The organism is Paraburkholderia phenazinium (genome assembly GCF_900142845.1).
In the GTDB taxonomy this organism is placed as follows: domain Bacteria; phylum Pseudomonadota; class Gammaproteobacteria; order Burkholderiales; family Burkholderiaceae; genus Paraburkholderia; species Paraburkholderia phenazinium_A.
In genome coordinates, this window is the sequence record NZ_FSRU01000003.1 from 461374 (window position 1) to 517782 (window position 56409).

The window sequence follows — 56409 nt, forward strand, 5'->3', positions numbered from 1 at the left end:
AATGACTGCTTCGCATCGCGCCAGAAGCATCCACTGACCCACGCGGGTCGACACCAGCAATCGCGCCTCGATCAATGCCGCGACGTGCGCCGATACGGTGGACTGAGAGAGCCCGCTGCGCGCGTGAATTGCATTTAACGGCACTCCGCAACCCACGTCGAAGGATCCTTGTACGAAGTAGGCGTTCGGCGTCTTCAACCACTTCAGGATCTCGCGCCGGAACGGGTTGGCGAGCGCCTTATGAATCAGATCCTCGTCAAGCGCCGCTTGCGACACACACATCGCAGGAGTTGGACTGCCCTGCGAAGGACTGGTTGGGTTTTGAGTCATGGTTGGCTCGACAGTGACTTGACGATGCTTCTGGCGAACGCTTCGCCAAGGTCTTCCCTGACGAAAGCCAAGGCCATCTGGATAGCGTCACCGACACCGCGCGACGAGTACACGTTGCCGTCCTTCAGGCAGCGGCGGTCGGCAAGGCCGGCACGCGCGAGTAGAAACGCCCCGTTCGACACCGATGCGAGCCTTCGCACTCTGCACCCGGCATCGCCAAGCCAGCGCACCAGTTCGCGATGCTCGCGCCCCGAGCCGATGAGCGGCGAACCGGGCACCACGACGATGTCGAATGCAGTACGAACATCCGACAGACACTCCGTCGTGCCCACCGCTAAGCCACTCGAGCACAGCACGGGCCCCGGCGACGTTCCCACGAGATGTTGCTCATACAACGTTGCGCCGCACAAACGGTTCGCTTCGTGGAAGACATCCATGGGGCCCGTCACTTCGAGCAGCCGAAATCCTGCGTACAACATCATCGCAACCTGCATGCGCCGTCACTCCTTGTGCTGGGTTACTGTTCCACATCAACGCAGACCGCGACTTTTGAAGCGGCGGCGGCTGTAGCCGAATCCACCAGGTCAAGTCTAATCAGCAGGCATGGGAGAAGAAACACGTGGATGACGCGACGCCCGGCCAATTCACGTGAGATTTCGGCCAACCCGGAGCCGAACGCAAGACTAGGCGCAGGACCACGCGCGACCCGAATCCCGCCGTCTTGTTACACGGACGCAAAAGTCAATTACCGGTTAGCACATCCCTCTTTCCGGACCATTGCGGTAAGCTGCGATACCGCTCGTCGATACAGATTAGTCAGCCTGGCCCAGTCCTCCGGGCGAAGCCAATCGAAGCATTGCCGGTATCGGAAACGGGTCTACTCACTCCACCAAGGTCACGGCATGAAAGTCGCCATTGTGATATTCGATGGTGTCCAATCGCTCGATGTTGCGGGCCCCCTCGACGTATTCGCGGAAGCCAACACGGTCCTGTCCGGCCAGCAAAAATACGAAGTCTCGCTGGTGGGGCCGCGGGCCGGCGCCGTGACCTGCTCGAACGGCATGCAACTCTCCGTGCCGTTCGGCTATGCGGATCTCGACACGCAATGGGACCTGCTGCTGGTCGCGGGCGGCCCGCAATTGCCCGATGCTCGACTGTCCGGCGACTTCCTGACCTGGCTGCAAAATCAGGCGCGCGACGCGAAACGGTTCGGCTCCGTGTGCAATGGGGCGTTCGTGCTTGCGCATGCGGGACTGCTCGACGGCAAGGAAGTGACGACGCACTGGGCAGACGCAGGCCGCCTCGCTCACGAATTTCCGCAGGCGCGTGTACAGCCCGACAAGATCTTCGTTCGTGACGGACGCCTCTTTACCTCGGCGGGCGTAACGGCCGGCATCGATCTGTGCCTGTCGCTGGTCGCCGAAGACTGGGGACACGAACTGGCGGTGCGTGTCGCCAAGCGGCTGGTGGTGTATATCCAGCGCGAAGGCGGCCAGTCGCAGTACAGCCCGTATATCGGCGCAGGAAGAGACGAGGATCCGATCATCGGCAAAGTGCACCGTTATGTGACCGAGCACATAACCGATGCGCTTTCTATCGAACAGCTCGCAGAGGCGGTGGCAGTGAGCCGGCGGACCTTCTCAAGAGTGTTTTCGAAGTATGCGAAGGTGACACCGTCCGTGTTTGTCGAGCAGGTTCGCGTCGACACCGCGCGCAAGCTGCTCGAAGACACGGACGCACCGCTAAAAACCGTGGCATTCAAATGCGGCTTCCGCAACGCCACGCATATGCGCACGACGTTCTCCCGACGGCTGGATGTCACCCCGAAACAATATCGGCAACGCTTCCGCGGCGAGGCAGGCCAACAGCCGTGGACGAATAACGGTGCCGGCAAGCAGGTCTCTTTGCAAGGACTGTCTCATCTGTGACTGACGCAGCTTCCCTTCCATCGCTTCCCGATGTTCTCGAACCAGGCTTGCCGTTGATATTTTGCGGCATCAATCCGGGGCTCAGCTCGGCATCGACAGGTCATCACTTTGCAGGTCGAAGCAATCGCTTCTGGCGAGTGCTGCATCTGGCAGGTTTTACGCCCGAACAGATTCGTCCTGAGGACAGCCACACGATTCTTCAATACGGTTGCGGTCTCACCACGGTAGTCCCGCGGCCCACCGCACAGGCCGCCGAACTCTCGCGAACCGAAATTGAACTCGCCGGCGAGGCCTTCCGGCAAAAGATCGAGCACTACGCCCCGCGCTACGTCGTCTTTCTTGGCAAGATGGCGCTCGCGGCGATCTCCGGCACACGCGATCTTCAATGGGGGCTGCAAGCGGAGCCCTTCGGTGGCGCACACGCGTGGGTCGTGCCGAATCCAAGCGGACTCAATCGGGCCTTCGACCTCGCTGCACTGGTAGCCGCCTACCGGGAAGTTCGCGTTGCAGTCGCATCCATGCCCTGAAGGTGGGCGTTTTCGCGTAGTGCCTCGGTGACGAACTCCACGAAAGCGCGAATCTTGCCGCTGGTGCTACGCCGCTCTACATGAAGCAGGCTCACCGGAATCGACTCGGGCTCGAACGACGTCAGGATGGGCTGGAGGCTGCCATCGAGCACCTCGGGCGCCGCCTGATACGACAGCAACTGGATGATCCCCACGCCGTCGACGGCTGCAAGCACGGCAGCGGGACCAAGGTCGACAATCATTCGCGGCTGAAGTCTCACAGGCAACCTTGAGCCGTTCTCGTTGAACACCCATTCAAGCGGCGACGAAACGCCCGTGAAAGACACGCAGTGGTGGTGGGTCAGATCTTTAGGGTGAAGCGGCTCTCCATGCGCGGCGAGATAAGCGGGCGCCGCATACGTGCGACGCCGCACATGGCCCAACGGAATCGCGAATGTCGATGAGTCGCCAAGGTGCCCGACACGGATGGCAATATCCACGCCCTCCTCTAACAGCCGTGTCGTGCGATCGGCGTACACCGCATTGATGCTGACGTCCGGATAACGCAGCGCGAAAGCGTTGACCAGAGGCGCCACATAGCGCTGACCAAACAGGACCGGTGCGGAGACGGTCAACGTACCCACTGGATTGAGCGGATCGGCGGCAATGGTGGCTTCCGCATCCGTGATGGTGTCCAACACCTTCCTGCAGGCTTCGAGGTAGGCCAAGCCTGCATCCGTCGGACGCACCGAGCGTGTCGTCCGCGCCAGCAGATGCGTGCCGAGACGCGATTCCAGCGAATTGACCGCCCGCGACACCGCGGCCGCCGACATCGCCACTTTTTCGGCCGCGCCCGTAAAACTGCCCCGGTCGACGATGGCTACAAAAACCTCCATCTCACGCAATTTGTCCATTCGCTTTCCACCCTGATCAAGACGTCCTCGTGCCGTCATTCTATGCGTTGTGATCCGCAGGGTGACGATCGGACCGTTCGCATGGCCGTTACGCAAAGGACTCTTTCAGCCGGTGAGGGTTATCGGAACCTTCGCAAACCGGTTGGCAAAATTCGCAAACTCATTGGCCCAATACTCACTAGCGTGGACTCCAAAGAATTGGGCCGATCCACCACAATGACTTCACGCCGTACAGCCCAACCAACGAACGAGGTCCTCATGTTTACCGCGATGCTTGAAGTTCACCCCATCCCCGAACAGTTCGATGCCTATCTCGGCATGGCCAAGATGCTGCGCCCTGAACTGGAGAAGATCGACGGGTTTATCGACAACAACCGCTATGCCAGTCTCACACGCGAGGGTTGGCTGCTTTCGCTGTCGAGCTGGCGCGACGAGAAGTCGCTCATCCGCTGGCGTAGCCAGGAGACGCACCACAAGATCATGCAGGCTGCGCGCGACCGGGTGTTTTCCGACTATCGCTTGCGCATTGGCCAGACCGTCAGCGATACCCAGGTGCCCGCGGGACAGGTGTTGCGTGAGCAGCGCCTGGACGTCACCGAGGTGGGCCAAGGCACGGCGGTGACGCTGCATGACGGCAAATTCTCGCCGGAGTGGCTCAAGCGGGCTGGCGCAGATGCGGTGGCGAAATCGCTTGGCGTGGATACAAGCGCGCCGGGCCTCGTTTCGTGGGACGTATTCGACGCACTGATGGCGCCAGGGGATGCGATTGCGGTGGTGACGTGGCGTGACCATGCGGCAGTGGAAGCATTCGAACGCAACGCGGCGAAAGCGGATGTGTTGCGCTTGCGGAATATCCGCATCATCCGGCAGTACGGCATGTTCGATCGCCGGGAAGCTCCGCAGTATTTCAAAGAGGCACAAGCGAAGGCGTAAGCCAGCCGCGTTCCGTTATCGAGGTTGGAGGACTTTCATTTTTCATGCGGCTTCCAACCACGATATTTAGATATCCGATCTAATCTTGGCAGCAACGGGATTCCTATGAGCAGAGACAATGCCTTGGCAACTGGAGCACAAGCGCCGAACGTCGCGGCGTCGCCCGCGTCAGTGCCCGCAGTAGTGCCGGCGACAGCGGCCCCTGCACAACTTGCGCCGAAGCAAGCCACGCTTTCGCTGCGTCTCGCCATCGGCCTCGTCGGAATGTTGCTGGCGTCTCTCCTCGCCATTCTCAACGAACAGGTCACCGCATTGTCCATGGCGGACATTCAGGGTGCGCTCTCGATCGGCCATGACGACGGCACCTGGCTGACTGCGCTGTTCGAGGCGGCCAATGTCGCCACGATGGTGTTTGCACCGTGGTTCGGCATCACCTTCACGCTCAAGCGCTTTACCATCGGCGCCGTAATCGCGACGATGCTGCTGGGGTTCCTCTGCCCCTTCGCGCCGAACCTGCCGACGCTCTATGTATTGCGCGTCATGCAGGGGATGGCCGGCGGATGCCTTCCGCCGATGCTGATCATCGTGGCGCTGCGCTATCTGCCGCCCAAAGTAAAGCTGTACGGACTCGCCGGGTACGCGCTCACTGCCACTTTCGGGCCGGCGCTCGGCACACCGCTCGCAGCGTTGTGGACCGAGTATGTCGGCTGGCAAATGGCCTTCTGGCAAATCGTGCCGCTTGGCCTCGTCTGCTGCGTGGCGATCCAGCAAGGACTGCCGCCCGATCCGCTCAAACTCGAACGGCTCAAGGACTTCAACTGGAGCGGATTTCTGCTGGGGTTTCCAGCCGTCGCGATGCTCGTGATCGGTCTTCTGCAGGGCGATCGTCTCGACTGGCTCGACTCCGGGTTCATTCGCGTGATGTTTATCGGGGGCGGGTTGCTGCTGGTGACGTTCCTCGTCAACGAATGGTTTCACCCGCTTCCTTTTTTCAAGCTGCAGATGCTTTCGCGCAGAAACTTTACGCACGGCCTGACGACGCTTATGGGCGCCGTCATTCTGCTGGTTGGTGTGGCTGCCATACCGAGCCAATATCTCGCCAAGGTTCACGCCTACCGGCCGCTGCAAACAGCGCCCTTGTCGTTGCTGGTTGCGCTCCCGCTATTGATTACGCTGCCTCTGACGGCCGCTGTGCTGAATCTGCGCCGGGTCGACCACCGCTGGGTGATGGCTATTGGACTGTGCCTGATGATCAGCACCTGCCTGATGGGAACCTTCATCACCTCCGAGTGGATCCGCAACGATTTCTACTGGCTCCAGTCCTTGCAGATCGTCGCGCAACCCATGGTGATCCTGGCGATCCTGATGGGGGTCACGACGGGCTTGCCGCCGACAGAAGGTCCGTTTGCGTCGGCGATGTTCAACTCGCTCAAGACATTTTCCGCGGCGGTGGCGACGGGTCTCATCGAAGGGTTGGGTACCGATCGCGAACGCCTTCATTCGAACGTGCTCGTGGACCACCTGGGCAATCACGCGCTTGTGACGAGTCAAAGCATCGACGCGACGCCGGGACTCGGCGAACTTGCACACCGGATCCACGAGCAGGCAGTGGTACTCGCCTCGGCGGATCTCTACCGGGTCATGGCGGGAGTTGCCATCGCCCTTCTTCTCCTGGTGCTCGTGTTACCCGTGCGGATTTATCCGCCGTGGTGCACGACGCCCCCCTCTTCTCGTTAAGGGACGGTCATCATGTCATCCGTTGCTCGCTCTCCCCTCAGGATTATTCGTGTCGCCGCTGTGGCTGTCGTACTCGGCGTTGGTGCATGGGCTTGCTCGAGCCTGTCAGGCAGCTCGAATACCGAATCCACCAACGATGCTTATGTCGACGCCGATTTCACGCTCGTGGCACCGCGTGTGTCCGGCCAGATATCCGACGTGTTCGTCAAGGATAACCAATCAGTCAAGGCCGGCCAATTGCTGGTGCGTATCGACGACCGCGATTTCAAGGCCGCGTTGATGAGCGCAGAAGCGGACGTGACGGCGGCCAGGGCGTCCGTCGCAAACTACGACGCCGAGATCGCGCGGCAGCCCTCGCTCGTCGAGCAGGCGCGCGCGACACTCAAGGCCGATGATGCATCGATCGGGTTTGCGCGTGCCAATGCTGCGCGCTACCAGAACCTGTCGGATGCCGGCGCAGGCACGGCAGAGGAGCAACAGCATGCTTCGAGCACGCTCGCCGAGCAACTCGCGCAGGAGGCCCACGATGGGGCCGTGCTGGCGTCTACCGAGCAGAACCTGAGCATCCTGCAGACGCAGCGCGACAAGGCGGCCGGCGCACTCGCGCGCGCCGAGGCGGCGCTCGATCAGGCGCAGCTCAATCTCTCCTATACGGAGATTCACGCACCGGTCGACGGCAAGGTCGGACGGCGCTCTGTGCGAGTGGGCGCGTTCGTGACGCCAGGTGCGCCGCTTCTGGCGATCGTGCCGCTTTCCGATGCGTACGTCGTCGCCAACTTCCAGGAAAACCAGATCACCCACATGCGGCCTGGCGAGCGCGTGCGGATCAAGGTCGACAGCTTTCCGGGCGTGGTGATTCACGGGCGTGTCGATAGCCTTGCTCCTGCAACCGGTGTGAGCTTTGCGCCGATCGCCCCCGACAACGCGACGGGCAACTTCACCAAGGTCGTCCAACGCGTGCCGGTCAAGATCACCCTTGACCAGGGTCAGGAGGCAGCGTCCGTGTTGAGCGTGGGGCTGTCTGTCGAAACGGAAGTCGCCGTCGGTCAGCATGGCGATGCGTCGGCCGAAACGGGAGAGGCAAAATGAAAGCGAGCGACTTTTCCTACCGCGCGTTAATGCTGGAAATATTGGCGTGCCTGGTGATGGCGGGCTGCACCGTCGGACCGGATTTTCAACGCCCCGCGACGTCCACGCCGGCGCAAGTCTTCGATCGCACCCAATCTGAGCAAGCGCCGAGCAAGGCCGTCGAATCCGGTTTCAATTCGGACTGGTGGACGCTGTTTAACGATCCGACGTTGAACGCCCTCGAAAAGCAACTGGCCGACGCGAACCTCGATGTGGCCGCGGCGTCGGCGCGTCTTCGCCAAAGCCGGGCCGAACAGCGTGTGGCGGGTGCCGCGGAATATCCCACACTGGACGGCGCTGCTTCGTACGACCGCGAGCGCGGCAGCCCGAACGGCATTCTCGGGCTGCTCGGGGTAAGCCCGACCGACACCCCATCGCAATCCGCTTCGGGCGATACACCGCTGGGCGTGGCGCCATTGCCTGGGTCCAAGGGTTCGCCGGCTTACAACCTCTATCAGGCCGGCTTCGATACATCCTGGGAACTCGACATCTGGGGCCGCAATCGACGCGGCGTCGAAGCCGCCTCCGCCCTGGCGGACGCTTCGTACGAAGACCGGAACGCCGTGTTGTTGTCTGCCCGCGCCGAACTCGCGCGGGACTATATCGAGTTGCGCGACACGCAATCATTGCTTCGGATCGCGAAGCAAAACCTGGAGATTGCTCGCGACACGACGAAGCTCACGCAGGTGCGAGCGCATGAAGGCGTGACGACGGATCTGGACGTGGCCAACGCTTCCGCGCAGGCGGCGTCGATCGAAAGCCTCATTCCCACGCTCGAATCGCGCTGCACGACTACGATCAACGCGATTGGCGTCTTACTTGCCGAGGAACCGGGCGCACTTGCGCAAACGCTCGGCGAGCCGCACGACGTGCCCGCGCTGCCGGCTCAGGTGCCGATCGGCTTTCCGTCTGAACTGGTGCAACGCCGGCCCGATATCCGGAAGGCGGAAGCGCAGTTGCATGCGGCCACGGCGTCGATCGGAATGGCAAAGGCCGACTTCTATCCGCGCATATCGCTGAACGGCAGTGCCGGTTTCCAGAGCCTTCAGCTCTCGAGCCTCGCCAACTGGGCGTCGGGACAGTTTGTTGTCGGCCCCTCCATCACGATGCCGATCTTCGAAGGCGGACGCCTCAAGGGGACGCTGCACTTACGCGAGGCGCAACAACAGGAAGCTGCGATCGACTACAAACGCACCGTACTCGAGGCCTGGCGCGAAGTGGACGATGCCCTTGTCGTCTATGACGCCGAGCAGTTGCGCCGCGACCGGCTCACGGCGGTGGTTGCCCTGAACCAGCGTGCGCTCTCGGTCGCGCAGCAGCGCTACAAGGCTGGAGCACTCGATTATCTCGACGTGCTGAACGTGCAGAAGCAACTACTCGATGCCCAGAGCAATCTGGAACAAAGCCAGGCGACGGCCGCCGCGAATCTCATCACGCTCTGCAAGGCACTGGGCGGCGGCTGGCAATCGACTTACGCCGATCCGTATGCGTCGCGTTGATGGTGGACGGCAATGCTTGGGTGGGAGCTGGCCGTCCGGCGATGGGGTAGCGGCTCCTGCTTGTCTCGTTCGGTCCGCTGCACTATGCTTCGGTACATGAACCGATTCCACATCAACTCGATTATTCACGCCGCGAGAGTCCCGGCGGGATAGCGATTGAGTTGACAATACGCCATCACAACCCGCCCAGAAGGCGGGTTTTCGCTTTCTGGGCCCTAATCGGAGTGCCAGGAAATGACGAGTGAGAGCACGTTGGCCGATGAAGTTGAATTGGGTAACCCAGCCGTTCTGCATATGGTCTGCGGCAAGATTGCCGCGGGCAAATCCACACTGACCGCCCGCCTCGGAAACGCTGAGCGGACGGTGTTGATCAGCGAGGACGTGTGGATCGCACGTCTCTATCCGGACGAAATCCATACGCTCGCCGACTATGTGCGCTGTGCAAGTCGCATCAAGACGGTCCTCACCGGGCACATTCAGGCGCTCCTCTCGGCAGGGGTTTCCGTGGTACTGGACTTCCCGTTTAACACAACCGACACCCGTGCGTGGGGACACGCATTGTTTCGGGCCGCCGGCTGCGAACATCAGCTGCACTATCTGGATGTGAGCGACGAGATTTGCAAAGCTCGTCTAAGGGCGCGGAACGCGTCAGGCGAGCATCCATTCCAGACATCCGATGCGCAGTATGAGCTGATCACCCGCTATTTCGTCCCGCCCGCGCTCAACGAAGGCTTCGACATCGTGGTGTACGACGAGACAGGGAATGTCCGTTGTCCAGGCGCGCACGATCTTCAGCCCAAATAAAAGTCCATTTCGTCCGATATCACGAAAGCGATTGGACCTTTATCGGTGTTGACACTCCCGCGACCATCAGGCCATCACGCAGGACCGGGTAGTCGGCACACAGATTTGCCGGACCGAACAAGGCATCAGCCGGCCGATTCTGGGTTCCGCACTGGGGCAGTGGCGTCTTGTGATGCGCGTCAGGCGCTGCTGCAAGACGCCACGCCCCGGGCTTCATGAAGAATCCATTTCGCAAATGCCTGGAGCGGCGCCTCGCTCAACTCGATAGGCTCAGGAAGAACAAGGCAAAAGTTTTTAGCGATCGTTTTGCTGTCCGGCCAAGGCGCGAGCAGACGGCCTTGTTCAAGCTCTGCCCCGATGTAAAGACGCGGCACCAATGCAACACCCAAGCCGGCTAGCGCCGCCTCGATGAGCATGGAGTGGAGATCGTAACGTGCGCCAACCGCCGAATTGGTCAGCACGATACCGGCCTCTTGTGCATAACGCTGCCATGCGTCCGGATTTTGTCGTCGGTGAAGGCGCGGCAGTTCATCCAGCGATAGGTTCGCATCGGCGCCTGCGAGAAGCGCCGGACTACAGACAGGCACCAGCACCTCCTCCAGCAGGCGATGCACACGCATACCCGCCCATGCTGGATGCTCGAAATGGATTGCCGCGTCGAAACCGCTACCAGCAAGAATGAAGGGTTCCATGCGTTCGGCGATGTGGACGGTAATGTTCGGATACTGATGTTGAAAGCGTTTCAGTCGAGGGATAAGCCAACGGGTGGCGAAGGTCGGAATCGCGGCGATATCAATGCTTGCGCCCTCGATAGGCTGCCCCATCAGATACAGGCTGTCGCGTTCCAGCCGGTCCAGAATCTCGCGAACCTGCACCGCGTATCGCGTGCCGTTGGGCGCAAGCCGAACCCGATTTCCAATGCGTTCAAACAGCGCGACATTCAAAAACGCCTCCAGGCGACCAATCTGACGACTGATGGCGCCCTCGGTCAGCGCTAATTCCTCGGCCGCGCGGGCGAAACTGCCGTGTCGTGCCGCGGCTTCAAAAGCCAGCAGCGCGGAATTGCTTGGGATCTTACGTCGCATTGGGTTCTCGCCGATTGATATGCGCTCGACGTCAGCTTGATCAAACGTCACTGAAGGCTGACTTTATATCGTTATATGCGCCGAAAATCTCAGATTAGCATTACGTTACCGCAATGAACATGGATCGTTTGCAGCAATCTGCTTACGCGCCACCAAGGATAGCCTGATGATCTACACCGTGGAATGCAGCTTCGCCGATCTCAGCAGCGAAGCCGAATGGAACGACTTCTACAGCCTTGAGAAACTGCCCGCCCTCATCTCGGTTACCGGCTTTCACACGTCGCAGCGCTTCAAGTCGTTAAGCGATGGTTGCCCGGTCTACCTTGCCGTCCACACGATCGACGGTCTCGATGTTCTGACGGGAGAAGAATATCGCCAGAAAGGCGGCGGCAATTTTGCAAGGTGGCAGCAACACATCACCGACTGGCACCGAAATCTCTACAGCGATATCGGCCTTGCACCAGCAGTAAGTGCAGACGAACTCCTCGTGCTTTGTGCAAACGGCCCCGGACCGCTGATCCAGATGGGCCTCACACCGTTGGCCATGCGAGCCGTTGCGCTGGAGAAGTTTCCAGAACGCCGTTGGCTCGCAAAACTGCCTCGGCGAAACGCTCAGCTTGTCGGGAGCTTGTCCGAAGGTGTTCACCTCTACTCCCCGATGACTGAACAACTGACACGCTCATGCACCGTTTCGACCGGACAGGGAACATAGGTCCGCGATGCCCAATGTCACTCTCTATATTCCTGCGGGACACATGCCGTCTCATGAGCGGCTTGCCGAGCTTTCCTGCGACTGCATCAAGCTCTGTACGAGTGTCCTTGAAGCGGCACTCGAAAACGTTCATGTCATCTATGTCGAAGTTCGGCATGGGTACGGACATCCCGTCTTCGCGGAAGTCCAATATCGCCTTGAGACGTTTCGCACACCCCCGGTAATGAACCAGTTCATGGAAGCCCTGGACGACGCCATCGCGCGCCGCACGGGTCTCACGGCACGCATCCGTTGTTTTGGTTATGCCGCGTCGAGCATTCACGCCCGAAATTAAGAAGTCCTCTGGAGAAGAATTGTGTCCACCGTCACCTTTCCAAGTCAGCGAGCCGGCGATTTCACGATCACCGCAATCAGCGACGGCTACCTCACCGCTAGCCTCGACCTGCTCGCGAATATCGACCCGTCCGAGGCCTCCAGAATGCAAAGTGATGCAGGGCAGCAAGCACCTTCCACCGTGCATATCAACTGCTACGTGGTACGAAGTGCGGGCCGCACCATTCTCATCGACGGTGGGGCGGGAGGCATCAAGCAATGGGGCGGCCGCCTGAGGGGCAATTTATCGCTGGCTGGTGTCGAACCCTCCGAGATCGACACGATCCTGCTCACACACGCTCATCCCGACCATGTTGGAGGGCTAGTCGACCCAGCCGGACACATTGCCTTTCCGAATGCGGAGCTTGTTGCGCATCAGCGAGAGGTCAAATTTTGGCAGGATGACGGAAATCTAAGTCGTGCCAGCGAGCGTGCTCGCGGCAACTTCCTGATAGCGCGTCAAGTGTTCGACGGCTACCGCGACAAGCTCCGTACTTTCGATGAGGGCGAAGTGCTGCCCGGTATCAGAGCGATGCCGCTACCGGGACACACAGATGGGCACTCCGGATATCTTCTCGAATCCCATGATCAAGGCCTGCTTGTCTGGGGCGATATTGTTCATTTTCCTCACATCCAGATTGAACGGCCAGACGTATCGATTGCATTCGATCAGGACCCTTCCCTCGCGGCCACGACACGATCGCGGCTTCTGGACCTGGTCAGTTCAGAGGGACTTTTGGTCGCCGGTATGCATTTGGGGGAACTCGGCTTCGCGCGAATAAAGCGGACGAGCGGGAGCTATGGTCTGCTTTACGAGGTTGGGGCATGAGGCCACAAACGATAACGCATGGCAGTCGCACATAACGGAGACACCGGGCGATGGCTAGCCTTGAACCGAATAGCCGCCGTCCACCGGGATGATTTTGGAATGTTGATTCTCGAGCTTCGGCTGACTCGGTTTACCTGCGCTTTTCGAATGCCGCGACCTTGGAGCTTGGTTTGCCGGCGCGGGGCCGTTGTCTTCGCGCGAAGTCCAGCGGCGGCTCGTATGGGTTCTTACTCCGTGCGGCTTAAAGTTCGGATGAGTTGCTCAAACATCGCTCCTGCCGCAGCCGATTGTTTGGCCTGCTTTGAACGGATGACGACCACCTCCATTTCAGGCAAATCCGGGAGTCCGTGACGGCTGTCGAGCACTTTCAGGCCGGCAGGGAGACTGCATTGCGTTAGCACCGCCACCGCCATGCCGCTCTCTGCGGCGGCCAGTTGTCCAGCGACGTTTGGGCTGTGATAGACGATCCGATACTGACGCCGCTGGGATGAAATAGCTTTGAGCACGGCATCGCGCGGTCGACTTCCTGATTCGTGGACGGCGATGGGCAATGGATTACGACGCCAGGCCTCATATCGTTCTTTTCCGACCCAGACAAGCTTTTCTCGAAACAGCAACGTCCCTCTGTCAGCGCGATCCCGCGTGACGACCGCCAGGTCCAGTTCGCCCCGTTCTACTTTGGGAATGAGTGCGGTTGACTGCTCGCAGACCAAAGTGATTTCCACCGCTGGGTAGCGGCTCGAGAAGGTGCGAAGGACTGGTGTGAGATAAGCCATCGCATAGTCCTCCGGCACGCCCAAACTAATGCGGCCTGTGACCTCTGGCCCCCGAAGCGCAGCGATGGCCTCGGCATGTATATCCAGCATTCTCCGCGCATAGCTCAAAAGCTCACTGCCGGCTGCTGTTAAAAGCATATGACGTGGCCCGCGCAACATCAGCGATTGCCCCACGGCATCCTCGAGCTTCTTCAACTGCATGCTCACAGCGGACTGCGAGCGATAGACCTGCTTCGCGGCTGCCGTGAGCGACCCCGTGTCGGCGACGGCGACAAACGCGCGCAGCCAGTCAAGCTGTAGATCGGGAGATCGGGACATGGCGGTCAACCATTTGAAAATCGAATAATAACGAAACGATAAATTCGCTTTTCGTGACGGTCAACCCATTCCACAATTCAGGACATGAAAAGCGCAACGCCTTGCCCGCCCGAATCTGCCCTGCTGGCCCCATCAAGCACCTCGGAACGGCAAGGCACTGCGTTGATGGTCGCGGGCGGGCTAATTCTCGGGACCATCGGCATATTCGTCGAAGAAGCCCGCCAGGATCCGATGACCACGGTGTTCTTTCGCTGCTTCTTTGGGGTGCTGGCCCTTTCGCTGTGGGGCGCGGCAACGGGACGGTTGCATGAACTCAAACTGCGATGGCAGGAGCTGACGGTGGCGCTGGGCGCAGGCGTGCTAATCGTGCTCAATTGGGTTTTGTTCTTCGCCGCCATTCCACGGGTGTCTATTGCAATAGCGACAGTTCTGTTTCACATCCAACCATTTTTGGTCATCGGTCTGGGCGCCTGGTGGCTGGGTGAGCGTGTATCCAAAGCGCAGGTCATTGCTTGCGTTGTAGCGCTAGCCGGACTTGTACTCGCCACCGGACTCATTGGAAGCAAGACGAGCTTGATCGCGACATCGTCTTATCAGACCGGCGTCACCCTATGCCTCGTGGGTGCCGTCGCCTATGCTGGCTTACCGTTAATCGCGCGCAAGGCGAAACGAGTTAGTTCGTTTGCGTTGTCCTGGTGGCAGAGTGCTGTCGGCGTGCTGCTTACAGCTTGGTGGCCGCTCTGGCATGGAATGCCGCAAACGACGACTGCATGGCTTTGGTTAGCCGGGCTAGGAAGCATCCATAGTGGCGTCGCGTACGTCGTTCTCTATGCCGGGATGAGCCGGCTGCGCACCAGTCGTGTGGCGCTGTTGCAATTCGTCTATCCGCTGACAGCCATTGTCGTGGACCGGGTTGTATACGGACACCAACTAACCGCACTACAGACCGTCGGGGTCCTAATCATGGCGGGCGCATTGTGGACCGTTCGCCGCGACAGCTAACGCGGCTGCAAAATGCCGTCTGGCGCAGAGGCAACCCCATCGGCTTCGCGCCAGGCAACGGCCACTCGGATCGGGTACCGTTCTACTGCAGCATCGCTCTTCACTTTAAGGAGCCAACACATGGCAGCATTTGTTGTCGTACAGGAATCGATCGAAAACGAAGCTGTTTTCAATCAATATCGCGCAAAGGCGCCGGCGACGATCGAGGCATATGGCGGCAAGTTCCTCGCGCGTGGCGGTAACCTCGAAGTGATGGAGGGCGAATTGCCGTACAAGCGGCTCGTCATCATCGAGTTCCCTACGCGCCAGGACGCAATTGCATGGTACAACTCGTCCGCATACCAAGAAATCCTGCCCATGCGACTCTCAAGCAGTAAAGGCATTTTCGCAGTGGTGGACGGCGTGTGATTGGAGCGCCGAACTGGTTTGGAAAAGCCGCTTCCCGCTCGCCTCGAACGGCTGTTGATGGCCGCCCTGAGACGGCTAGCGGCCATCTCAGGTCGCCCCCAAGCGGTTATTCGCAACGCTCCAGGGCTGGCGTGACTCATCCCCACGGATCAGGGTTGGCGTTTGCCGCGGCCACCAGCGGGTTTGCCAACCGGCTTATGTGAACCGGCAGCTGGCTTGCCGGCGGGTTTGCTGCGTGGCTTTTGCACGCTGAATGGACTACCGCTGGAAAAGGGTGTGCCTTCGCCCGCGGCCGCAGCGCGTTGCGCCCCAGGCTTGCGTTTGCTTTCGCCGCTTTGCGGACGTGGCTTTTTGCCAAGCACCTGCACGGCGCCCGGCGCAGCTTGCGACACTTTGGGCTTCTTAGGCTTTTTGGGTTTCTTGATGATCTGGCCCGTCGCGCTCGTTTGCGGCACGCGGTGTTCGGCCTCAAAACCCGGCTCTTCTTCACGGGGCAGCGTTTGCCGGATCAGCGCTTCAATCGCGGCCAGTTGCGGCGCTTCATCGGCACACACAAGGGACACCGCCACGCCGCTGGCGCCCGCGCGGCCGGTACGGCCAATACGGTGCACATAGTCTTGCGCCACGATCGGCAGATCAACGTTGATCACGAGCGGCAGGTCGTCGATATCCAGCCCGCGCGCAGCCACATCGGTGGCTACCAGCATATGTACTTCGCCCGTCTTGAAGCGCTCCAGTGCACGCAGGCGCGCGGGCTGGGGTTTGTCGCCGTGGATGGTGTCGACCGCGTAGCCCGCTTCGTCCAGCATGGCCGCCAGGTAGTCCACGCCATTGCGGGTTTTGACAAACACCAGCGCGTGCTGCCAGTTGTTCTCAGCCACAAGATGCATGAAGAGGTCAGGCTTGTTCTTTTTATCCACCGTCACCACCCACTGCTTGATCCTGCTGGCCGTGGCATTGGGCGGGCTAACGCTGATATTGACCGGGCCCCTCAGAATGGCCGCCGCGATGGCGCGGATATCATCGGTAAACGTGGCAGAGAACAGCAGGGTCTGGCGCTCGGCGGGCAAGGCAGCAAAGACAGCGTTGAGTTCGCGTGCAAAGCCCAGATCCAGCATGCGGTCGGCTTCATCCAGCACCAGCGTTTGTATTTGATCAAACTGCACTGCGTTCTGGCGATGGAGATCCAGCAAACGGCCCGGCGTGGCAACGAGCACATCCACGCCCTTGCGCAACTTCATCATCTGCGGGTTGATACTCACACCGCCGTAGGCGGCCAGAAATCGTAACTCGAGGCCTTTGCCGTAATCGACAAAGCTTTGCAACACTTGTTCGGCCAGTTCACGCGTGGGCACCAGCACCAGAACACGCGCGCGGTTGCTGGACACCGCCGGGCCGTATTGCACTAGCCGTTGCAACAGCGGCAGCGCAAAACCCGCCGTTTTGCCGGTACCGGTCTGTGCCGCAGCCATGACGTCCTTGCCACTGAGCACAGCAGGAATCGCCTTGGCCTGCACCGGCGTAGGTGTCTGGTAATGGAGGTCCTGCAGATTACGCAGCAAGGGATCGATCAGGCCAAGCGAGGCAAAAGACATTGGCGTATTCCGGGCTAAAGCCGCAATTCTAGCGGTTACCGCCTGGTTGCGCCGCGCAGATCATCCTGTCCGGCATCGAAATCGCGGACATGATCCGCACAGAGCCGATGCAGAGCGACAGCGGCACGAACACCGCAGCGGAGCAATTCTATTCGCTGATCATGTAAGCATTCCTACTAATTCGTGAATTCTGCCCCTTCGTTTGTGTAATCGCGGCCCAACCATTAGGCTTCTGCCGATCGACCCGCGAATTCACCGCAGGGGCGAATTGATAGTCGGTATCCAGATAGTGGACGTCGCCTCATAGAAATTCTCAGGCCCGCCTTTGGGCGGCCAGATTCCATCAGCGTAAGACTTTGCACGTATCGCGATCCGTTCATCCAGGCTTTCCCAGGGCCATATGTGCGTGATGCGCGGCACGCCATCAAGCGCGTACATATTGACTGTCAGAGGGGACCGTTTTGACCGCTCGGGCATCGCGGCCTCCCACGCCTCAATCGTAGGCGCCAGTCCACCGGGTCTTAGCCAGTAGGTGCGAAACTCGTAGTACCTGCCGAACGAGCCCGGCTCGACCGGAGGCAAGAAAGGAAAACCAGCGTAGCTCTCCATCTCGATCGTAGACGTGCTGTCGGCCACCCCGAATGGATTGGCGTGATGTAAAGCACGCGCTCTTTCCTGAGACAGTGTCCCGGGATCGACGAACCCTCGCAGAATACGCACGCTTCCTAGCCGCCCGTTTTCCGAGGTCCATGCGCCGAGCCAGCGCCCCGCGGTTTCGGGATGATTGAGGTAAGCCTCCGCGCTCGCGATTACCTCCGGCAGCTTCAGAATATGCGACGACAAGGTAACCAGTTCGTAGAACATGTCAAATTCTCCTGAGTCCGTGTACGGCGATCAGACGACCGCTACAAAGGAGGCTAGACTTGCTCTCGTCACTTGGGAATTCCTCATCGGTTCACACACTCTGTTAAAAATTCACTATGTTCGACTGGCAAGATTTGCAGTACTTTCTGGTACTCGCGCACACGGGAACGCTCTCAGGCGCCGCCAGCGAACTGTCGGTCGAACACGCCACGGTTGGGCGGCGTGTCATGTCCCTGGAGTCCGCGCTCGGATTGAAGCTGATTTATCGGCTGCCCCGCAGCATCCGTTTGACCGAGGATGGAAAAGCCATCGCCATGCTGGCCCGATCGATGGCCCAAGGCGCTCAGGCAGTTGAAACATATGCGTTGCGGGCGTCGTCGGCGCTGTCCGGAACGGTCCGTATCAGCGTGCCGCCTACGATCGGCAGTTACTGCATTGCGCCACACATACGCGTGCTACGGGAATCGCATCCGGCCTTGAAGATCGTGATGGAGGGATCTCCCGACATCGCACCGCTGGACCGGGGCGTCGCCGATATTGCTGTTCGCATGGTCAAGCCGGAGGACGGCAGCCTCGTTACGCGCCGCATAGGCACAGTCCGATTCGGTCTCTATGCCAACCATACCTATGCGGCTCGCCCTTCTGCGCAATGGGAGTTCATTGCTTATGACTCGTCGCTGGACCATGTGAAACATCAAAAGTGGCTACGCAAAAATATCGACGGACGGCCCATCGTATTCGAAGCGAGCGATGCGATTGGGCAGCAGATGGCCGTGCGCAACGGCGTCGGGGTTGCGGTTCTGCCTACGTTGATCGGCGATAACGACGCTGAACTGGTCAGACTCGACATAGGATCCGAGCCGCCCGAAACCGGGCTTTGGCTGGTGACCTACCCCGACCTGCGTCGAACGCCGGCGATCAAGGCTGTGATGGAATTTTTGGTCCATTGCATCGGTCGTGAAACCCGTTACACGGATAAGGATGTGCGCGGATAAGTCGCCGTCGCCGAACGGTTCGCTTTACTCTCCGAGCATACGATCCTCTGGAAGCAGCCATTCGCTGAATGGCTCGCGGACAGCCGAAGTTGAGCGGTCACTGCCTGACGATGGTTCGTAGAGCGAAGATACCGATGTCGATTTCGACCTCTTCGTATAGCTACGACGAACGACAGAGGCACGACTCGACATGGCCCGAGGAACGGTTTGAATTTGCCCTCAAGTATCGCCGGCATGGGCATCGGGCCGTGTCTCAAGAGCTAGCTAAGGGTAGCTGAGTGACCGCTTGCGGCCGAACAGGGCATGGTGGCGATCAGCCCACACCGACCCGTTGCAGCCGCTCACTGCTGGCACTAGGCACGCCGGGTATCGTCAATGATCGCTCGCGCGAGCGCAGCCTGCGCGCTTCGAATCTCGCTACTCGAGAGTCCGGTGGCGAGCAGATCCTCGATAAGGTTAATGTGCAGTGCGCTAAGCAGGACGTGTGCCGAATATCCCGCGTCGTCCGCTGCCGCTCCGCTCGCGGCTTCCTTGATCAGGCTCCGTAGCAAGCCATGCATCCACCTGTAATGCTCCGACTGCCGCAGTCCGGTGGAGGCTATCCGCAGCTGCTGACATTTGCCGGTTGGGTAAAGAAATACACTGACGAACACTGACCGGCGATCGTGTTTTAGGCCTGCCGCGCGGCAGCGTATTCAGGAGAGTGCGCAAGAGATGAGGACAGCTCGCGGTGGGCATTCGCCTGAGCGAGTAAGGTGTTTGCCTTCGCCTCAAAGGCTTCGACCGCATCCGCGCCAGCGGCGAAGCGAGCAGGAGGCTCATCCTGCGCCGTCAACGCTACCAACGCAGCGGCAAGCTTGGCCGGATCGCCGCCCTGCTTCCCGCTCATGCCTTTCCAGGCGGTCACGGTCTCCTTAGTACGGGATGCGTAGTCTTCGATGGAGAGTTCGGCGTAGGTAGTTGACTCTGCGGTGAGAAGGTCGGTCCGGAAGAACCCCGGCTCCACCAGCATGGTGCGGATGCCAAAGGGAGCAATCTCCTGCGCAAGCGACTCCATCCATCCTTCGACTCCAAACTTTGCAGCAGCATATGCGCTGCAAAAGACAAGACCAGTAATGCCAGCCGTCGATGAGATCGTGACTACCAGGCCAGAGCGCTGCCTGCGCATCACGGGCAATACGGCCCTGGTAACATTCATCGGACCGAACAAAAGCGTTTCGAACTGGCTGCGCACCTGGGCGGCGCTAAGCTCCTCGAAGAAGCCCCCATAGAAGTTGCCTGCGTTGTTGACCAGTACGTCAATGCGCCCGAACTTTTGGACCGCAGCCTTGACGGCGGCGTCGGCATCGACCGGGTTCGTCACGTCAAGCGACGCAATCAACAGACTATCGTGATCGCCGATGGCGTTCCTGATCTTTGCGAGATCGCGGCCAGTCGCCACAACGTCGTGGCCGGCTGCCAGTGCCGCCTTCACAATGTCCACGCCCATGCCACGGCCGGCGCCGGTCACGAGCCAAACTTTCTTGCTGTTCATACGTGGGTCCTTTGTGTCGTGATGCCTCGCCGAAACTTAGGCATCGGGATATGAATCGGGTGGTTTCAGTGTCGCGCGATTGGCACCCAGGCGGTTGCCGAAACCGCTGTACCTTTTGCCTAAAATGACGAAAGCAGCATGAAACTGCACCGATGTCCCGCGGCAGGGGTAAAGTGTGCCTACCGTTTTCTCGTTAGAGATACGCATGAATCGCAGGGCTTTCAAGCCAATGAGTACCAGTACCGCCTCTACGGACCGCCTCGCGCGAACCATTGCACGCTTTGCCCAGTCTGACGGCGACCACACCACCGCTATACCGGCGCTCTCACTTCATCGCCGGAAGGGGCCAACCGAGCCGTTGCATTGCATCTTTAGCCTCGGGTTGGGTATCGTTGCTCAGGGCCATAAGCAGGTATTGGTAGCGAAAGAGGTGGTGAACTACGGCCCCGGCCAGTCACTGCTGACCAGCATCGACCTGCCTGTGATCTCGCATGTCACGCGGGCTAGTATTGAGGAGCCGATGCTTGGCCTGATGCTGACACTAGACCGGCGTGACATCGTGAAGATAGCTGAGGAGATGCAGTTACCGGCTCCGCCCCGAACGCCAGCTTTCACGCCTATCACGATCGAAACCCTTGACGATGCGCTGATAGGCGTCCTGATTCGGCTGATCGAATTGCTGGACCAACCGGTACTGGCTCCGCAATTGGCGCCGCTCTATCAGCAGGAAATAATCGTCCGGCTTCTCGCTGGTCCCCATAGTCCACAATTACAGCGTCTTGCAGCCAACGGATCACCGAGCCAACAAATCGCCAGGGCAGTGACCTGGCTCAAACAGAATTTCTCAAAGGAACTATTGGTGGATGATCTGGCCGCGCAAGCGCACATGAGTCCTTCGACGTTCCGTCAGCATTTCCGCAACATCACGGGAACAAGTCCTCTGCAATACCAGAAGCAACTGCGCTTGCAGGAAGCGCGGCAACTGATGCTCAGCCTTGGCATCGACGCGGGAAGTGCCGCAATCCGGGTCGGTTACGAAAGCGCCTCGCAGTTCAGTCGCGAGTACAGCCGCCTGTTCGGTGCGCCTCCGCAGCAAGATGTGAGGCGACTGCGGCTACTGTGATGTATCAAACTGGAGTTGCTCCAAGGCCGCTTTCCGTGTGCGCATTTCAAATACCTGCAGCGCGGATTGCCCGCGCGGCCTGTTAGCGTTCCGGGCTCACTCGTCCGGTGGCGAGCAAGCCTCAACCGCGGAGCGCCACAGTAGCCACAACGAGAGCCGAGAAGATCAGCGCCGGGGCAAGATGCCCAAACGGCTCCCGATTTCGTAGCAACGTGAAAAGAGCGCCGATCATGATTGCACCGGCCAGCGTCAAGCCCAAGATTCTGGTTTGCTGTCCAGGAAGAAGTGCCGCGCTAAGCAGCTCGAGAGCGCCACAGAGCCAACGAAACCACGCCGGGTAACCCCAGCGTGCGAAGTCGCGCTTCACTGCGCCTAGCCCCGAGAGATTGACCACCCCAGCAACCGCGAACAGAACCGCTACGATCATCGCGAGAACCGATCCTGAAGATGCACTGTTCCACGCCATCGTCATGCTCCCTTGATCTGCTGAAAGTACTCTCGTACAGAGAGATCCGCAATCAGGCCGGGGCCGTGGGGTTCCCACGCAAGCACTCGCCGGGCATGCTGGCCGCTGACTGTCTGATCGAGCGCCAGTGCGTCAGCGAACGGTCCAAGCGATTGGCGAGCATCGTCGAGCGGCCAGAGTTCGACGCGATCGGCGCCGACCGAGGCCCGAATCGCTTCACCCATTTCGGCAACGGCAACGGCATCTTCCGCGACCACGTTGAAGATCTGTCCCGTGACTCGACCGTCTCCGCTTGCCGCCCGCTCCACCGCGCTCAGGTAAGCCGTGGCGAGATCGTCGACGTGAACCGCTGGCCAGTGGTTGCGACCATCGCCGACGATCCTCACACTGCCAGTCTGACGGACCATGCCGGCAAGCATGCCGAAAACGCCGCCGCCGTAGCCATGCACCATCGCCGGCCTGAGGATCACTGCGGCAATCGAGCGGCTTGCTGCTAGCGCCTGCACACGTTGCTCCACTGCGGGCCGCCAGGCGATGAGTGGCGTCGGGTTCAGCGCCGATGCTTCAGTCGCGGCCTCCCCCTCCGTATTGCCGTAGACCCAGGTGCCCGACGTATAGACAAATGCCGCGCCCGGATGCAAATGCGAAAGCATCGCTACAGCCGCGGCCTCATCAGCCGCACCGGCGGAAGCATCGTTGGTCGACGCGGTGTGCACCACGCCATCGGCGGTACCGGCAATCGCAGCGAACGACTGTGGCTCACGCAGGTCGCCGGAATGCAGTTTCACTCCGAGACGCGCCAGCGCGCTGGCGGCCGGCGAGTTGGCCTGGCGCACCAACGCCGTCACCTGATGACCGAGGCTAATCGCCTTGCGCGCGACCGCTTGCCCGATGAACCCCGTACCACCTGTAATGAACAGTTCCAAAGCGTTCCCCTCGATGATTGCCTGCAAAGTTGATAAATCACACAAACGAGACTTATCGGTCTCGTTTTGAGGAATCTAAACGAGACTGGTCAGTCTTGTCAACTACTCGATGATCTGCTATTAATCGGGCATGAACACGTCCTCTCCCCCCGACCTGAGCCCGCTGCAGCACCGTAAGCGGTCCGCCATCCTCGACGGCGCGAAGGCCGTTTTTTTAAGCCAGGGTTTCGGCCTGGCAACGATGGATGATGTCGCCGCGGCCGCGGGCGTCGGCAAACAGACGGTCTACCGCCACTTCAAGTCGAAGGAAGCGCTCTTCGTTGGTCTGGTGGGCTCGATGTGCGCTCAGGTGGGTGGCGTTCTCGCCAGCGCTCAGGACGAGCAATCCGATGGATCACCCGAAGACGAGTTGCGCAAGTTGGGATGGGTGTTGGCACAAATCCTTATCGCGCCGGATTATCTGCGGCTCTACCGGGCCATCGTTGCTGAGGCCGAGCGTCTTCCGGAACTCGGCCAGGTGTTTTACGAAAATGGTGCAAAGGGCGTGCGTGCCTTCGCCGCAAAAATTCTGCGAAGGCGATTTGACGAATCAACTGCTGCATTGCGGGCAGCGACGTTTGTTCAGTTGGTGCTAGGCGACGCGTATCTGGAACTGTCAGTTGGCTACGCGGTGCCCGATGTTGAAGCGCGCTTTGCAGTGCAGATTGACGAGGCGGTGGCAGCGGCACTTCGCTAAGGAGTGCCGTGTATCCTGAGCGGTACGAGAGTACATCGGTGTCGCCATGCCGAATGGCCGGTTGTGCTCGATCTCGTAGTCGTCCGGGCTGCGCTTGAACAAGAATTTCTGCTGCTGCTTCGGGTGACGTCTGAAGCGCTGCGTTTGCAATAGCAGGTCGATCAGCATGTCGTGGAACTCCCAACTCACCGCGCAGACCGCCACGTCGACATCACGCGTGGCGACAGGGGCCTTAATGTCGTGAAGATGCTACATGAGGATGTCGCGCGCGGTCGCGCCCGCGAGCACGAACCGCGTGCCGAGTTGCGCGCACGCGCCTTTGACGTCTCGAAGCAAGGCGATCGTGAGCGGCTCGACCGGACGTTCGACGGAGACTTTAAGCATTCTTTTTCGCCATGTAGCTTGCGTAGATCGCTTGGGCCACTTCGCGATTCCGGTCGTCGCCCGACATGATCAGATCCGCGTAGACGAGGAGAGGGTGAACGACTCCGCGATCGGACAAGCCCCATCGGTCTTCCGCCGCCACGGGCCAGAACGCATCGAGCACTTCGACGTCACCGCGCTCGTCTGGCCTCAGCATGGCTTTCGACATCATTGTCGGCGCGAGCCCGCCTCGCGCGTAGACCGTCACGGTCGCGGGCTTGAGATTTCGGGTGAGGATGTCTGCCGCCACTTCGCCGCCAAGACGGGCTTGGGGATCGAGCGCCTCCGGGTTAAGCCACCAACTCTTGTCTTTCGCCCAACTGGTAAAGCGTTGCGGGCCGAGCTTGGGGCGCAGCCGGGTCGGATAGAGGCTCACCCAGTCGTCGACCAGTCGGCGGCGGTCGACGATCACCCTGTTCTTGCCTTTGACCACCACCAGACCACGATCCATAAGGTCGTCCATCGCCAGATTCACCGTGTTCAGGGCAACACCCGAGAAGTCTGCGATCGTGCGATAGGGTTCATCCACGAGACCGGGCAAAGTCAGGAGCGCAAAGGTCACGCGCATGCCTTTTGGTGTGGTCGAGCGCGACGTCCGGTCCAGACGCTGCAGTGTGGGTTTGCCGCGGCCGACGATCATGATCGTCGCCTCCGGCGCCTGGAGGAAGACGTTGCCCGCGGTGTCGAGGAACGGAATACGTTTGGCGATCAGCTCATCCGCCAGCCGCGGCGTGACATGCTGCGTGACGAGCATCAACGGACGATTGTCTTCAGGCGTGGAGCGAGAGCGCATGCGGTTGACAATGACCCCCGCGCCGAGCGAGCTGGCGCTCGCCTTGATGACTACGGGGATTACGAGGTGCTTTCCCGCAACGTCGAAGCGGATCCACGCGTCCGGGCCATCGTTTGTCGACATCCGCGCGTCGACTTGCCCTTTCCTGCCTGACGCGCTGAGGGGCGTCGCCTGATAGAGGCGCGTCGCATCTGAAAACGCTTCGCAAGCCAGCGTCAGCGCGCGCTGCTCACTACTGGCGAGGCGATCCGAGAAGGTCACGTGCAACTCCCATGTACGTTTATTCATTAGTGTATGATAAAAACATACACAATACAAATAACGTACATATGCCCGCAACGGCGCCTACGGTAGGGAATGTTTAGCTGGTGAGCGATTCATATACGTTATAGAGCGATGTCAGCACATAGAGTCTCGCGGACAACATCGCTAGCCGTCGCGAAAGATTGACCGGTGCCCGCAGCAGAAGCGCAAAAGCGCGGACACCGCCGGCGCTAAGCTTGCCGCCCCACCGCCACTCGAACCGCCTCCAGTTTTCCGGTCCGGCGCGTGGCCGCGATATTCGGATTCGATGTTTCAGCCGTGCAGCATATCAAGGTCCTTCCGTCCGGACCGCTCAGCCCTACCGCGAAGCACGGTTGCGAGGTCCTTATGCGATCGGTCACTCGGCCATGGCGGTCCAGGCGGATAGCCCGGCTGTGCGCCGGGTCGGACACCCAGATCCCATCTTCGGCATCCGCACAGATGCCATCAGGCAACACCCTGTCGCCGTCAGGCCCGAGTTCTGAAAGATCGGCCCAGATCCGCCGGTCGGTCAGCTTGCCTGCCGGGTCAATCGAAAAGGCCGTCAGGCAGGTACCCACGGTTTCGGCGATCATCAGGGTTCCGTCGGATAGCTGCACCGTGCCGTTCGGGAATTGCAGCCCCTGCGCGGCACAACTCACCGTGCCGTCCAGGCGTACGCAAGCGATATCGGCCGTCGGAGGATTCGCGCCGGGTCCGAACAGCGGGTCGGCGTTCGGATCCGCTTCCAGAAGCCCGTAAAAATCGAATCCAAACGAGCCGACCCATGCGCGTCCTTGCGCGTCGACCTTCATGTCGTTTGCCGCACCACGAGCGACCGGCGACAGATCGGCATGGACCGAAAGGCTTCCGTTTTCTTCGAGTCGCAACAGCTTGAGGTCTCGCATGGATACCACGAGCATCCGGCCATCGGGCAACCAACCAAGGCCCGATGGTTGCGCAGGCACCGTCGCAGCGACGCTGGCACTCCATGTTCGCGGGTCGATCCGCAACACCTCGTGCGCATAAAAGTCCGACACGTAAAGCAATCCGTCGGGCCCCTCGGACGGCGATTCGGCAAAATGAAGACCGTCCCTGACTACAGTTGTATCGACCATCAATTTCATCGCGCGGTTACCCGCGTGTCTCCTGGTGTGTTTGCCAATATCCTAGCGGTGGATCTTCTCAAGCACGGTCTGCGGCGCAATGCGCTTCATGCTCATGGCGGACACCGCCGCAATCAACGGCGCAGCGACGCACCATATGATAAGGGTCGTGGTATAGCCGGCATGGTTCAGAAGCCACGGTCCAGTCAGCGCCGCAACCATGAAGCCGATCCATTCCGATCCCGCGACGAGGTTTGAACCCGTACCGCGCACACGCGTCGGAAATGCTTCGGCGGCAAATCCCACTGCCGAGGTGACATGGCCAAGCGTGAAGAAATAAAATAATGCGTAGAACGCAGTCAGCAGCGCCCACGTGCCCGCATAAAATGCGAGCAAGGCACCCGCTGCAGCGCCGAGTACGAGAAAGACAGCGCACACTTCGCGCCGGCCATATTTTTCGCCGAGAAAGGCCGACAGGACATAGCCGAAAGCGGCAACACCCGTCGCAATCGCCGATGACTCGAACATGTTGGTCAACGAAATATTGAAGTGCGTATACACGGTCGGCAGATAGCTGATGATTCCCGCCGCGCCGAATGCATAGACGAAGTGCCATATCGCCAGGCACACCGACGAGCGGCGCAGGTCCGCTTCGAACAACTGCCCAAAGCGGTTTTGCCGTAGCTGACCATGGGCCTGTTCGATCGCTTTCTCCTCCTGGAAGCGTTCGGTGTCGTGGATACCGCGACGTGCCACGATCATCAGCACCACGGGCAGCAGGCCGCACACGAACAGCACTCGCCAACCGAAGCGATCGACGATCAGCATGGCTAACAACGCGCCAACAAAAAAGCCCAGCGGATAGCCAATCTGCGCGAGTCCAATCAATCTGCCGCGGACCTTCGCCGGCGCCTCCTCCGCGACCATCACCTGCCCCGACATCCATTCGGTCGCGGCGCCAATCTGGGTGATCGACCGCCCAACGACGAGGATCAGGAAACCGGGCGCCGCAGCGGTGACGAGACTCCCTAGCGCAGCTGCAAACAGACACGCCTGATAAATCGGCTTGCGGCCGATGCGGTCCATCAACGGCCCCGCGACGAACGTCGATATCGCGCCCACCGCGTACAACAACGTGTAGATCACGCCGATCTGATTGTCGGAAATGCCGAGGTCCTTCTGGATCAGCGGATAGGTGAAATTGAAGAGGCTGCCGTCCGCGTTGACGAGTAGCCAGCCGCCCATCGAAAGGATCGTTACCATCCATGCGCGCTTCGGGATGCCTTGCAACCCAAGCACGCCGAGCAAACCACCGCCCTTGTCCGGCATGATGCGCGCCTCTGCCGCGCCCACGGGTTCGAATGCGGCTCGCGCATCTGCGATTTCTTTGTCGATCACGATGTTGTCTCCTGAGTCAAACATTTAACGACAATGGAACGGCTATGCGGATCTGAGCCCGCTAACACCGGTGAATCCTCAAAACAGTTTGACGATGGCCGGCACGCTCAACACGGCGACGTAATAGCCCATGAACTGAACGCCTGTGTTGAACGCAAACGCCCTGGATAACAGCCCGCCGAACAGGCCGACGGTCAGGATGACGGCGAGGCCAAGCAGTTGCCCTTCCCATACGCTGATCACCACGATGAGTCCCGCAAACGTCGCGATGATCGCCTCGTGGCTGAGGCGCCGTGCGACGAACGACGCGGCACGATGCGCATAATTCATGGTCAGCGGGTAAGCGATCAGCGCGGCAAGCAGCACCGACAACAGCCCAAAACCGAGGAATTCCCACCCCGACATCAATGTGTGCAGGTTGTTGATATGGCCCGTCGCCGTGTCGACGGAAAAGCGCGGTGGCGCGTTGAACAGCGGCGCCGCCGGTCCCGCCGCCACCGGACTGAGCGGCAAGCCAAAGGCGATCAACGGAATGAGCGCTTCAGCGATATAGGTCGCCTCGGTCACGCCGTTTCGCGCCGCGATGACCGTGGTCAGTCGCTGATACGCATGCTTCACGCGAGCGCCGACGAGTTCACCCATCACGACCGTCATCGCAACCGGACTGAAAACGAACGTGGCGCTCGACACCGCTGCGGTTGCCACGGTCCACGCCGTTTGTTGCCGGTCGAGCACCCTGAACGGATTGGGAAAATAGCCGCTCCACCCTTTCACATCCGGCGCGAGGGAAAACGTCGCCTTGCCTGAGCGGCGCATGCGTTGTCTTTCCACCGGCGAAAGAATCGAAAACAGATCGGCGATGAGTGGTCCGATCGCGATCCCCAGGAAGTAACTGACGCTCAACTTGACGCCATACTTTCCGGTCAGGGCCTGAAGCCCGACGATCAGCAGAACGAACGGGATCAGCAACAGCATCGACGCCCATCGGCCGGCGGAAAAGTAAGCGATGCCTAATGCGGCGGCGAGGAAGACCCACGGCGCGGCTTTACTGATCGACCCGCCGAACGGCGCAAGGAGGACCGCGAAGAGCACCGCGAGCGGTACCGCCACAAAGGCCGCGATGATCGCGCCCGACGTCATCTTGCGCAGCGCGATATGGGGCACACCCAGCGCCCGAAGCATCGTCGCCTGTTGCAGAAGCGGTGCCGCCATCGTGTCGCCGGGGATGCCGAGTAGCGCGGTCGGAATCGAGTGCGTCATGTGTTTCGACACCGCGCCCGACATAAAAAACGTGAAGACGCCCGCAGGCGGCACGCCAAGCAGCGCGACCAGCAAGGTGAGCGGCGCAATCGTCGTAGTTTCGTCGGTGCCGGAAATCAGCCCGATACCAGCAAAGACGATGGCGCCGACCAGTCCCATCGATAAAGCAACGAGTATTTGATGGAGCAGCGGAGTCATGCCTGCTCTCCCTGGCGAGGGGACGGCGCTGCATGCCCATGCGTCGCTTCATACGACACGAACAACTCGAGAATGCCCAGTTCCTTCATCTCGGCGCGCGTTGCCGGCGAGAGATCGCTGATCGAGCCAAGACCGCCGGATTCTGCCGCGAGCTGTTCGAGCACGTGAAAACGCTCGCTCTCATCGCTCGCATGCTCGACGACTTCTCGTTTCGGTTTGAACAGGATGGCGCAGACGACGCCCGCTACGAGGCAACCCGCCAGACCCACGAGCATGGCGTAGGCACGGGCGATCGCACCATCCGCGACGAAGCTCGACAGCACGCTCGTGCCGGCAAGGAACGCGCCGACACTGATGCCGACCCCCAGCACAACCGACCATGCAAGATGGCCGAGGTCGACGGTGTCGCCCCATACTTCCGCATAGCGTGTTGCGGCTGTATCGGTCGACGCGCGATCCGGCATGACGGCCACCGTCTGACCAGCGCGATACTGTTCCATGTGTCTCCTCCGTATTCGGGGGTTTTGATTGATATGAATGTCAGCCATGACATTCCATTCGTACTCGAACTATCGTTGCATTGACGCTGCACGAGCGCGTCGCGCCGCCATCGCCCTGGCCACGCGCGACGACGTACTTCTCTCGAGTGACGACGAAATGAATTCACCGGCGTCAACCAGGGCTGCAAGGTCGATGCCTGTCTGAATGCCGAGTTCATTGCATAAATAGACGACATCTTCGGTCGCGACGTTACCCGTCGCGCCCGGTGAATAGGGGCACCCGCCGATGCCGGATACCGAACTGTCGAACGTCGCGACGCCGGACTGAAGCGCCGCGTAAATATTGGCGACGGCCATGCCCCAGGTATCGTGGAAATGCCCGGCGAGCGCCGACGTGGGCACGCCCTTCGCGCATGCCTCGATCATGCGGCGGGTCTTGAGAGGCGTGCCCGTGCCGATGGTGTCGCCCAGACTGATCTCGTAGCAGCCCATCTGATAAAGCCGCGCGCTCACGCGAGCGACTTGCAGCGGATCGATCTCGCCCTCGAACGGGCAACCGAGTACGCAGGAAACGTAGCCGCGCACCCGCGCGCCTTCTCGCAGTGCTCGCTCCACGACGGGCGCAAACCGGTCGATACTCTCGGCGATCGAGCAATTGATGTTCTTCTGCGAGAAGGTCTCCGAGGCAGCGGCAAAGACGGCGACCTCGTCGCATCTCGCTTCCAGTGCAGCCTCCAGACCTTTGAGGTTGGGCACCAACGCTGAAAAAACCACGCCGTCCCGGCGCTCGATTTCGCGAAGTACATGAGACCCGTCAGCCATCTGCGGCACCCATTTCGGCGAAACGAAAGCCGCTGCCTCGATATAGGTCACGCCGGCATCCACGAGCCTGCGGATCAGTTCGACTTTCGTCGCGGTCGGGACAAACGACGATTCGTTCTGCAAACCGTCGCGAGGACCGACCTCGACGATCTTCACCTGGGCAGGAAATTGTTCGTCAGGCATCGCGCGGCCCCGCCAGCAAGGCGACCGCGAGGTCTGTGCGGACGTCCTTCGCCGCGATCATCTTTTTGACCACCCAGTCGATATCGGCACCGGTGGCGCCTGCAGCCATCGCGATGTTGCGCGCATGAAGCGCCATGTGACCGCGCTGGATACCTTCCGTGGAAAGCGCCCGCAGCGCGCCCATGTTCTGAGCCAGGCCGACCGCCACGGCGATTTCGCCGAGCTCTTGGGCGGACTTGACGTCCATGATCTTCAGCGCGAGGCGCGCAAGCGGATGGGTCTTGGTTGCGCCTCCAACCAGGCCGACGGGCATCGGCATTTCGATCGTACCGACGAGGTCCCCGTTATTGGCCTTCTCCCAGGTCGTGAGCGAGGTGTAGCGGCCGCCGCGGCAGGCATAAGCGTGTGCGCCTGCTTCGACTGCGCGCCAGTCATTGCCCGTTGCGACGATGACCGGATCGATGCCGTTCATGATGCCCTTGTTATGGGTCGCGGCACGGTACGGATCGATCGCCGCAAAAAGATAGGCGTCGATCACGCCGTCGATGATCTCTTCTCCCGAGTATTCCTTGGTCTCGAGCGTCTCGGCCGAGTACCGGACCTGCGCACGTGCGAGCCGGAGATCCGCGAGGTTGGAGAGAATCCGCAAGCGCACCTTGCCGCCCGTGACTTCCTCGATCCGCCCGGCGACCGACTCTGCCATTGTGTTGACCGTGTTCGCGCCCATGGCGTCGCGGACGTCGACGATCAGGTGGGCGACGACCATCGCGCCACGAGGCGTGTCCGGGAACACGTGCACCTCGATGTCCTTGCAGCCGCCGCCCAGGCCGATCAGCACCTTGTCGCGGCTATTGGCGAGTTCGATCAGTTCATCCTTGTGTTTGAGGATGGAAAGACGCGCGCCATAGGGATCGGAAACGCCGAGGACCTGAACCTGCGCGCGCATCAGCGGACCTGTGCTGGAGGTCGCGAAGCCGCCCGCGTCACGGGCGAGTTTGGCCATGAACGAGGCAGCCGCGACGATGGACGGCTCTTCGACGGCCATGGGCACAATCACGTCCCGCCCGTTGATCTGAAAGTAACCGGCGACCGCCAGGGGCAATTCGAAGGTGCCGATGACGTTCTCGATCATGCCGTTTGCGGTCTCGAGCGACAGCGCGCCGGGTTTCGCGAGTTGAGCGTACTGCGCGTCGTCCAGTCCAACGACCTTGCCGAGATGGCCCAGACGCTCAGCCGGGGACAGCGTACGAAAATTCGGAAGGGTGGAATCGATGGTCATGCGTTGTCTCCAGGTGTCGTGAGTGCCGCACTGCGCTGATTGGGCTTGCGACGGTGGGTAGATGGCCGAATAATAGGCCTTGCGTACCCTTTATAAAGGTACAGTAAGCCCAGACAGCCAACTCACTGTACCCAGAACAGTGGATGTATTTTGCGGAGCAACAATCATGATTCGGCGTGAGAAGACCACCCTGTCGGATTCGATGGCGGACAATCTGGCCAGACAGATCGAAGAAGGTGTGTTGCCCGTGGGATCGAAGCTGCCTTCCATTAGGGAATATGCTGAGGCGTCCGGATGCTCGAAGAACACAGTCATCAGCGCGTTCGACATCCTCACCGCGAACGGTCTGATCGAGCCACGGCGTGGCTCCGGGTTTTTCGTGTCGCGCCTCGTGAAAGCGACGGACGAAACCGAGGAGACTTCCACGCTCGATCGGGCGATGGATATCGTCTGGTTGATGCGCGAACAGTTGCAGGTCAAACCCGACGTGCTGAACCTCGGAGAGGGATTTCCTCCGGTCGAATGGCTGGAGGAGACACGTCTCGATCAGTACCATCAGCGTGTCGTTCGCACGGGCGTTGCCTCGCTGTTTCGCTATGGGAGCCGGTATGGCTACGCCCCGCTACGGCAATCGCTTCAGCAGAAACTGGCAGGTTATGAGATCGAAGCCACCCCATCCCAGATCGTTCTCACGCACGGCGCGAATCAGGCAATGGACATGGTCATCCGGTATTTCGTCAAACCCGGCGATACCGTTCTCGTCGACGACCCAGGCTACTACCCGTTGTTCGGCAAGCTGAAATTGAGTGGCGCCAACATCGTGGGCGTGCCGCGCGATGTGGACGGACCGAACATCCAGAAACTCGAAGAATTCCTGATTACGTATCGGCCACGGCTTTTCTTCACGCAGTCTGTCGGCCAGAATCCAACCGCGACCGATACGAGCGCGGCCAAAGCGCATCGAATCCTGCAACTTGCCGAAGTGCATGATCTGACTGTTGTGGAGAACGATGCGCTCGCCGATTTGCGGCCCCGCTCCCTGACCCGCATCGCGACGCTCGATCAATTGCGGCGCACGATCTACATCGGCAGTTTTGCGAAGTCCGTGTCGGCGGCGCTGCGAGTCGGCTTTCTCGCATGCGATGCGTCGCTTGCCAGCGATCTGGCCGACGTGAAAATGCTGACGCATGTGAGCAGTTCCGAATATTGCGAGCGCACGCTCGATGCGATCATTAGCGACGGCCATTTCCTGCGTCACACCAATCATCTTCAGGACAAGCTTCACCGGGCCACGGACGTTGCCGTCAACGCACTGACAAAACTCGGCGCGGAGATTTTCAAGGTGAGCGACCAGAGTCTGTATTTGTGGGCATCGCTACCCGGATACCCTGACTCCATGAAGCTGGCTGAGGCCCTGATCAAACACGGTGTGATTCTCGCCCCGGGCGCGATCTTTTCGCCGAGAAGCGATCAGGCCTCCGCGTACTGCCGATTCAATGTCGCGTATCTGGCGGACAAGCGTTTTGCGGCTGCGCTGCGCGATGTCGCGTGAGGTTGACCCAGGAACGCGCTGTTTGTGCGGAGTGCGATGCCGGCAGCGGTGGATCGAAACGGTGGGTTCCGCTAATTGGCATCGGAACCGGGCATCAGCGGTCCGGTGAACGGGTGTGGCCGATGTCGGGCAGCAAGGCTTCGAGGTCGACGGTTTCGGCCATGACGCGGTTGCCTTCGTCTCCCGGATGCAGGTGATCCCCGGAATCGAAAGGCGCGCTGATGCGGGCCGGGTGAGCGGGATCGCGTAGTGCCGCATCAAAATCGATGACAGCATCGAATGCGCCGCTGTGACGAATCCACTCGTTCACCCGCTGACGCAGAGCGTCCTTGTCGGGCTGGTAGTAGTTATCGAGCGGCGTGTCGGGCAACGCGCCTTCAAACGGCGTAAGCGTCGCGCCGATCACGCGCACGCCACGGTTATGGGCTTGCTCGATCAGTTGGCGATAGCCCGCCGTCAAAGCATCCAGTGTCGGCCGTGAACCGGTTGGCGCAAAGGCCGTCCCTGGCCAGGAAATGTCGTTGATCCCCAGCATCACAATGACGCTCCGCACACCAGGTTGCGCGAGGACATCACGGTCGAGCCGCGCCAAGGCATTGACGCCCATGCCATCCGACAACAGGCGAGCACCAGAGATACCTGCATTGATGACCGCTACCCCATGCGGCGCCAGGCGAGCGGCAAGAAAATCGGGCCACCGGCTATCCTTGTCCAGGCTGGCAGTCGCGCCATCTGTGATGGAGTCGCCGATTACCGCAATCGCGCGTGTGTCGGGTGCGGCTTCGACGAAAACCCCGGTCAGCAACGGGCGCGCTGTGGTGCGTTCGATGTGAGGACTGGACACGTCCGGTTTCGCAGCAGCAGTCTGGTCGCCGGAAGCGATCCATCCGGTCTGACGACCATCCCAATGGAAGGTGGTAATCGGTGTTTCTTCCGGGAAATACAGACTCACCGCGACCTGTCCAAGCGCGGATACGGGTAACGCGACAGGGTCGCTGACCAACGATGCGCCAGGCAGGATCGTGGCAACTTTTCGCCCGCCGAAGGTGGCGGTGTTCAGGCTGTCGACGATCACCGCTCCATCCGCTGCAGGCAGCGCAATCGTGGCCTTGCCCACGGTGACCGGCTGCTTTCCATAGGCATTGGACAACACGATGCGCACGCGCGATCCACCCAGACTGACACGGACCACCTGACGCACGGTCTGGTCACGCAGCGTGGTGGGAACGTTGGTGGGGAACAGGAAATCCGCTCCCCATACCGGCTGCGGACTGGCGGTCCAGGTGGCCACCCAGGTGGGGTCCGTAGCGCTGGCACGGCCAGAAGGCGCAATGGCACCGGCTGTCAGCGTCAAGGCCAACATTGCGCAGGTCGATGGTTTGTAGCGTTTTTTCATATCAGTGAATTCAATGGCGGTACGAGCGCCAATGATGAATTCAACGACGAATACGGGATAGACTGGCTCCAGTAAAAACATTTGTGAATTGAATTCACCGTGGAGGCCAGCATGGCGCGTCTTGAGGTCAATCGATCTGGCGAACTGGAAGTGTTCGTCCGCGTAATCGAACTGGGCGGCTTCTCGGCTGCAGCACGTGCCTGTGGGATGACCCCATCTGCCGTCAGCAAACTGGTCGGGCGTATGGAACAGCGCCTCGGAACGCGACTAATCAATCGATCCACACGGCAACTTCAACTCACTCCAGAAGGTTGCGTTTTCTATGAGCGTGGCGTGCGCGTGCTGGCGGATCTGGACGAAGCGGAACGTTGCGCCAGTGCACATATCACGCCTCGCGGCAGGCTGCGGGTCAATGCAAATGTGCCATTCGGACATCACTTCCTGTTACCGCTTGCGCCGGAATTTCTGAAGCGCTATCCCGATGTCACACTGGACATCGTGCTGACCGATGAGGTCATCGACATTCTGGAGCAGCGCACCGACGTGGCTGTTCGTGCAGGCCCACTCAAAAGTTCCAGCCTCATGGCACGCAAGCTCGGCCAGACACGCATGGTCATCGTCGGAGCACCGGGTTACCTGGCGCGTCACGGCATGCCCTCGATGCCAGATGAGCTGCGGCAACATAATCTCCTCGGGGCAAACTACCTACGTTCCCAGGCCGGTTGGCCCATACGGCACGAAGGTACGGATATCGTCCTTCCCGTAACTGGAAACGCACAAGCCAGTGATGGCGAAGCCTTGCATCGCCTGGCGCTCGCCGGGTTAGGCCTCGCGCGCCTTGCTGCGTTCCAGGTTCGAGAGGACATTGCTGCCGGCCGGCTGTCGGCAGTGCTCGAAGCCTTCAACCCCGGTGATGTTGAAGAAGTCCATGCCGTCTTCGTCGGACAAGGTGGCCACATGCCCATGCGAGCGCGAGTTTTTCTGGATTTCCTTGCGGATCGGGTCAGCATTCATGACATACCGTGATGGATAAGAGGTTCGTTGAACTCCGCGCGTGCCGCTCCGGGATTGCCACGAGTCAAGGCTATCAGGTTGCAGACGGGCCAAGGTGCTCGTGAATGATTTGCCACCGATCTCCATCACGTACGACCACTGTGGTGCCTCGCCCCGTTCCCGACGCTGGTTGACCCTCGATCAATCGCGCTGATCTTATTGAAGGTGCAGCCGAATAAGCAACAGGCGTTGGGTGCTGCCATGGCAGCAGTCGGATTGGCTCCCCTTACCATAAGTGACCGCGCTGTTCACATCGGCGACGTCCTGGTCCTCGGCTGCGCAGTGTTTACGGCGCTCCATATCGTCATCCTGTCGAAGGTCAGCAAGAACCATGATGCCGAAGTCCTGGCGTTCATTCAGGTCATGGTGGTCGGCGTGCTGTCTCTCGTATGGTCAATCGCGACGGGAGAATTCTCTACGCCACATACGTCGCAGGCCCTGACCACTATCGTCGTACTAGGCATTGGAGGTACAGCGGTCGGCTATTTCGTGCAAACCAAGGCCCAGGTGGAGTCGCCTCCGAGCCGGATCGCACTTATCCTGGTTCTTGAGCCGCTTTTCCGCGGATTGTTCGGTTACCTGCTGGGGGGCGATCGCCTGAGCGTCATCAATTTATCTGGAGCCGTCCTGATCATCGTCGCCATGGTCGTAACGGAGTTCAAGCCGAGAATGCGTGCCGTGTCGAGCTAGAAACATTGGCGACGATACTGCAGGTTGTTGTTGGTCGATCATCGACGGAATTGGCAGGAAAGTATGGGGACACCCGCCCGGTTTTGACTCGGGCTTCGTTCTCGCCATGGAACTCCGCAACGCCTACGCCCCGTAGGGCCCATCGGGGTGCAGGAGCATATCGATGTTCTCAACGCGAATACAGAAGTCATGGCAAGTAGTGTGCGTTGGGAGGGTCTGCTGTTGCCGGTGTTGATATCCGACGGGTCGCTGTCGAGCCAGAGCACCCGGTGGACGACTTCCAGCGAGAACGGCGGGTTGCAACGGCGAGATCGCAAAAAAGCCGGAACCTCACGCAGCCACTCGACAGCCCTTTCATTTGAACGACATCACGCTCGGCAACAACAACAGCTTCGAGGCTGATCCCGGCTGGGATTCGGTGGTGGGGCTGGGCTCGCCCAAGGGGGATGCGATCGCAGCGACCCTGTCGGAGGTGTCAGTGTATTCATGACGCGACTCGAGCCGGCCCCGCCCTAGGGCCAACCCCGCGTGCCCCGATCAGACAGGTGCGTCGCGGCCGCGCGTCAGAAGCGGCGTGGGTTGTGGCTGCCCCTCGTAATAATCCGCCTCGCGCAGGAATCCGTGGCGATGGAGGGCGTCGACAACGAGCGCGCCGCTGTCGGGATAGGTGCAGACCTCTGCGGGCGGCTCGGCGCCGATCGCGAGATAGACCAGGTCGCCCGTGCCGTCCGGGGTCACAGGGTTGGCGATCTGATGGGCGATCCCCGTGTCTGCCGGACAGGAAATGCAATCTCCGGGGCGGATCTCGTACACGCGATCGCCGTAGCGGAACAGACCTTGCCCTTCGAGCACGACGAAGATCTCGTCGGCCATAAGGTGCGTGTGCGCCGGGCACGCGCTGTGGCCCGGGGGCACACGCCTGGCGTTCATGCCAAGACGGCCCATCCCGAAACGCCCTGGCCCCGCATCCTTCATCGCAGGCGTCAACTCGCGCTGGAAATGCGTCCAGGCGGCGGGCACTTCGGCTGCGATTTCCGGCGCCGTGTGCATGTTAACAATCATAGGCGCCTTCTCGGTCATGTCGTCCTCTAGTATCCGCGCCAATCAAGCGCGCGCCGATCTTCCGGCATGCGCGCCGCGAGCACAAAATTGTGCCGGAGGGAGCAGAGCCGGTCAAGATTCCGTCGTGGAAGACCGATGCAAGACCGGCGGAGGGGATTACGGAGCAAGACGATCCGCAGCGGCGGGACTGCCGGTCGGTCGGCATCGACACCAAGACGTGGCCTGCACGTCGCGTCCTGCTGATGAACAGGAAGCTCGCGCCCGCTTGCGTGTCCTTGCGGGTGGGGTGATGAACTGTCATCGACACTGCCAGATTCATCGACCGCTTTCGGAGCGCTAGCGACGCTTGAATGTCCTCCGGCATTTTCCAGTGAACGTGTCTTCCTGGCCAACTCCGGCCCGATTCTGACTGAATCACCGATACGCCGCAGACCGCCTGGCGTCGGGCTCAGTTCGACCCACAACGGTCCCCCACAATACGCGCCCGAACGACCATTGCTTGACCCATAGCAGCCACACCTGTTGCTGCGAGCGCAGCATCTGGAAGCGCGATAGTGCCGTTACGCTTCATATCCGCGAACCCTTACAGTTCGCGACGCGATCGTAGCTTTACCGACCGTCGCGGTTGTTCCGCTTTCTCGCGGCGACATGGACATCAAAAATCTCTCACTTTTCCGCATCGGAACGATCAGAAATTGCATCGCAGGACAACCGAAGGATTTTGGCTATCGCACCCGTCTTTTACGATCATTACAGCCTCACGCGATCCAAAAAGGCCGCGGAAGTGCCAGAGTTCCCTTAAATCCGTCGACGCAACCTAGCGAGCGCCCGAGCATGAAAAATCTGAAATTCATCCCTCCACTTTTGACGATGGTGTTCGCGGTGCAGCCGCTTCTGGCAGAGGCGGACGTCACGGTCGAGATCGGCCAGGTATCGCCATTGACCGGCGAACTGGCTCACATTGGCAAGGACGACGAGAACGGTGTTCGGCTCGCAATCGAGGATCTCAACGCGAAGAAACTCCGTATCGGAGGGCAGCCGGTAACCTTCGCACTGGATTCGCAGGACGACGCCGCCGACCCGAAGACAGCTGTGACTGTTGCGCAAAAGTTGGTCGATGACCGTGTTGCAGGCGTAGTCGGCCACGCCAACTCCGGCACGTCGATTCCCGCGTCGAAGATCTATTCGGATGCAGGCATACCAATGATCACCGAGTCCGCAACCAACCCCAAGCTCACGGAGCAGGGCTACAAGAACGTCTTTCGCATGGTTGCGAACGACGTGCGGCAAGGAATGGTCATTGGCACCTTTCTTGTGAAGGAACTGAAGTCGACGAAGATCGCGATCGTCGACGATCGAACAGCCTACGGACAGGGACTCGCCGACGAAGTCGAAAAAGCAGTCAAGGCTTCGGGAGGCATCGTTGTCGCGCGTGAATACGGTACCGACAAAACCACTGACTGGATGGCGGTCCTCACGACGATCAAGAGCCACGTTCCCGGCGGGATCGTCTTCACCGGCGGAGATACGCAAGCGGCCGCATTCGTTCAGCAAGCCCAGAAGCTCGGTCTGAAGGCCAAACTCATCGCAGGTGACGAAGCCTGTACGCCGCAATTCATTAAGCTCGCGGGCGCCGCGATGAACAGCGGCACGTATTGCACGCTGGCGGGAGTGCCGCCGTCGAAAATGCCGCAGGGAGACGCCTTCTTCAAGCGCTACCAGCAGCGGTTCGGCGTTCCGGTGCAACTCTACGCGCCGTATGCGTATGACGCTGTGATGGCGATGGCCGGTGCGATGCAGGCCGCCGACTCGGTCGACCCGAAAGTCTATCTGCCCAAGCTTCAGAACCTGACCCTGGACGGTGTGACGGGAACGATCAAGTTTGACGCGAACGGCGACATTCGCAACGGAGCGATTACTGTCCGGCAGTTTGGTCAGGGCGATTGGCACGACGCGAGCGTCGTCAGATAAGCGACTTCGTCGCGATAGACGACGATGTCCATCGCGACGCCGTGGGCATTGTCAGCCGCGTGCCGGCGGCGATGCAACAGAGACGTCACGTTCCGCGCAGCCGGGTGATCTGCTTCAGTCGTCGATATCTACAGGTACGCCGAGCCCTACTTTCACCCGACTCATGCTCACGAGCGTCTTGAAGCGCTTCACATTGTTATTGGAAAAGAACAGCTGCCGGGTCAGGTCGTTGTATTGCTCCATGTCCCGCACTGTGAGGATCAGTACAAAATCCCATTCACCCGCGACGTAGTAGCACTGCTGGATCTGCGGGCATTGCTCAAAGGCTCGCTTCATGGAATCGAGCAGGTCGATCTGCTCGCTCTCGACTTCCACCATGGAGACGATGGTGAGAGGACAGCCCACCTTTTCGGGCGCGACGATCGCTGCATACCGATCAATCACGCCGTCTTCGGCGAGGCGGCGCAAACGACGGTTTACCGCGGCAGTCGAGAGGTTGACCCGGGCGCCAAGTTCGTTTTGCGGGAGTTGAGCGTCCTGCTGGACCTCGGCTAACAGCTTGCGATCGAAAGCGTCGAGAGTGATAGTCATGAGGCGGGTCCTTGTACGAAAGCGAGAAATTATTGCGCCGGGACCCTAGATTTAGGGATTAATTTGAGCACGTCAAGCAATATTATTTTGGCATTGGTTGACGTATGGATTCCCCGCGGGGAATGCGACGGCCCGCCCCGGACACTTATTCACTGGAGCCTCACCGCAATGCTGATCGCTAACAAGCACGCGTCGCACACTGACTATCCCAACGAACTGAAGACAATTCTGAGTGTCGAGTCCGCTGAGCAGAGCCGTGCATGGCTTAAGAACTGGAAGCTTCTCAGTCCGTCCGCTACGCCGCTATGGAACCTGCCCGATGCGGCAGCACGACTTGGCGTGGCGCGCCTGAACCTCAAGGACGAATCCGTCCGCTCACCACTCGGTAGCTTCAAGGCTCTGGGTGCACCGATCGCGCTCGTACGCCTGATTCTGCGTTTGTGGCCAGAGCATGATCTCGATCCGAATGGCCTGATCCAGGGACGCTACAAGGAAATGCTCACGAACCTCGTCGTGATCAGCGCGACCGACGGCAACCATGGCAAAGCCTTGGCCGCAGCGGCGCAAACACTCGGCTGCAATTGCGTGATCGTCCTGCACGCCAACGTGAGCGCTGAACGCGAGCGTGCCATCGCTGCATACGGTGCGCGGATTATTCGTATCGAGGGTAACTACGACGAGTCGGTGGAAGAAGCGGCGCGCCTTGCAAAAGACAACGGTTGGCACGTGGTCTCAGACACCTCTTATGAAGGATATGAAGCCATTCCTCGCGACGTCATGCAGGGCTACGGTGCGATCGCGGCCGAGATCGTCGAGCAATCAGAAAGTCCTGCCGACGACTGCGCCTTCACGCATATATTTCTGCAAGGCGGTGTCGGCGGTCTTGCTGCCGGAGTCGCCAGCTATCTTTGGGAAATTTATGGCAGCAAACGTCCGCGCTTCGTTGTCGTCGAGCCGCAGCAGGCAGACTGCCTGTATCAAAGTGCGCGCGAAGGCCGGGCGGCGAAAGCAACCGGCTCCGTCGATTCAATCATGGCCGGCCTTGCATGCGGCGAAGCTTCACCGCTCGCGTGGAAAATCCTCGAGTCGTGCGTAGACGATTTTATGACGATCAGCGACAAAGACGCGATTGCCGCGATGCGCACGCTCGCAGTTGGAACGGGTGCGGACGTTCCGCTGGTAGTCGGTGAATCCGGCGCAGCGGGCTACGCGGGTCTCGAAGTCCTCGTGCAGGATCCGCAACTGGCGCGCGCCGCCGGCCTGTACAAAGATTCGCGCGTTCTCGTAATCAGCACCGAGGGAGCAACGGCGCCGTCGGTGTACCGTGAATGCGTGGGTGAAATGGCCGACTCGGTGCTTTCACGTCAGGCTCAATGGCTCGAAGCCGCGGTTCGATAAGACAATCTGAATGGCCATCGAAAAAGGATAGACGTCATGGAAATCGCCTTGCAATCGCAGTTGAAGAGTTGGCGTCAGCATCTGCACCGGAACCCAGAGACCGGCTTCGAGGAAGTCGCGACTTCGGACTATGTCGCACGCGCCTTGAAGGCCCTCGGCCTCGACGTGCACCGGGGAATCGGCGGCACCGGCCTCGTCGCCAATCTCACGGTCGGCAACGGCCGTGGCGTGATTGGTCTGCGTGCGGACATGGATGCGCTCAATATCGCGGAGAACGCACCGGACCGCCCGTATGCCTCGCGAACGCAAGGCAAGATGCACGCCTGCGGACACGACGGACATATGTCGATGATTCTCGGCGCGGCGCGTCTGCTTGCCGAACAGAAGAACTTCAGCGGCACCGTACGATTCATTTTTCAACCGGCTGAAGAACATGGCCGCGGTGCAAAAGCGATGATGAACGACAGGCTTTTCGAGCGATATCCCGTCGACGCAATCTTTGGCGCGCACAATATGCCCGGCATGGCCGCCGGAACCTTCGCGACACGCGCGGGCGGCATCATGGCCAGCGAAGACAACTTCGTCATCCATATCAAAGCCCGTGGCACGCATGCAGCGAGACCGCACATGGGCGTCGATCCTATTGTGATCGCGTCGCAAATCGTGCTGGCATTGCAGACAATCGTGTCCCGCAATCTCGATCCGAGTCTGCAGGCGGTGATCTCCTGCACGGAGTTCATTACGGATGGCATCCGCAACGTCATCCCGTCGAACGTCACGATCAAGGGCGACACGCGCAGCTACACGCCCGAAATCCAGGCCATGCTGGCAACTCGCATGCGAGAAATCAGCGAAGGGATCTGTCATACGCACGGGGCTGAATGCACGTTCGAATACACGCACGAATTTGCGCCCACCGTAAACTCGCCGGAATATGTCGACCTTGCCGTTGCGGCGGCCCGCAATATCGCCGGCGCAGACAAAATCGACGCCAGCGTGCAGCCCATGATGATCTCCGAGGATTTCGGCGCGTTCCTTCAGGCCGTACCGGGTAACTTTATTTTCATTGGCAACGGCGATACGGGGAAGGAAGGAGGTATCCCGCTCCACAACGCCACGTACGACTTCAACGACGACATATTGCTCACCGGCGCGCGATACTTTGCAGAGATAGCACGACTTGCCCTCCCTCTTTCCTGAGTGACATCCGCTTCGAGTCCCCGGCTTGGTCAACGGCCAGCCGGCTCTCGCCCGGAATTTCAATGCCTCATTCATTTCTGTGAACGGTCTTTCGAATTGAGAGGCTGAATGACGACAATTGGCCGAACCCGGAAGTTCGGCCAGCGCGCGTCAGTCGCCTGCCCGATCTCGGCGCGAACTTCCCTTGTCGACCCGTTACCGCCAGTCGGCGCCGCCACAGGAACGACTCCTTTGCATTCGGTAGCGGTCATATGCACAAGCCGCTCTCTCGGGTCAAAGTTTCGAATCCGATTCAGAATCAACTACGTCATATATCGCGGGTATTGGAGCCGGAAGGGTTCGCACTTTGCGGTCAGTGCCAACTACTTCATGCGTTCTGGTGATCGGGATACCTGCTCACGAAGCGTCCTACGCAAGTCCAGGCAATCGCGAGCAGCTTCTTTCGAGGGCCGGACTAGACCGTCAGTCTGCGAAGACCGCTACGTGCTTCCGGATGAACGCCTCGACGGTCATGGGCGGGGTGCCCGTTAGTTCCTCGACCAGCGTATTGGTACCGGCGAAAACGCCATTTTGATAGTCGACAGCGACAGACAGGAGATGCTGTGAAAATGCATCGCTAAATTTCGAATCGGTATTCAAACGCCTTTCGAACATATCGAGGTCAATCGGCTGGTACTTCACTTCCCGGCCCAGAACCTTGCTCATTTCATCAGCAATCTGATGGTGGTTCATCTCGACGGGACCGTAGAGCGGGTAGACCTTGCCAGCGTGCGGAGCTGGATCGCGAAGAATCGCAACGATGACGCGCCCCTGATCTTCTGCTGCAATCGGTGCATGACGCCCGTTACCAAAGGGCAACCTCAACGTTCCGTCCTTTTTGACGTTTGCAACCTGGCCGGGATAAGTTAACCATTGTGCGAAGAACGTCGGGCGAATGTGGGTGACCGGGATTCCCGACCAGTCAAATACCCTCTCCGAGATCCAGTGGTCACGTGCGGCGTGACTCGTTGCGTTCCTGCGAGCGGAAATTTGCGACATGTTCACGATCCCGCTGACTCCAGCCTCCCGGGCCGCCTGAGCAAAATAGACGGTCGCCTGTATTCCCCCTGCTTCGATTGGATAAACAAAGTACGCCGAAAAAATGCCCTCGAGAGCTCGTGCCACGTCGTCCAGACTGGAAAGGTCACCGACCAAAACTTCGACTCCACGTGACTTCAGTCGTTCCGAACGTTGGTCCTCCTTCCGCACCAGTGTGCGTACCTTTTCACCAGCCGCTAGAAGTGCTTCGGTAGCTGCTCCACCGGTATCGCCTGTCGCTCCGGCAACAAAAATTTTCTGATCAGACATTTCGAACACTCCACGCTGTAGGGAAAGGGCTGTTGGATCTGTGGCATGTCGGGGTGCTTGATTAACCTCATGCGAGGAAGCTTTGCCTCAGCCAATCGACGAACTGGTTCACTTCGACCGGGAAACGTTCACCCGGCCGGTCCACCCGCTACAACCCGCTCGTCTTAAGCCACGAACGAATCGCTTGGACAAGCTCAGCCTTGCGCTCAAGCGGAAGCCAGTGGCCAGCGGGCAGGTTCGTTACGGAAAGGTCGGCGCAGGCGCTGCGCATGGGTTCTCCGAGGCGACTGCGGTTGATGTCGCAGATTGCGTCCCAATCACCGTTGACGAACAAAACGGGCTGGCGTAGTTGGCCGCCGTCGAGCGCTGTGTGCGCGTAGGCAATGTTGGCGGTGTCGTTCAGGTACCAGGCATTGACTGAACGGAAACCACTGACATCGAACGCATCGACCAGCTCGTTAAAGTCGGTGGGCGTCCAGAGCGCTGGATCAGGCGGCGTCACCGGGGCGCGATGCGCCGAGCCATAACGCCCACCGTTTTTTGTGATCAAGGCGGACGGAGAGACCTGGCCGACAGACGCAGGATTGCCGCGCCGATAGAGCGACGCGAGCGTTGCCGGGGTGTCCGCCTCGAAATCGCTAACCGTCTGGCTGAAGTGCGTCAGGTAAAAGCGGAAGTAATCCCACTGCCCATCCGGATATTGATCCGCAGGATACAACTGACGGTCGATCAGCGGCACGAGATTGGGCAGTGCGAAGCCCTCCGGAAAGTAAGGGACTGAGATCAGCACCACGCCGCGACTGCGCGCCCCGTGGTGCGCAGCGAGTGCTCCGGCCACGGGGCTTCCCCAGTCGTGGCCAACCCAGATTGCCGGGCGCGCCCCCAAATGGTCGTGCAGTTCGACCATGTCGTGGACGATCTCGTTCAAGGCATAGGCCTCGGAAGCGGCCGGCACCGATGAGCCGCCATAGCCACGCATATCCGGTGCAACGCAGCGCCAGCCTTCGGATGCGAACGCCTCGATCTGCGCGCGCCACATCAGGCCGATCTCGGGCCAGCCATGGAGGAAGATCATCAACGGCCCATCGGCCGGGCCAGCCTCCAGGTAGCGCGTTGTGTGACGCGGCGAGCTGAAGGTACGCACGGTCAGGTTAGGGACGTTATCTGAACTGGCACCGACGACTACCGTGCCGCCGGCAGCGCCAGACCCAGCCCCAAAAGCTGCCTTACTCATCAACAGGCTTGCACCAAACGCGGTTCCATTGGCGAGCAGAGTGCGGCGTGACATAGCTGACATAGGTAGGTCTGGTTTAGTCACGATTGATTATAGGAAAGGTTTGCGGACTCACCTGCTCCGGGTCTGGTCCGCCACGTTCGCCGGTGTCGAGCTCGCTGATTGCCTGAACTTCCCCCGACGCAAGTCCGAAGTCGAAGATATCGATGTTCTCGGCAATCCGTTCCGGACTCACGGACTTCGGGATGGGAGACGTGCCCAACTGGATCTGCCAGCGCAGGATAATCTGCGCCGGGGTCTTTCCGTATTTCCTGGCGAGCAGCACCACTGTTGGATGGGAGAGAGGGTCATGCATCTCCTGCGAGGTCTTCGCCTTTTCTCCGTCGCGTTTGATGCCGCCAATCGGAGACCACGCCTGGGTGATGATTCCGTGCTTCTCATTAGCTTCGCGAAGTTCACGCTGAATGAAGAAGGGATGCAGTTCTACCTGATTCACCGCGGGAATGTGACCCGTTTTCTCAATCAGCCTGTTGAGATGGTTGGAGCTGAAGTTGCACACACCGATCGCTCGAACGCGCCCCTCCTCAAGGAGCCTCAGCGCAGCCCTGTAAGCGTCGATAGTTGCATCGAAGGCCGAAGGAACCGGCCAATGAATCAGATAAAGGTCCAGGACATCCAATCCCAGCTTCAGAAGACTTCGGTCGAAAGCACGAAGGGTTTGGTCGTAGCCGTAGTCGGTGATCCAGACCTTGGTCGTCACGAAGACGTCCTCTCTTGGGACGCCAGACAAGCGGATACCCTCCCCAACCTGCTGCTCGTTCATATAGGCTGCAGCCGTGTCGATCAGCCGGTATTCATTTGCGACTGCCGATCTGACCGCAGCTACGGTTTGCTCAGGCTTGCTACGAAACACCCCAAGTCCGAATGCGGGCATCTCGATTCCATTGTTCAACCTGTACACGGGGCTTTTGCCTGTCACCATCGTTAAATCCGTTTCAGTTGGATGTAGTTCTTGCCGGCGCGGCTGCTGCAAAGTGCGTGGGATCGGGTGCCATCACGCAAGATAGATGTCCCTTCCTCGTATCAATCCCATTGCAAGTCAGGTGGGCGTTACGGTTTGCAGAAACTTCACGAGTTGCTCATTGACCACATCAGGGGCTTCGTGTTGTACCCAGTGGCCCACATTGTCGAGTTCGAGACCGCCAATGAGACTTGGAACGCCCGAGCGCATCTGGTCCACGGTCAGCGGATAGAGCTCTTTCAAACCATCCGCCTTCCCCCAGATGAAAAACGAAGGCTGCGTAATCCTGGCGCCTTTCCACGGAGCGGACAGGTAAAAGTACGGTTCAGCGGCCCGATAGTAGTTCAGGGCACCGTGAAAGCCGGTACGCTGAAATTCCGCCACGTTATGAGCGACGTAATCAGGCTCCGCCCATGACGGTAACGGTCCGGGGGCCGCACGGTGAAGGCTGCGTGCCGGATCCATCGGACTCCACCGCTTGTCTGCGGGAGCGGAGCCCGATGCCCAGTACAGGATTCCCGGAATTGTCACCGTGGCGTCGGCCCAGATCTGATCGGCGTCTGGCCGGCTCTGTTCGAACATGTAGAAGTCATCCTGGTGGCCGGACTTGCGCATCTTCTCGAAGACGCTGACATCCCCTCGAGGAACGAACGGCACGCTCAGACAGAACACGGCCTTGAATCGGTCGGGACGCATCAACGCTGCTTGCCACACATGCGTTGCACCCCAGTCATGACCCACGAGGACAGCGCTTGGAATCTTCAACGCATCGAGCAGGCCCACCAGGTCGCCGACCGTTTGCAGTGGCGTGTACAAGGTTGGGTCCGCCGGAGCCGAACTGCGGCCGCAGCCGCGCATATCGGGAGCAATTGCCCGATATCCGGCAGACGCCACGGCTTTCATCTGCCGGCGCCACGTGTATGAAGTGTCCGGAAACCCGTGGCAGAAGAGTACGGCTGGCCCATCTCCCTGTTCGGTTACGTGCAGGGTGATGCCATTGGTATTGACGTCGTACTCCTTGATACCCGGTACGCCGCCGGTTCCAGGACTTTGCGCCTGCGCCCCGCGATCCAGTAGCAGGCTTGCACCAAAGGCGGTCCCGCTCGCGAGGAACGCGCGGCGCGAGATAGAGGGTGCGGGAATAGACGCTGTTGCAGAGAGGTTGTTTTCCATAGGGGTTTCTCGATTGGTCCGATGTGAGACTCGGGAATCCGCCAATGGTAGAAGCCCTCAACAAGGCGGGAAGGACGTATTTCCGACAATTCTGGCCATGCTGGCGCGACCACACTTATCTGTATCAGGATCGGTGGTTAGAATCACCGTACAGCAGGCGACGGCTCGCGCCAGGCGCCAGTGTGCAGGACGTAACGTTATGTCCTGCTATTTTCCGGGACCTATCATGCTGCGCATTGGCTACATCGTCGTTCCAGGCTTCCAGGTCATGGTTTTCGGCGGACTAACCGTGTTTGAGCTCGCAAACCGACTGACCAAGGAGCCGTACTACGAGATACGTCTGATATCTGAAAGCGGTGGGCCGGTTGAAAGTTCTCTCGGATACTCCGTCATGACGGATAGTTTCGCTGAAGGTGGGTTCGATACGGTGATCATCGGCGGCGTCATCACTGGCGCGCACCTGGCGAGCGCCGCACTGATTGAATATTTGAGAGGCGCGGTGAAAAACACCCGGCGCGTTGCCTCAATGTGCACGGGTGCGTTCTTTTTGGCTCAAGCCGGCGTTCTGGACGATCGGCGTGCCACGACTCACTGGGCACACGCGCGCGAATTGCAAACGACGTATCCGAAAGTCAAAGTCGAAGAAGATCGGATATTTATCGTGGATGGTCCAGTATGGACATCCGCGGGCATGACTGCGGGGACCGATCTTGCGGTTTCGATGGTGGAAAGAGATCTTGGTGCAAAAGTAGCGCGCATTATCGCCAAGCGCATGGTCATGTTTCATCGACGCGCCGGCGGACAGTTACAGCACTCCACACTGCTGGACCTCGATGCAAAAACTGACCGGATACAAACTGCGCTGGTCTATGCGAAAAGCAATTTGCACACTCCGCTGACGGTCGATAGACTCGCTGAAGCTGCCAATTTGAGCGTGCGGCAGTTCAGCCGGGCATTCCGTGAAGAGACGGGACAATCACCTGCGAAAGCTGTCGAGAACTTGCGGTTGGAAGCAGCGCGTCTGATGGTCGAGCAGGGCAGGCTACCGATTGACGTCGTTGCGCGAGAGACGGGTTTTGCTGATCCCGACAGAATGCGTCGTGCGTTTCTGCGAGCTTTCGGTGAACCACCTCAGGCTATTCGCCGCAACGCGCGTGAGCACGCCGACAATTGAGGTATCAACTACCTGTCATGAGCACGGCGCACGGTCCAGAATTTCGCATCAATCGAATGACCGATAACGTCGAAGCTGCGGTCGTCGCTCGCACGTTCGCGACTGGCTCTTAGTGGCCGGCTACAGCCTCATGCGGCCGGCACATCGCGACCCCGAACGGTCTCTCAGATCCCTCCAACGCAGCCACTCAAACCGATAAAACTCGATCGTCGGTGCAAGTTCTGAAAGTTGGCGTCAGTCTATACTGACGGCCAGTTCGAAAACTCTACTTAGGTGGCCTGGTGACGATTACGTCTTTGATCGGTGACGTACAGCGACGTTACATTGAATTTTTCACGGCTGCCCGCGACCGCATTTCGGCCTCTGAAGAAAACGTCGCCGCAGAGGTATTAATCGCTCTCAACAACGAACAGATCCCGTATCCGTATCGTTATCTCAGAGTCGATGTGCTCTCCAAAAACTCCGATGACGCGATCAAGCCATTCGAGTTGGCGCTTGACCCAGACCCAAATTTCGAGGCGACCGCATTCAAGTTTGGTGGGCTTCAGGTCGCATTTTATCCGTTCAGCTGGAACAGGGCACAAATCGTTTTCGAAAAGGCGATCGCCGATCAGCAGCAGTTGGACCGATTTATTACTCGGTGGCTCGACGTTGAAGAAACAGAAGCTCATGCCTATGACAATCTTAGCGGGGCGGCTCATTCCTTCACTCCTGTCGAATCGAATGGCGAGTGGTGGTACCTGACAGTTGACTTTGGTACGGCGCCGGCGCAAGCAATGATCGAGTTTATCGAAATTCTGGCGTCTCACGGCATGACGCGGATTACCGTAAAGGCTGGATGACGATCGTCAACGATCTACGCAGCGCGGTCGACAGGCCGCTGTTGGCCGACCGTCGCCTTATTACATTCGCGTAGCGGGCCGGCACCTAGGACTGCAGATTCGCCATGAGCGCCCGCTCGCTTCGAGGAGGCGGTGATTCACGGGGGTAGAGTTCGGCCAGTAACGACAAACACAACGAATAACGAACGGTCTCGCAAGGAATGCAAGAAATCCCGGGCTGCAGAGATGCCCTCGTCGACGTTGTTTCCCTCGTAAAACCAATTGTCGTACGTGGGCTCAAGACTTCGTCCGTCTGACGTTGCGCGGTAAACGTCCCCTCCAAGGAGCAGCCATTTTTGGCCTGCAAACAGGTCCAACGCTTGCCCTGCTTCAGAGAGATCTAGCGCGGCTTCCTTTAGGCCCATATCTTCAAGCGACCGTCCACTCCGAGCGTAAAGTTCGAGAATTCTGGAGATGGTCATTGGCACTCTCGTGGCGCTGTCTAGCGAAAAACTGGATGGATTGACAAGTCGTCGATCGGCGAAAGACGCCGGATTGTCAGCAATCTGAGGGCGATCGTCAAATGGTCTTGAGCGAACACCTGAAAATCATCAAGCGAGGCTAAGGAGAGTACATCTTGCGCGCGGGAACGGAGGCAGGATCTACTCCATCCGAATTGAATAACAATGATGTCGCGTTCTTGCTCGCTGCGGTTGGGTGAACTTCCGTGAAGCGTTGCGGAGTGTATAGCCAAGCCCGTACCTGCAAATACGGTCGGCCATATCGCGTCATCAGTGGAGTCGTCCTTCACCAGATGCGAGCCCGGCACGACCCCTGTGCCGCCGTTGCTCGCGGACATCGATTGGATGTGGAATCAATAGACGCAAGGTACGGCCATCCTCTATGGTGAAATAGGTATTTTTCGCATCCCGATGCCATGAAATAGCGGGGCCTGCCGTGGGGGTTTACGGGTGAGGTTGCAAAAATGGAAAGCAACGTCCACGACGGAGCACTGCAGCATTTCAGCGACGCTATGCCACATGCGCTCATTGGCAAAGAGGGTTGCCAATCCAGGCTCGAGAGCAATGAGATCGCTGATGATGAATGGCTCACGCTCCCAATGCGCTGGCTCGATTCCTGGATTTCGTTCTGGCTGCATTCGATAGGCCGCTGCGATGCTGAGCGTGGCTGCAAGTACTTTGGGATCACCCGAACGATGTCGGGTCACTAATCCATTTGCCAACTGTCGAAGGGCCCGAACTTCCGACCGGTCAAATATTTCCGGAACAATCGAATACCCTTGAACGGAAAACTCCGCATGCCGTTGACTCACAACGCCCCTCTCTTAACTGAGGTGAGGAAATTCTAGTCCGTCGGCTGACCGACGGACCGCTTCTGGACGAACCCGGTCCAACACCGACCTCCACTAGCCGGCGCTCGCAGCGGAAGTGCGAAAGGTGAAAACCGACCCCTAGCGGGCATTCGCGGCGCTCGAAAGCGGTCGTTCACAGCTGTGTCGCATCAAGCCTGCGCAACAATTTGAGCGGTTAAGCTGCGAAATCGAAGTAATATTTACCCGAATAACTTTCACTGTTCTACAGCAACACGCCTCATCGCTCGAAGGCTGCGACTACGGCTTACAAAGCGACATTGACGACCTTTACCGTGAAGGAGGGAATGGAAGCCAAGGCCGATGAGTGGCTACGTGTCTTAATCGAGCGAAAGGCGGAATGTCTTGAGACGCTGGATCGAGAAAAGATGCATTTTGAAACGATTTTCAAGTCCGTGCGAGACGGACGTCTGCGTCTAACGTGGTTCGACGTACAAAGCCCGGACGGTGCGCATGTTGGCACCTCGATGCTGGCGATCGACAAGATTCATGTGGATTACTGGCAGCAATGTATTGACCGCGAGATCCCACCAGAGACGTTTGAGCATGTGGTGAACTTCGTCCCCTTTGAGCTTGAGACCATGATAAATCAACGAGGCGAAATTTAGATCGCGCCGCGGCTGGAACAAGCCCAGCGGCAAAGTACCGCAGTCGACCCTGAGCGATCCTTCATTTTTCTCCAAAGTGGACGCTCCGGGCCATCCGTCGAGATCCATGATCACTTGCTCGACGAAAATGCCGCAGCGATCCATGGATGCGTGTCGCAATCCATCAAACCACGATACAACACCGCATCCCACCCATATTCCCGGGCGCTATTCACGACGGATTCGGAATCGTCAAAGAACAATGGCGGCTCATCTTGCGGCCCCAAGATCTCTTCAATCCTTGCGTAAAATCCGAGATCCGGTTTGAGTACCCCCAAACGCGCCGAATGAAACAGATCATCGAACAGGTTTTCAAAACCCAGCTTGTTCCACAGATAAAAGGCGCGCATGTGCTCTTGATTAGTCGCGATGCACAGCCGGACCTTGCCCGTCAGTCGCAGTCGGCGCACAAGATCCAGCAACTGGAAATTGACCTGACTGTCGCGAGTGAGCCAGTAGCTTGCCACCGTGAACGGCGATCCCCGATAGCCTAGAGCAGGCAAGGTTTCTTCCAGAGCCGTCAGCAATGCCTTGCGACCAGTCAGCACTTCCTTCTCGAACACTTCCCTGATAAACGAGTCTCTAAACCTGTCCGGATTGATTCCGAGATCGGCTTCGATATGCGTGTCCCAACGTCGAAGGCGCTCAAGCTGGCCGGTATATCCGTGGACCAGAACTCCATCTACATCGAAAATTACTGTTCTCAACCCGTTTCTCCCCTACGTCTGTCTAGCGATTGAAAATCATCTAGCGGACCTCCTGCCGTCGCCCTGTTGGGCGACGGGGTTCAAGTGAGTTTGCCGAAACAGCTTTAACCGGAAGGAGGTCATCATGAACTATAGCGGCATCGACCTGCATTCGAACAACAGCGTGGTGAGCGTGATCGACGAAACGGACCGCGTGGTCGCCGAAAAGCGGCTGCCGAACGACCTGGCAAGGATTATGGCGTTCCTTGCCCATGGCAGGCCGATCTGGCCGGCGTCGTGGTCGAATCCACGTACAACTGGTACTGGCTCGTCGACGGTCTGCAGGCGGCTGGTTTTGTCGTCCATCTGGCCAACACCACAGCGATCAAAAAATACGATGGACTGAAGCACAGCGGTGACGAGACCGACGCGCGTTACCTCGCCCACCTGCTGCGCCTGGGCATTCTTCCCACTGGCACCATCCTGCCGGTCCAGCACCGTGAGGTGCGAGACCTTGCCCGCAAACGCATGCAACTGGTGCGCAGCCGCACCAGCCACATCCTCGCCGTCAAGAACATAACGGCGCGCCAGTCCGGCACGCGAATCACGAGCAATCAGGTCAAGCAACTCGATCAGGCTGCAGTTGACCAGTTGCACCTCCCGGATGACGTGGCGCTCGCGGTCCGCGCGAACGTCGCGGTCATCACGACGCTGTCGGCACAGATTGCCATCGTGGAAAGGCGTCTTCAGGAAGCCCTGATCGCTGACTGGTGATAAGCCACCGCAATTGAATGGGATACCGTGCCGCCGTCCCCGATGTGCAGTAAAGCGGATCGCCCGCAACACGAGCCCGTCCTGGATTGGTGCCGGACATCCGGTAACCACGAGTATTGTGCGAGTCCCATGGACGTGTTGCGGCACCAATGGTCTTCTGGGGTGGCAAAGTCACCAGGGCGAGAGGCAACGGATGTACGCCGATCGCTTGATCCTGATGGGGGTCTGGCGCGATCCGTCGCAGCCATGAACTGAAGAGACGGGTGCGCTCAGCTACTGCATTCGGTCAGTGCAATCGGATTAGGCTGCTCAGGTAGCCGAGGGTACTGCTTGCTCACTTGACACCGGGCCCGCTAATGGGTGTCAGCGATCTATACGCCAATGTCGACCGGCCGCTTCTGGCCGATGCCTATCGGAAGCAATCGGCATACGCCGCCCGAAACTTACGGGCCGGCGATCGACAGCACGCGACCCACAACGGTCTTTCAAACCTCCCGAGAGCAGCCATTCCAGCACGGTTGTGTGTTTGATAGGATGCCGCATGTGCCTACACTCGCGCGGCTCGGATACACGCGTCCGCAATTTTAATGAAAAAATTGGTTTGGATTCTTCTCATGCTCGCCGTGATTTCATGGGGGATCTGCTATGCATACGTATCCAGTTCCATTCACTTTGGCTGGCTTGGAACCTTGCTTGCATCGGCTGCAGGAGTACTCGCAACAATATCTGCTTATCTGACAGAAGAGAAAGCGCACACTCGCGGCGGCGTCGTATACAAGTCCAAATCGCCCATCCAGTTTCTCCTCGTTCACCTCTGGTTGGGCTTATTCCTGACGGCAATTGGGCTCTTTAGCGTAATGGGTTGCCTTGGGTACACGACTGGCTTGTAGGAAGCTACAGGTCTAAGAGTTGTTCCCAATTGGTGGACGGTGTCGACCGCCCGAAACTGGCCGTCCTCAACGTTTCTCACGCTCGGACTCGTCCGGCTCTTGCTCGTCTTGGGAGAGAAGGTCAGATAGCTCAGGCGGGGAAAGCCGCTTCATTTTCCTTTCGAGCTTGCGATCGTATTGCCGGTCGTTCGGATGCGAGGCTTGAGCCTTGCGGGCGTACTGCTGTACGAAGCGACCGAGTTCACCGGCTAGCCGAGATTTTGTTCGTTTCGTGGTCATGTTTCAAATCTTGCGCTGCTCGAAGTCATGCGTAGTGTATGCCCACGCATCGATTGCCAACGATTCAGATGCTGACGTCGAACGGCCGGTTGTGGTCGAACCCGGTCCGACGCTGAACTTCCGTACTCGACCCGATAGGGACCTCCGCGTTTCTCCAAAGCTGTCATTCGCGATGACGCAGAGGGTAATAGCGGATCACGTAGCCATTGACGTGCGAAATTACTGCGCTACATATGCAAATGCTCGTGCAGAAAATCGATAAAGACACGCAGCTTCGGCGGCAGGTTTCGTCCTGAAGGCCAGATCACGTTGAGCGCGATGATGCGTTCGACGTGATCATCGAGGATCGAGCGAAGCGAGCCGTCCGCGAGCGCCTGCGTGACCGAAAACGCCGGCAGACAGGCAATGCCCAGCCCGCGCAACGCGAAGCACAATCGCGTTTCGATGTTGTCGCAGACCATCGAGATCGGCAGCGCGATTTCGGGCTCACCGTCCGCGCGACGCAGCGGCCACGATTCGAGCTTTCCCGTATTCGGAAAACGATAGTGCAGGCAGACGTGATTCAGCAGATCGGCGGGAACGGCGGGCGTGCCGTGTTGCGCGAGATAAGCGGGAGACGCGACCAGCAGCAGACCGAAGGTGCCGAGGCAGTGTGCGGACAGACGCGAATCCGACAGCGGACCGGTACGTACCACCGCGTCGAATCCTTCGTCGATCACGTCAACCGTCCGGTCGGTGAAGTTGAGGTCGAGTTGCACGTCGGGATATGCGCGCATGAAGTCGGCGAGCACCGGCAACACGAGCGAGCTGACGAGCGGCAAGCTGACGCGCAACCGGCCGCGTGGCGCTTCGGCCCGGTGCGACAACTCCAGTTCAGCGGCTTCGATTTCAGCGAGTATCCGTCGACTGCGTTCGAGCAACAGCGCGCCTTCGGAGGTCAGCGTGATGCTGCGCGTACTGCGATGAAACAGGCGCACGCCGAGCCGTTGCTCGAGCCTCGCGACTCGCTTGCCGACCGCCGATGCGGACACGCCGAGCAGCCGCCCCGCGTCGACGAAGCTGCGCGTTTCAGCGACCTGCACGAAGACCATAAAGCCATTCAGACTTTCCAAAGAGGCGCTCCACGATTGCGGACAAACTTGTCCGGTCAAAGCGGAACTCTAGCCTGTTTTTCTTTAGTTGGTGCGCCCGTACCATCGTCCGGACTCACACTTCTAAAGGATTCGGCATGTCGGGGCAATCCTTATCAGCCGGCTTGAACGCAGACACGCGCGCGTTGCACCAGCGCGTCAATGCAGCCATCGATGCCGCGCTCGACGAACGGCGGCTGGTCGGTACGGTCGTTCTCATCGCGAAGCGGGGCGAATCTGTCTACCGGCGTGCAGCCGGCCTCGCGGATCGTGAGCGCGCACAGCCGATGCGCGAGGACACAATGTTCCGGCTGGCGTCGGTCAGCAAACCGATCGTATCGACGGCGGCGATGGTGCTGGTCGCGCAATCGCGGCTCAGACTCGACGACGACGTCACACGCTGGCTTGCCAATTTCCGTCCGCGTCTACCGGACGGCCGTGCTGCGCGGATCAGCGTGCGTCAGTTGCTGTCGCATACGGCCGGTCTTGGCTACCGATTTCTCGAGACGGACGAATCGGGACCGTATGCGCAAGCCGGTGTCTCCGACGGGATGGATTCGTCCGGGCTTTCGCTCGAAGACAATGTGCGCCGGATTGCAAGCCTGCCGCTGTCTTACGAGCCCGGCACCGCATGGGCCTACTCGCTGTCGATCGACGTGCTCGGGCTGTTGATCGAACGAGTGACCGGCGCGTCCCTTCAGGACGCGGTTCAGGCACTCGTCACGACGCCGCTCGCCATGGCCGACACTGCCTTCTATGCAACCGATCCACTACGGCTCTGCACACCGTATGTGAGCGACACGCCAACGCCGCACCGGATGCGCGACTCGGAAGTCGTCCCAGTGTTCGACGGCACGTCAGGGATTCGCTTCACGCCGTCACGTGCGCTCGATCACGATGCGTTTGCGTCGGGCGGTGCGGGAATGGTTGGCACCGCCGGGGACTTTCTGCGCTTGCTCGACACGCTGCGCAGTGGCGGCGGAGCATTGCTGCCGGCCGCGCTGGTCGATGAGATGGGCACGATCCAGACCGGCGATGCAGGTCCGCCGGATGCGCCAGGATATGGTTTCGGACTGGGTTTCTCGGTGTTGCGCGATCCGCTGCTGGCCCACTCGCCGGAGTCGGTCGGGACATGGCGATGGGGTGGCGCGTATGGCCATTCGTGG

Annotated in this window: 56 protein-coding genes and 2 pseudogenes (2 of these 58 cut by a window edge); 28 read left to right on the forward strand and 30 right to left on the reverse strand. The window is 59.6% G+C overall.

Going from position 1 to position 56409, the window contains the following annotated elements:
- Positions 1–282, reverse strand: partial view of an ArsR/SmtB family transcription factor gene (locus BUS12_RS35640; RefSeq protein WP_074302194.1) — the 5' portion only. 36 nt of this gene lie to the left of the window's left edge; only the first 282 of its 318 coding nucleotides appear in the window; it begins with the start codon at positions 280–282; the stop codon falls past the left edge of the window.
- A 44-nt stretch (positions 283–326) separates the two neighbouring features.
- The gene (locus tag BUS12_RS35645; RefSeq protein ID WP_074302195.1) at positions 327–824 is read right to left on the reverse strand and encodes a DJ-1/PfpI family protein; all 498 of its coding nucleotides are present in this window, start codon (positions 822–824) and stop codon (positions 327–329) included.
- A gap of 408 nt (positions 825–1232) precedes the next feature.
- Between BUS12_RS35645 and BUS12_RS35650 the strand changes: the two genes are divergently transcribed.
- Positions 1233–2258, forward strand: coding sequence for a GlxA family transcriptional regulator (locus BUS12_RS35650; RefSeq protein WP_074302196.1), 1026 nt, complete (start codon positions 1233–1235; stop codon positions 2256–2258).
- Entirely contained in the window at positions 2255–2785 is a 531-nt protein-coding gene (gene mug, locus BUS12_RS35655; RefSeq protein ID WP_074302197.1) for a G/U mismatch-specific DNA glycosylase, read from the forward strand. Before BUS12_RS35650 ends, mug begins: the two co-directional genes overlap by 4 nt.
- On the opposite strand, the gene BUS12_RS35660 is transcribed toward mug, so the two are convergent.
- Positions 2746–3678: a LysR family transcriptional regulator gene (locus tag BUS12_RS35660; protein ID WP_074302198.1), complete on the reverse strand. Its 933-nt coding sequence runs from the start codon at positions 3676–3678 to the stop codon at positions 2746–2748. The two genes, mug and BUS12_RS35660, sit on opposite strands and share 40 nt — an antisense overlap.
- Positions 3679–3936: 258 nt before the next feature.
- Here BUS12_RS35660 and BUS12_RS35665 point away from each other — a divergent pair, with 258 nt between their 5' ends.
- From BUS12_RS35665 to BUS12_RS35685, 5 genes are all read left to right on the forward strand, one after another.
- The gene (locus BUS12_RS35665) at positions 3937–4611 is read left to right on the forward strand and encodes an antibiotic biosynthesis monooxygenase family protein (RefSeq protein ID WP_074302199.1); all 675 of its coding nucleotides are present in this window, start codon (positions 3937–3939) and stop codon (positions 4609–4611) included.
- Between the two features lie 105 nt (positions 4612–4716).
- Positions 4717–6348, forward strand: coding sequence for an MFS transporter (locus tag BUS12_RS35670; RefSeq protein WP_074302200.1), 1632 nt, complete (start codon positions 4717–4719; stop codon positions 6346–6348).
- Positions 6349–6360: 12 nt separating this feature from the next.
- Positions 6361–7437 carry an HlyD family secretion protein gene (locus tag BUS12_RS35675; protein ID WP_074302201.1) on the forward strand — a complete coding sequence of 359 codons (1077 nt, stop codon included), beginning with the start codon at positions 6361–6363 and terminating at the stop codon, positions 7435–7437.
- Positions 7434–8975, forward strand: a complete 1542-nt coding sequence (locus tag BUS12_RS35680) for an efflux transporter outer membrane subunit (protein ID WP_074302202.1) — start codon at positions 7434–7436, stop codon at positions 8973–8975. Before BUS12_RS35675 ends, BUS12_RS35680 begins: the two co-directional genes overlap by 4 nt.
- A gap of 234 nt (positions 8976–9209) precedes the next feature.
- On the forward strand, positions 9210–9779 hold the full coding sequence (locus BUS12_RS35685) for a P-loop nucleotide/nucleoside kinase family protein (RefSeq protein WP_074302203.1): 570 nt from the start codon (positions 9210–9212) through the stop codon (positions 9777–9779).
- Between the two features lie 179 nt (positions 9780–9958).
- Here the strand turns inward: BUS12_RS35685 and BUS12_RS35690 are convergent, their stop codons facing one another.
- A complete protein-coding gene (locus BUS12_RS35690; RefSeq protein WP_074302204.1) occupies positions 9959–10864 on the reverse strand; it encodes a LysR substrate-binding domain-containing protein in 906 nt (301 codons plus the stop codon).
- A gap of 166 nt (positions 10865–11030) precedes the next feature.
- Here BUS12_RS35690 and BUS12_RS35695 point away from each other — a divergent pair, with 166 nt between their 5' ends.
- The 3 genes from BUS12_RS35695 to BUS12_RS35705 are packed head-to-tail and all read left to right on the forward strand — an operon-like array spanning position 11031 to position 12777.
- Entirely contained in the window at positions 11031–11576 is a 546-nt protein-coding gene (locus BUS12_RS35695) for a sugar ABC transporter (RefSeq protein WP_074302205.1), read from the forward strand.
- A gap of 7 nt (positions 11577–11583) precedes the next feature.
- The gene (locus tag BUS12_RS35700) at positions 11584–11910 is read left to right on the forward strand and encodes a hypothetical protein (protein ID WP_074302206.1); all 327 of its coding nucleotides are present in this window, start codon (positions 11584–11586) and stop codon (positions 11908–11910) included.
- A 21-nt stretch (positions 11911–11931) separates the two neighbouring features.
- On the forward strand, positions 11932–12777 hold the full coding sequence (locus tag BUS12_RS35705; protein WP_074302207.1) for an MBL fold metallo-hydrolase: 846 nt from the start codon (positions 11932–11934) through the stop codon (positions 12775–12777).
- A 227-nt stretch (positions 12778–13004) separates the two neighbouring features.
- On the opposite strand, the gene BUS12_RS35710 is transcribed toward BUS12_RS35705, so the two are convergent.
- Positions 13005–13871, reverse strand: a complete 867-nt coding sequence (locus BUS12_RS35710) for a LysR family transcriptional regulator (RefSeq protein ID WP_074302208.1) — start codon at positions 13869–13871, stop codon at positions 13005–13007.
- An 84-nt stretch (positions 13872–13955) separates the two neighbouring features.
- On the opposite strand from BUS12_RS35710, the gene BUS12_RS35715 reads away from it, so the two are divergent.
- Both BUS12_RS35715 and BUS12_RS35720 read left to right on the forward strand, forming a co-directional pair.
- Positions 13956–14873, forward strand: coding sequence for a DMT family transporter (locus BUS12_RS35715; protein ID WP_074302209.1), 918 nt, complete (start codon positions 13956–13958; stop codon positions 14871–14873).
- A gap of 120 nt (positions 14874–14993) precedes the next feature.
- Positions 14994–15281 carry a DUF1330 domain-containing protein gene (locus BUS12_RS35720; protein WP_074302210.1) on the forward strand — a complete coding sequence of 96 codons (288 nt, stop codon included), beginning with the start codon at positions 14994–14996 and terminating at the stop codon, positions 15279–15281.
- 149 nt (positions 15282–15430) lie between these two features.
- On the opposite strand, the gene BUS12_RS35725 is transcribed toward BUS12_RS35720, so the two are convergent.
- Positions 15431–16876 (reverse strand): DEAD/DEAH box helicase, encoded by a 1446-nt coding sequence (locus BUS12_RS35725; RefSeq protein WP_074302211.1) that lies wholly within the window; start codon positions 16874–16876, stop codon positions 15431–15433.
- A gap of 252 nt (positions 16877–17128) precedes the next feature.
- Positions 17129–17740, reverse strand: coding sequence for an NIPSNAP family protein (locus BUS12_RS35730; RefSeq protein ID WP_074302212.1), 612 nt, complete (start codon positions 17738–17740; stop codon positions 17129–17131).
- 116 nt (positions 17741–17856) lie between these two features.
- Between BUS12_RS35730 and BUS12_RS35735 the strand changes: the two genes are divergently transcribed.
- On the forward strand, positions 17857–18735 hold the full coding sequence (locus BUS12_RS35735; RefSeq protein WP_074302213.1) for a LysR family transcriptional regulator: 879 nt from the start codon (positions 17857–17859) through the stop codon (positions 18733–18735).
- A 353-nt stretch (positions 18736–19088) separates the two neighbouring features.
- Here the strand turns inward: BUS12_RS35735 and BUS12_RS35740 are convergent, their stop codons facing one another.
- Positions 19089–19286 carry a hypothetical protein gene (locus BUS12_RS35740; RefSeq protein ID WP_143788579.1) on the reverse strand — a complete coding sequence of 66 codons (198 nt, stop codon included), beginning with the start codon at positions 19284–19286 and terminating at the stop codon, positions 19089–19091.
- A gap of 119 nt (positions 19287–19405) precedes the next feature.
- Positions 19406–20269 (reverse strand): SDR family oxidoreductase, encoded by an 864-nt coding sequence (locus BUS12_RS35745; RefSeq protein ID WP_074302215.1) that lies wholly within the window; start codon positions 20267–20269, stop codon positions 19406–19408.
- A 229-nt stretch (positions 20270–20498) separates the two neighbouring features.
- Here BUS12_RS35745 and BUS12_RS35750 point away from each other — a divergent pair, with 229 nt between their 5' ends.
- Positions 20499–21392: an AraC family transcriptional regulator gene (locus tag BUS12_RS35750; protein ID WP_253190300.1), complete on the forward strand. Its 894-nt coding sequence runs from the start codon at positions 20499–20501 to the stop codon at positions 21390–21392.
- Positions 21393–21513: 121 nt separating this feature from the next.
- Here the strand turns inward: BUS12_RS35750 and BUS12_RS35755 are convergent, their stop codons facing one another.
- Both BUS12_RS35755 and BUS12_RS35760 read right to left on the reverse strand, forming a co-directional pair.
- Positions 21514–21858: a DoxX family protein gene (locus BUS12_RS35755; RefSeq protein ID WP_074302775.1), complete on the reverse strand. Its 345-nt coding sequence runs from the start codon at positions 21856–21858 to the stop codon at positions 21514–21516.
- A 2-nt stretch (positions 21859–21860) separates the two neighbouring features.
- Positions 21861–22784 carry an NAD-dependent epimerase/dehydratase family protein gene (locus BUS12_RS35760; protein ID WP_074302773.1) on the reverse strand — a complete coding sequence of 308 codons (924 nt, stop codon included), beginning with the start codon at positions 22782–22784 and terminating at the stop codon, positions 21861–21863.
- A gap of 130 nt (positions 22785–22914) precedes the next feature.
- On the opposite strand from BUS12_RS35760, the gene BUS12_RS35765 reads away from it, so the two are divergent.
- Complete coding sequence (locus BUS12_RS35765) at positions 22915–23520, forward strand: TetR/AcrR family transcriptional regulator (protein ID WP_074302217.1); 606 nt, start codon at positions 22915–22917, stop codon at positions 23518–23520.
- Positions 23521–23568: 48 nt separating this feature from the next.
- Here the strand turns inward: BUS12_RS35765 and BUS12_RS35770 are convergent.
- The 8 genes and pseudogenes from BUS12_RS35770 to BUS12_RS35805 all read right to left on the reverse strand — a co-directional run.
- A pseudogene (locus BUS12_RS35770) lies at positions 23569–23904 on the reverse strand (nucleotidyl transferase AbiEii/AbiGii toxin family protein); the annotation flags it as partial.
- Positions 23897–24997, reverse strand: a complete 1101-nt coding sequence (locus BUS12_RS35775) for a type IV toxin-antitoxin system AbiEi family antitoxin (RefSeq protein WP_253190301.1) — start codon at positions 24995–24997, stop codon at positions 23897–23899. The pseudogene BUS12_RS35770 and the gene BUS12_RS35775, both read right to left, overlap by 8 nt.
- 233 nt (positions 24998–25230) lie before the next feature.
- On the reverse strand, positions 25231–26145 hold the full coding sequence (locus BUS12_RS35780; RefSeq protein WP_083640822.1) for an SMP-30/gluconolactonase/LRE family protein: 915 nt from the start codon (positions 26143–26145) through the stop codon (positions 25231–25233).
- A gap of 42 nt (positions 26146–26187) precedes the next feature.
- The gene (locus BUS12_RS35785) at positions 26188–27522 is read right to left on the reverse strand and encodes an MFS transporter (protein WP_074302218.1); all 1335 of its coding nucleotides are present in this window, start codon (positions 27520–27522) and stop codon (positions 26188–26190) included.
- 78 nt (positions 27523–27600) lie between these two features.
- Positions 27601–28980 (reverse strand): tripartite tricarboxylate transporter permease, encoded by a 1380-nt coding sequence (locus BUS12_RS35790; protein ID WP_074302219.1) that lies wholly within the window; start codon positions 28978–28980, stop codon positions 27601–27603.
- Positions 28977–29480, reverse strand: coding sequence for a hypothetical protein (locus BUS12_RS35795; RefSeq protein WP_074302220.1), 504 nt, complete (start codon positions 29478–29480; stop codon positions 28977–28979). The genes BUS12_RS35790 and BUS12_RS35795 overlap by 4 nt, the downstream gene beginning before the upstream one ends.
- A gap of 69 nt (positions 29481–29549) precedes the next feature.
- A complete protein-coding gene (locus BUS12_RS35800) occupies positions 29550–30485 on the reverse strand; it encodes a hydroxymethylglutaryl-CoA lyase (protein WP_074302221.1) in 936 nt (311 codons plus the stop codon).
- On the reverse strand, positions 30478–31764 hold the full coding sequence (locus tag BUS12_RS35805; protein ID WP_074302222.1) for a hydroxymethylglutaryl-CoA reductase, degradative: 1287 nt from the start codon (positions 31762–31764) through the stop codon (positions 30478–30480). Before BUS12_RS35805 ends, BUS12_RS35800 begins: the two co-directional genes overlap by 8 nt.
- 166 nt (positions 31765–31930) lie before the next feature.
- On the opposite strand from BUS12_RS35805, the gene BUS12_RS35810 reads away from it, so the two are divergent.
- Entirely contained in the window at positions 31931–33316 is a 1386-nt protein-coding gene (locus BUS12_RS35810) for an aminotransferase-like domain-containing protein (protein WP_074302223.1), read from the forward strand.
- 94 nt (positions 33317–33410) lie between these two features.
- Here the strand turns inward: BUS12_RS35810 and BUS12_RS35815 are convergent, their stop codons facing one another.
- Positions 33411–34679 carry an SGNH/GDSL hydrolase family protein gene (locus BUS12_RS35815; protein WP_074302782.1) on the reverse strand — a complete coding sequence of 423 codons (1269 nt, stop codon included), beginning with the start codon at positions 34677–34679 and terminating at the stop codon, positions 33411–33413.
- Positions 34680–34823: 144 nt separating this feature from the next.
- On the opposite strand from BUS12_RS35815, the gene BUS12_RS35820 reads away from it, so the two are divergent.
- From BUS12_RS35820 to BUS12_RS39720, 3 genes are all read left to right on the forward strand, one after another.
- The gene (locus BUS12_RS35820) at positions 34824–35738 is read left to right on the forward strand and encodes a LysR family transcriptional regulator (protein WP_074302784.1); all 915 of its coding nucleotides are present in this window, start codon (positions 34824–34826) and stop codon (positions 35736–35738) included.
- Positions 35739–35966: 228 nt separating this feature from the next.
- Positions 35967–36455 (forward strand): DMT family transporter, encoded by a 489-nt coding sequence (locus tag BUS12_RS35825; protein WP_083640858.1) that lies wholly within the window; start codon positions 35967–35969, stop codon positions 36453–36455.
- A gap of 358 nt (positions 36456–36813) precedes the next feature.
- Positions 36814–36945 carry a hypothetical protein gene (locus BUS12_RS39720; RefSeq protein WP_290439589.1) on the forward strand — a complete coding sequence of 44 codons (132 nt, stop codon included), beginning with the start codon at positions 36814–36816 and terminating at the stop codon, positions 36943–36945.
- Positions 36946–36992: 47 nt separating this feature from the next.
- On the opposite strand, the gene BUS12_RS35830 is transcribed toward BUS12_RS39720, so the two are convergent.
- Complete coding sequence (locus tag BUS12_RS35830; protein WP_074302225.1) at positions 36993–37535, reverse strand: cupin domain-containing protein; 543 nt, start codon at positions 37533–37535, stop codon at positions 36993–36995.
- A gap of 852 nt (positions 37536–38387) precedes the next feature.
- Between BUS12_RS35830 and BUS12_RS35835 the strand changes: the two genes are divergently transcribed.
- Positions 38388–39488, forward strand: a complete 1101-nt coding sequence (locus tag BUS12_RS35835; protein WP_437123894.1) for a branched-chain amino acid ABC transporter substrate-binding protein — start codon at positions 38388–38390, stop codon at positions 39486–39488.
- Positions 39489–39602: 114 nt separating this feature from the next.
- Here BUS12_RS35835 and BUS12_RS35840 read toward each other — a convergent pair whose 3' ends face one another.
- The gene (locus tag BUS12_RS35840) at positions 39603–40079 is read right to left on the reverse strand and encodes an Lrp/AsnC family transcriptional regulator (RefSeq protein WP_074302227.1); all 477 of its coding nucleotides are present in this window, start codon (positions 40077–40079) and stop codon (positions 39603–39605) included.
- Between the two features lie 168 nt (positions 40080–40247).
- Here BUS12_RS35840 and BUS12_RS35845 point away from each other — a divergent pair, with 168 nt between their 5' ends.
- Positions 40248–41477, forward strand: a complete 1230-nt coding sequence (locus BUS12_RS35845) for a diaminopropionate ammonia-lyase (RefSeq protein ID WP_074302228.1) — start codon at positions 40248–40250, stop codon at positions 41475–41477.
- 36 nt (positions 41478–41513) lie between these two features.
- A complete protein-coding gene (locus BUS12_RS35850) occupies positions 41514–42677 on the forward strand; it encodes a M20 aminoacylase family protein (protein WP_074302229.1) in 1164 nt (387 codons plus the stop codon).
- A 462-nt stretch (positions 42678–43139) separates the two neighbouring features.
- On the opposite strand, the gene BUS12_RS35855 is transcribed toward BUS12_RS35850, so the two are convergent.
- The 4 genes from BUS12_RS35855 to BUS12_RS35870 form a co-directional block, all read right to left on the reverse strand.
- Positions 43140–44024 (reverse strand): NmrA family NAD(P)-binding protein, encoded by an 885-nt coding sequence (locus BUS12_RS35855; protein ID WP_074302230.1) that lies wholly within the window; start codon positions 44022–44024, stop codon positions 43140–43142.
- 148 nt (positions 44025–44172) lie between these two features.
- Complete coding sequence (locus tag BUS12_RS35860; protein WP_253190302.1) at positions 44173–45321, reverse strand: alpha/beta fold hydrolase; 1149 nt, start codon at positions 45319–45321, stop codon at positions 44173–44175.
- Between the two features lie 13 nt (positions 45322–45334).
- Positions 45335–46192 carry an aldo/keto reductase gene (locus BUS12_RS35865; RefSeq protein ID WP_290439588.1) on the reverse strand — a complete coding sequence of 286 codons (858 nt, stop codon included), beginning with the start codon at positions 46190–46192 and terminating at the stop codon, positions 45335–45337.
- A 165-nt stretch (positions 46193–46357) separates the two neighbouring features.
- A complete protein-coding gene (locus BUS12_RS35870; protein WP_083640825.1) occupies positions 46358–47452 on the reverse strand; it encodes an alpha/beta fold hydrolase in 1095 nt (364 codons plus the stop codon).
- Between the two features lie 226 nt (positions 47453–47678).
- Between BUS12_RS35870 and BUS12_RS35875 the strand changes: the two genes are divergently transcribed.
- Together BUS12_RS35875 and BUS12_RS35880 are read left to right on the forward strand one after the other, a co-directional pair.
- Positions 47679–48626 (forward strand): GlxA family transcriptional regulator, encoded by a 948-nt coding sequence (locus BUS12_RS35875; protein WP_074302788.1) that lies wholly within the window; start codon positions 47679–47681, stop codon positions 48624–48626.
- A gap of 281 nt (positions 48627–48907) precedes the next feature.
- The gene (locus BUS12_RS35880; protein ID WP_074302232.1) at positions 48908–49468 is read left to right on the forward strand and encodes a hypothetical protein; all 561 of its coding nucleotides are present in this window, start codon (positions 48908–48910) and stop codon (positions 49466–49468) included.
- A gap of 481 nt (positions 49469–49949) precedes the next feature.
- On the opposite strand, the gene BUS12_RS39870 is transcribed toward BUS12_RS35880, so the two are convergent.
- Positions 49950–50306, reverse strand: a complete 357-nt coding sequence (locus BUS12_RS39870; protein ID WP_074302234.1) for a phytanoyl-CoA dioxygenase family protein — start codon at positions 50304–50306, stop codon at positions 49950–49952.
- 126 nt (positions 50307–50432) lie between these two features.
- Here BUS12_RS39870 and BUS12_RS35895 point away from each other — a divergent pair, with 126 nt between their 5' ends.
- Both BUS12_RS35895 and BUS12_RS35900 read left to right on the forward strand, forming a co-directional pair.
- Positions 50433–50678 carry a hypothetical protein gene (locus BUS12_RS35895; protein ID WP_074302235.1) on the forward strand — a complete coding sequence of 82 codons (246 nt, stop codon included), beginning with the start codon at positions 50433–50435 and terminating at the stop codon, positions 50676–50678.
- A 419-nt stretch (positions 50679–51097) separates the two neighbouring features.
- Positions 51098–51445, forward strand: a complete 348-nt coding sequence (locus BUS12_RS35900) for a DUF6176 family protein (RefSeq protein ID WP_074302236.1) — start codon at positions 51098–51100, stop codon at positions 51443–51445.
- A gap of 110 nt (positions 51446–51555) precedes the next feature.
- Here BUS12_RS35900 and BUS12_RS35905 read toward each other — a convergent pair whose 3' ends face one another.
- Complete coding sequence (locus tag BUS12_RS35905) at positions 51556–52191, reverse strand: HAD family hydrolase (RefSeq protein ID WP_074302237.1); 636 nt, start codon at positions 52189–52191, stop codon at positions 51556–51558.
- A 124-nt stretch (positions 52192–52315) separates the two neighbouring features.
- On the opposite strand from BUS12_RS35905, the pseudogene BUS12_RS35910 reads away from it, so the two are divergent.
- Positions 52316–52923: pseudogene (locus tag BUS12_RS35910) on the forward strand (IS110 family transposase); the annotation flags it as partial.
- Between the two features lie 977 nt (positions 52924–53900).
- On the opposite strand, the gene BUS12_RS35920 reads toward BUS12_RS35910, so the two are convergent.
- Together BUS12_RS35920 and BUS12_RS35925 are read right to left on the reverse strand one after the other, a co-directional pair.
- Complete coding sequence (locus BUS12_RS35920; protein WP_074302239.1) at positions 53901–54113, reverse strand: hypothetical protein; 213 nt, start codon at positions 54111–54113, stop codon at positions 53901–53903.
- 227 nt (positions 54114–54340) lie between these two features.
- Positions 54341–55225 carry a LysR family transcriptional regulator gene (locus BUS12_RS35925; RefSeq protein WP_074302240.1) on the reverse strand — a complete coding sequence of 295 codons (885 nt, stop codon included), beginning with the start codon at positions 55223–55225 and terminating at the stop codon, positions 54341–54343.
- Positions 55226–55341: 116 nt separating this feature from the next.
- Here BUS12_RS35925 and BUS12_RS35930 point away from each other — a divergent pair, with 116 nt between their 5' ends.
- Positions 55342–56409, forward strand: the 5' portion of a protein-coding gene (locus BUS12_RS35930; protein WP_074302241.1) for a serine hydrolase domain-containing protein. The gene runs 147 nt beyond the window's last position; the window shows 1068 of its 1215 coding nt (coding positions 1–1068); its start codon is at positions 55342–55344; its stop codon lies off the right edge, out of view.

Bases quoted from the DNA above. Each gene is read 5' to 3' on its own strand.
- BUS12_RS35675 (WP_074302201.1), top strand. From the start codon at position 6,361: ATGTCATCCGTTGCTCGCTCTCCCCTCAGGATTATTCGTGTCGCCGCT.
- BUS12_RS35875 (WP_074302788.1), top strand. From the start codon at position 47,679: ATGCTGCGCATTGGCTACATCGTCGTTCCAGGCTTCCAGGTCATGGTT.
- BUS12_RS35765 (WP_074302217.1), top strand. From the start codon at position 22,915: ATGAACACGTCCTCTCCCCCCGACCTGAGCCCGCTGCAGCACCGTAAG.
- BUS12_RS35820 (WP_074302784.1), top strand. From the start codon at position 34,824: ATGGCGCGTCTTGAGGTCAATCGATCTGGCGAACTGGAAGTGTTCGTC.
- BUS12_RS35715 (WP_074302209.1), top strand. From the start codon at position 13,956: ATGAAAAGCGCAACGCCTTGCCCGCCCGAATCTGCCCTGCTGGCCCCA.
- BUS12_RS35810 (WP_074302223.1), top strand. From the start codon at position 31,931: ATGATTCGGCGTGAGAAGACCACCCTGTCGGATTCGATGGCGGACAAT.
- BUS12_RS35830 (WP_074302225.1), bottom strand. From the start codon at position 37,535: ATGACCGAGAAGGCGCCTATGATTGTTAACATGCACACGGCGCCGGAA.
- BUS12_RS35865 (WP_290439588.1), bottom strand. From the start codon at position 46,192: ATGCCCGCATTCGGACTTGGGGTGTTTCGTAGCAAGCCTGAGCAAACC.
- BUS12_RS35670 (WP_074302200.1), top strand. From the start codon at position 4,717: ATGAGCAGAGACAATGCCTTGGCAACTGGAGCACAAGCGCCGAACGTC.
- BUS12_RS35650 (WP_074302196.1), top strand. From the start codon at position 1,233: ATGAAAGTCGCCATTGTGATATTCGATGGTGTCCAATCGCTCGATGTT.
- BUS12_RS35710 (WP_074302208.1), bottom strand. From the start codon at position 13,871: ATGTCCCGATCTCCCGATCTACAGCTTGACTGGCTGCGCGCGTTTGTC.
- BUS12_RS35815 (WP_074302782.1), bottom strand. From the start codon at position 34,679: ATGTTGGCCTTGACGCTGACAGCCGGTGCCATTGCGCCTTCTGGCCGT.
- BUS12_RS35850 (WP_074302229.1), top strand. From the start codon at position 41,514: ATGGAAATCGCCTTGCAATCGCAGTTGAAGAGTTGGCGTCAGCATCTG.
- BUS12_RS35755 (WP_074302775.1), bottom strand. From the start codon at position 21,858: ATGGCGTGGAACAGTGCATCTTCAGGATCGGTTCTCGCGATGATCGTA.
- BUS12_RS35855 (WP_074302230.1), bottom strand. From the start codon at position 44,024: ATGTCTGATCAGAAAATTTTTGTTGCCGGAGCGACAGGCGATACCGGT.
- BUS12_RS35800 (WP_074302221.1), bottom strand. From the start codon at position 30,485: ATGCCTGACGAACAATTTCCTGCCCAGGTGAAGATCGTCGAGGTCGGT.
- BUS12_RS35685 (WP_074302203.1), top strand. From the start codon at position 9,210: ATGACGAGTGAGAGCACGTTGGCCGATGAAGTTGAATTGGGTAACCCA.
- BUS12_RS35870 (WP_083640825.1), bottom strand. From the start codon at position 47,452: ATGGAAAACAACCTCTCTGCAACAGCGTCTATTCCCGCACCCTCTATC.
- BUS12_RS35795 (WP_074302220.1), bottom strand. From the start codon at position 29,480: ATGGAACAGTATCGCGCTGGTCAGACGGTGGCCGTCATGCCGGATCGC.
- BUS12_RS35680 (WP_074302202.1), top strand. From the start codon at position 7,434: ATGAAAGCGAGCGACTTTTCCTACCGCGCGTTAATGCTGGAAATATTG.
- BUS12_RS35695 (WP_074302205.1), top strand. From the start codon at position 11,031: ATGATCTACACCGTGGAATGCAGCTTCGCCGATCTCAGCAGCGAAGCC.
- BUS12_RS35725 (WP_074302211.1), bottom strand. From the start codon at position 16,876: ATGTCTTTTGCCTCGCTTGGCCTGATCGATCCCTTGCTGCGTAATCTG.
- BUS12_RS35730 (WP_074302212.1), bottom strand. From the start codon at position 17,740: ATGTTCTACGAACTGGTTACCTTGTCGTCGCATATTCTGAAGCTGCCG.
- BUS12_RS35780 (WP_083640822.1), bottom strand. From the start codon at position 26,145: ATGAAATTGATGGTCGATACAACTGTAGTCAGGGACGGTCTTCATTTT.
- BUS12_RS35805 (WP_074302222.1), bottom strand. From the start codon at position 31,764: ATGACCATCGATTCCACCCTTCCGAATTTTCGTACGCTGTCCCCGGCT.
- BUS12_RS35860 (WP_253190302.1), bottom strand. From the start codon at position 45,321: ATGTCAGCTATGTCACGCCGCACTCTGCTCGCCAATGGAACCGCGTTT.
- BUS12_RS35660 (WP_074302198.1), bottom strand. From the start codon at position 3,678: ATGGACAAATTGCGTGAGATGGAGGTTTTTGTAGCCATCGTCGACCGG.
- BUS12_RS39870 (WP_074302234.1), bottom strand. From the start codon at position 50,306: ATGTCCGCGAGCAACGGCGGCACAGGGGTCGTGCCGGGCTCGCATCTG.
- BUS12_RS35840 (WP_074302227.1), bottom strand. From the start codon at position 40,079: ATGACTATCACTCTCGACGCTTTCGATCGCAAGCTGTTAGCCGAGGTC.
- BUS12_RS35720 (WP_074302210.1), top strand. From the start codon at position 14,994: ATGGCAGCATTTGTTGTCGTACAGGAATCGATCGAAAACGAAGCTGTT.
- BUS12_RS35735 (WP_074302213.1), top strand. From the start codon at position 17,857: ATGTTCGACTGGCAAGATTTGCAGTACTTTCTGGTACTCGCGCACACG.
- BUS12_RS35700 (WP_074302206.1), top strand. From the start codon at position 11,584: ATGCCCAATGTCACTCTCTATATTCCTGCGGGACACATGCCGTCTCAT.
- BUS12_RS35920 (WP_074302239.1), bottom strand. From the start codon at position 54,113: ATGACCACGAAACGAACAAAATCTCGGCTAGCCGGTGAACTCGGTCGC.
- BUS12_RS35895 (WP_074302235.1), top strand. From the start codon at position 50,433: ATGGAAAGCAACGTCCACGACGGAGCACTGCAGCATTTCAGCGACGCT.
- BUS12_RS35845 (WP_074302228.1), top strand. From the start codon at position 40,248: ATGCTGATCGCTAACAAGCACGCGTCGCACACTGACTATCCCAACGAA.
- BUS12_RS35825 (WP_083640858.1), top strand. From the start codon at position 35,967: ATGGCAGCAGTCGGATTGGCTCCCCTTACCATAAGTGACCGCGCTGTT.
- BUS12_RS35835 (WP_437123894.1), top strand. From the start codon at position 38,388: ATGGTGTTCGCGGTGCAGCCGCTTCTGGCAGAGGCGGACGTCACGGTC.
- BUS12_RS35790 (WP_074302219.1), bottom strand. From the start codon at position 28,980: ATGACTCCGCTGCTCCATCAAATACTCGTTGCTTTATCGATGGGACTG.
- BUS12_RS35645 (WP_074302195.1), bottom strand. From the start codon at position 824: ATGCAGGTTGCGATGATGTTGTACGCAGGATTTCGGCTGCTCGAAGTG.
- BUS12_RS35750 (WP_253190300.1), top strand. From the start codon at position 20,499: ATGAGTACCAGTACCGCCTCTACGGACCGCCTCGCGCGAACCATTGCA.
- BUS12_RS35690 (WP_074302204.1), bottom strand. From the start codon at position 10,864: ATGCGACGTAAGATCCCAAGCAATTCCGCGCTGCTGGCTTTTGAAGCC.
- BUS12_RS35745 (WP_074302215.1), bottom strand. From the start codon at position 20,269: ATGAACAGCAAGAAAGTTTGGCTCGTGACCGGCGCCGGCCGTGGCATG.
- BUS12_RS35665 (WP_074302199.1), top strand. From the start codon at position 3,937: ATGTTTACCGCGATGCTTGAAGTTCACCCCATCCCCGAACAGTTCGAT.